Origin of the sequence: Streptomyces sp. JHA26 (assembly GCF_002005565.1) — a bacterium.
Taxonomy (GTDB): Bacteria; Actinomycetota; Actinomycetes; order Streptomycetales; family Streptomycetaceae; genus Streptomyces.
In genome coordinates this window covers 111,251-158,533 of record NZ_BDJC01000009.1, presented here as the reverse complement: position 1 = coordinate 158,533, position 47,283 = coordinate 111,251, and the positions used below count along the sequence as shown (strand labels likewise).

Genomic DNA, 47,283 nt, shown 5'->3' with positions numbered 1-47,283 from the left:
TGGCCACCGGCAGCGTGTCGTCGCGCAGCACCGCCGCGGCCGCCAGCACCACGTCCCGGCCGGAGTCCTTGGGGACCCCGGCCGCGGCCCGCCGGTACAGTTCGGCCCCCTCCTCCAGGACGAGACCGGTGTCGATGCCCGCCGGGACCTTGATCCGCGCGTGGTGCTTCCAGGTGGCGACCGGATCGCTCCAGGCCTCCACCCGGTAGGTCCACCGGCCCGGCGCGCCCGGGGTGACCTCGGCCCCCCAGCGGTCGGTGCCCGGGGCCAGCTCCCGCATCGGCGTCCACGGGCCCGGACGGCCCTCGGGGTCCTTCAGCACGACGTTGGCCGCCACCGCGTCGTGTCCCTCGCGGAACACGGACGCGGTGACCTCGAACGTCTCTCCCGCCACCGCCTTGGCCGGGCGCCTGCCGCACTCCACCACCGGGTGGACGTCCCGCACCGGGATACGCCCGATCGTCACGGTCGCGCTCATCCGTTCTCACCTCCGCCGTGCTCGAGGCCGGGCCCGGGGCCCGGCCGGATGGGTCAAGCCGCGCCGGAGGGGGTCTTCCGCCCCGACGGGGAGAGCCGGTCCGCCGCCGGCGGGCCGCGCCGGGCCGCTCGGGCGGTACGGGGCCGCTCGTTCTGTTCCTGCAGATAAGTGATCAGGTTCGTCCGCAGGTACCGCTCGGCGGCGTCGGCCGCCTCGCGCGCGCACCGCTTCCCCATGAGCACGCAGAGGGTGTAGCCGGAGTCCTCGAAGGTGGCCCGGACGCGCACGTCCGCGGGGGACGCGAGCATCATCCGTTCCCAGGCGCGGTAACGCCGCAGCTGCCGGGCGACTTCTGTCTTCGCAGGAAGCAGCATGGCCGGTCACCTTCCGTGACGGTCCGTACGGACGATCCAGTTCTTCACACATGGTGCACGGACGGTGACCCCCCGTCTTGTTGGATCTTCAACTGGTTTCCGGCCGGTCCCGCACGCTCGCCGCTCGTGTTGCACGAATGGACTACTGCTCCCACTCTGGAGTGACTCAGAAGCGACCAGTGCTCACGCTTCGTGCACGGGGAGCCCGTCCCCCAAGGGACGCGGAAGAAGCGAGAGCTCTCGCGGTGAGGAGCCACGACGATGAAGACCGCAGTGCCCTGCTACTACCACCTCGACGTGGAAGTCAGCCCGGAACGGGTCGGACAGGTCAGGCGCATCCTGGCCGCTCACCTCAGGTTCTGGGACCTGGAGAACCTCGTCGAACCCGTCTGCTCGGGCGCCGAGATGCTGCTGCGGGCGATCGACGAGCACGCGAGCGACAAGAACACGTCGATCGAGATGTGGTGGAACCGCCACCACCTCATCACGGCGGTAGGGGGCAACGACCACGCGCTCCGTCCCGACCAGGACCTGCGCACCTGTCTGCAGCACCTCGCCGCCAACAGCGACGGCTGGGGGTGCTGCGCCACCGACACCGGAGCGAAAGTCATCTGGTTCTCGCAGCGCGCCCGGGCCGGCGAACGCGTACCGCTGGTGCCGACCGCGCCGGAGCCGATCACCCAGGAGGGGCTGGAAGTGCCGCGAGAGATCATGCCGGTGGGCCGGGTGGCCAGTCCGGTCAGCACCACCCACGGTGTTCTGGAGGAGGCCCGGTGACCCGGGCCAGGCCGAACTGGAAGGGGTCGCCCGTGTGGAGCGGGCACCCCTGTCCGCTGGGGGCCTCGTACGACGGACAGGGCACCAACTTCGCACTGTTCAGCGAGGTCGCCGAACGCGTCGACCTCGTCCTCGTCGACGACGACGGCACCCACAGCGGCATCCGGATGCCGGAGGTCGACGGCTTCGTCTGGCACTGCTACCTGCCCGGCGTCGGCCCGGGGCAGCGCTACGGCTACCGGGTCCACGGCCCGTGGGCCCCGTCCGTCGGCCACCGCTGCAACCCGGCGAAGCTGCTCCTCGACCCGTACACGAGGGCCGTGGACGGGATGGTGGACAACCACCCCTCCCTCTTCGAACGCGCCCAGGGCAGGCCGGACCCCGGTGACAGCGCGGGGCACACCATGCTCGGCGTGGTCACCGACCCGTTCTTCGACTGGGGCGACGACCGCCCGCCGCGGCGCCCCTACTCGGAGACCGTGATCTACGAGGCCCACGTCCGCGGCATCAGCCGCACCCACCCCGACGTGCCCGAGGAACTGCGCGGCACCTACGCCGGGCTGGCGCACCCGGCGATCGTGGACCACCTGACCTCCCTGGGCGTGACCGCCGTCGAGCTCATGCCGGTGCACCAGTTCGTGCACGACGGCGTCCTGACGGACCGGGGCCTGTCCAACTACTGGGGCTACAACACCATCGGCTTCTTCGCGCCCCACAACGGCTACGCCGCCCTCGGCACCCGCGGGCAGCAGGTCACCGAGTTCAAGTCGATGGTCAAGACCCTGCACGAGGCCGGCCTCGAGGTGATCCTCGACGTGGTCTACAACCACACCGCCGAGGGCAACGAGAAGGGCCCCACCCTCTCCTTCCGCGGCATCGACAACGCCTCGTACTACCGGCTGGTGGACGGCGACTGGCAGCACTACTACGACACCACCGGCACCGGCAACAGCCTGCTGATGCGCCACCCCTACGTACTCCAGCTGATCATGGACTCGCTGCGGTACTGGGTCACCGAGATGCACGTCGACGGCTTCCGCTTCGACCTCGCGGCCACGCTCGCCCGGCAGTTCCACGAGGTGGACCGGCTGTCGGCGTTCTTCGACCTCATCCAGCAGGACCCGGTGATCAGCCGCGTCAAGCTGATCGCCGAGCCCTGGGACCTCGGCGAGGGCGGCTACCAGGTGGGCAACTTCCCGCAGCTGTGGTCCGAGTGGAACGGCATGTACCGGGACGCCGTACGCGACTTCTGGCGCGGCGAGGAGCACACCCTCGGCGAGTTCGCCTCCCGGCTGACGGGCTCCTCCGACCTGTACCAGCACAGCCGGCGCCGCCCCCGCGCCAGCGTCAACTTCGTCACCGCGCACGACGGTTTCACGCTGCGCGACCTCGTCTCCTACAACGACAAGCACAACGAGGCCAACGGCGAGGACAACCAGGACGGCGAGAGCCACAACCGGTCCTGGAACTGCGGCGCCGAGGGCAGGACGAAGGACCCGGCCGTACGGGAGCTGCGCGGCCGCCAGCAGCGCAACTTCCTGGCCACGCTCCTGCTCTCGCAGGGCATTCCCATGCTCTGCCACGGCGACGAGCTGGGCCGCACCCAGCGGGGCAACAACAACGCCTACTGCCAGGACAACGAGATCTCCTGGATCGACTGGCGGCTGGGGGAGGAGCAGCGCGCTCTGCTGGACTTCACCCGGCGCGTCATCGCCCTGCGCGCCGCCCACCCGGTCCTGCGCCGGCGCCGCTACTTCCGCGGCGAGACGGTGACGAACGCGGACCAGCCGCTGCCCGACCTGGTGTGGCTGCTGCCGGACGCGCGGGAGATGACCGACGACGACTGGCAGCGCTCCGACGCCCACGCCGTCGCCGTCTTCCTCAACGGCGACGCCATCGCCGAACCCGACCCGTGCGGCCGGCCCGTCGTCGACGACTCCTTCCTGCTGCTGCTCAACAGCCACTGGGAGCCCGCCCGCTTCCGGCTGCCCGACGCCACCTACGGCGAGCGCTGGACGACCCTGATCGACACCGCCGACCCGGAGGGCGTCCCCGACGAGGCGGAGTGCAAGGCGGGCACGACGCTGACCGTCGAGCCGCGCAGCCTGGTGCTGCTCTCGCGGCCCTCCCGCACCGGCCGGTGAGCCGCGCCCTGTCGCCCGGGCTCCCGCCCTCCGGACGGAGGCCGGGAGCCCGGCGACAGGGCGCGGTGGGATCAGCGTCCGAAGCGGCGCGCGGTCACCGTGAACTGCGCGCCGTCGGCGTCGCGGAGCACGGCCTCGTCGTCGCCCGGCGCCAGCACGCTGCCGCCGTGCCGTTCGGCGGCGCGGGCACAGGCCGGGACGTCGTCGACCGCGAAGTGCACCTGCCAGTGCGGCCGGATGGCGGGGTCGGGGGCCGCCCCGAGCGCACCCGACTCGATGCGTGCCACGACGTCGCCCTGGCTGCGCAGCACCACCTCGTCGCCCTCGTACACGACCTCGCAGCAACCGTTCGATCCCGACGCCCAGTCGAAGATCTCGCCGTAGAAGATGGCGGCGTCGAACGCGTCGCGCGTGTGCAGCCGGATGAACGCCGGACGGGAGGTGCGCCAGGTGTCCCAGTCCGAGAACAGTTCGCCCTCCCAGATCCCGAAGGTGGCGCCGTCCCGGTCGGCGAGCAGCGCCGCCCGGCCGGGCGGCAGGGAGATCGGCCCGACCGCGGCCGTGCCACCCCGCTCGGCCGCCCGCGACACGGCCTCGTCCGCGCTGCGCACGGCGAAGTACGGCGTCCACGCCACCGCCATCTGCCACATCCCGGCGACCGCGGCGATCCCGGCGACCGGCACCCCGTCGGCCAGGGCGATCCGGAAGGGCTCGCCCAGCTTCGCGGGCCGCCACTGCCAGCCCAGCACGGCGGAGTAGAACTCCTCGGTGGCCTTGAGGTCGCGGCTGGTCAGACTCACCCAGCACGGGGCCCCGTACACGGAGCGGGTGGTGAGGCGGCTGTCCGTACCGGTGGGGGAGGGCATGTCGTGGTCCATGGCGGTCGCGTCCTGGTCTCGTCCACCGGCAGTCACCGGTTCCACACCAGTGTCCGGCCGGAACGGCGGGGGGCGCCTGCCGAGTACCCCGGCGGCGCCGCCGAAACGGTGGCGGGTGCGCCCCGCACGGCCCAGTGGCGCGGGGTGGCGCATGTGATGACGATGGAGGCGTCGGAGCGGGGCCGCGTGGCGCACCGCGCGGCACAAGCGGCGGTGACACGCCGGATCCGGAGGTGACCATGCCCACGGACGGGGGCCCGGACCAGATATTCCGGCTGCAGGAGCAGGTCCGGCAGCTGAAGGAGGCGGTCGTCTCGCACGCCGTCGTCGACCAGGCCATCGGGATGATCGTCGTGCTCGGCCGGGTGGGACCGGACGAGGGATGGGCCGTTCTCAAGGAGGTTTCCCAGCACACGAACATCAAACTGCGCAACGTGGCGGAACTGATACTCGTCTGGGGGCGCACGGGGATGATGCCGGCGGAGATCCGGATCGCCCTGGAGGACGCCCTGGACCGTCACGGCCCGACGCAGATCCCCGGCGCTCCGTCGCAGTGGTGAGAGTGCGATGGGCGGGAGCGCAAGGGGTGAGAGCGCGGTGGTGGGATCGCGGCGGTGAGGGCCGCCGGCGGGAGCGCGCGGCGGCGCGTGCCGGTCAACGGGCCTCCGCGAGGATCTCCTCGCGGATCCGGTCGAAGCAGCCGCTGAGCAGACGCGAGACGTGCATCTGGGAGATGCCGAGCTGCTGCGCGATGCGGCTCTGCGTCATCCCGCCGAAGAAGCGCAGGTAGAGGATGGTGCGCTCACGCTCGGGCAGCGCCTCCAGGCAGGGGCGGACGGCCACCCGGTCGACGACCGTGTCGAAGGCCGGGTCCGGGCCGCCGAGCGCGTCCCCGAGGGCGTACCCGTCGGTGCCCGGCATCTCCGCCTCCAGCGAGAGGGCGGAGAAGCACTCCAGCGCCTCCATCCCGGTGCGGACCTCGGCCGTCGTCAGGTGCGCGTGCTCGGCGATCTCCTCGACCGTGGGGGCGCGTCCCGGCGTGGTCTGCGCCAGCTCCTTCGCGGCGCGGCGCACCCGGTTGCGCAGGTCCTGGATCCGCCGCGGCACGTGCAGCGTCCACATGTGGTCGCGGAAGTGCCGCTTGATCTCGCCGGTGACGGTCGGTACGGCGTACGCCTCGAAGGCGTGGCCGCGCCCGGGATCGTAGTGGTCGACGGCCTTGACCAGGCCGAGGGCCGCCACCTGGTAGAGGTCGTCCAGGCTCTCGCCGCGTCCGCGGAAGCGGACGGCGATGCGCTCGGCCATGGGAAGCCACACCTGGATCAGTTCGTCCCGCAGCGCCTTGCGTTCCGGACCGTCGGGCAGTCCGGCGAGCCGTTCGAACGCGGCGGCCGTGTCCGGCGCGTCGTCGTGCGGGTGGGGCCTGGTTCTGCTGGCGATACGCATGGGTGCGCACCTCCCTCAGCAGGGGTGCCGGGTGGACAGGACACCGGAGAGCCGGACGGGCCGGTTCCGCGGAGGTGCCTCCTGTCCGAAGCACCGGCAGGGGCTTTCCCTGTCTGTCCGACGTCAAAACAAGTCGTCGTATATAGGGACATTAAGCCTTGTGGGGGCGGAACGCTCGTCCGAACGGCCGCGCCGACGGCCCCGGGCGGGCGCCGGCGCGGAACGTGATGTGCGGCACGCCCACCGTGATCGGCCGGCGGGGTGCGCGGCGGATAGTTCCTGCGCAGCGCTTGATCACCGATCAAAGGGGGTGAACCCCCTGGCCACAGCGCATTCGGCTCATTTGACAGTGCACTGAGCACACGGATAGGAAGCAGCTTCGGGAAGTCGAGAGGTGCGCTGTGTACGAGCCGAACGTGGTCGGGGACTGGCAGGAGTACGACGAACACGCCGGTCTGCGGGTCCGCGTCCACCGTCTGGAGGCGGCCGAGCCGCCGCGTGGCCGCGACGACGCCGCCGAGGGCCTGACGTACTTCAGTGTCCGGGTGACCGTCGAGAACCGGGGCGCCCGGCCCTTCTGCATCCACCTGGAGGACGGGCAGATCGACGTGCGGACCGGTCCCGACGGCGAGGGCGCGTTCCTCGACTGGCGCAACTCGCAGTTCGTCGAGGGCTTCGACGTCCATCCGCTGCGCCGGGCCACCGCCGTCCTCTACGCGGCCGGCCCCGAGGCGAGCCTCGGCCAGGTGGACGTCCAGGTGCAGCTGCGGGTGGACGAGGAGTGGGCCGACCGCCGTCTGTGGACCGGCGGTCTCGGGCTGCACGAGCCGGCCACCGGGGCCCTGCCGGGCACGGTGCGGGACGACTGCCTGGCGCACCAGGTGAGCGCCTTCCTGCGGGACCAGGCGGAGGAGGGCACCGCCTGATCCGCCGGCGGACGGCGCCTCAGTGCGCGATGCCGTCGATGATCTCCCGGGCGCCCTGGCGCAGCAGCGCCACGGCGACCGACGTGCCGAGGGTGGCCGGGTCCAGCCGGCCCGCCCACTCGTGGGCGTTCAGCCGCACCTTGCCGTCGGGAGTGAACACGCAGCCCCGCAGGGCGAGTTCCCCGCTCCGGTCCACCCGGGCGTACCCGGCGATCGGACTGTTGCAGTGCCCCTGGAGCACGTGCAGGAACATGCGCTCCGCCGTGACCTCCCGGTGGGTGTCCGGATCGCCGAGGCCGCTGACCGCGTCGATCAGCTCGGCGTCGTCCTGGCGGCACTGGAGGGCGAGGACGCCCGCGCCGATCGGCGGCATCATCGTCTCGGTGGACAGGACCTCGCTGATCACGTCGGTGCGGCCGATGCGCTCCAGGCCGGAGACCGCGAGCAGCAGGGCGTCCGCCTCGCCGGCGGCCAGCTTCGCGAGCCGCCGGTTGGCGTTGCCGCGGAACGGGACGCACGTCAGGTGCGGGTGCGTGGCGGCCAGCTGGGCGACGCGGCGCACCGAGGAGGTGCCGACGCGGGTCCCCTCCGGGAGCTCGTCCAGAGTGAGCCCGCCCGGGTGGACGAGGGCGTCCCGGATGTCGTCCCGCTTCAGGAACGCGGCGAACACCGTGCCCGCCGGGAGCGGCCGGTCGGCGGGCACGTCCTTGACGCAGTGCACCGCCAGGTCGGCCTCGCCCGACAGCAGCGCGGCGTCGACCTCCTTGGTGAAGGCGCCCTTGCCCTCCACCTGCGACAGGTCGCCGAGCCACTTGTCGCCGGTGGTCCTCACCGGCACGACCTCGGTGCGCACGCCGGGGTGGAGGGCCGCCAACTCGGCCCGGACGCGCTCGACCTGAGCGAGGGCCATGGGGGAGTCGCGGGAGACGATACGGATCAGTTCGGGGGCGGACATGCGGACACGATAGTGCCCTCCGGGACACGGGGACCGCGGGATCCGCCCGACTGCCGTCGGCTCCCGCCGGGCGCGGGGCCCGAAGGGGACGCCGGACGGCCCGGCCGCCGTCGGGCGGACCGGCGGCGTCGCCGTCAGCGCGCGGGGGCGGCCTCGGCCTCGACGCCCCCGTCCGACGCCGCGCGCGCCACTCCGGCGGCGGGACGGTGCGTCGGGATGAAGGAGGCGATGACGAAGGCGAGCAGGGCGGCGCCGGCGCCGATGGCCATGACCACCTTGAAGGCGTTCTCGGACGGCAGGGCGAAACCGCCGAGGCTGACGGTCATCTGCGCCAGGATCACTCCGGCGATCGCACTGGCGACCGACGTGCCGATGGACCGCATCAGGGTGTTGAGGCTGTTCGCGGCGGCCGTCTCGCTCGCCGGCACCGCGCCCATGATCAGGGCCGGCATGGCGCCGTAGGTGAAGCCGATGCCCGCGCCGATGACGCAGGAGACCAGCACCAGGTGCCAGACCTCGGACATCAGCACGATGTTCAGCCCGTAACCGGCCGCCACGATCAGGGTGCCGGTCATCAGGGTCACCTTCGGACCCCTGGACCCGGACACCTTCGCGGAGACCGGGGCGAACGCCATCATCACCAGGCCGGAGGGCGCCATCACCAGACCGGCGGTCAGCAGGGAACGGCCGAGCCCGTAACCGGTCGCCTCGGGCAACTGCAGGAGCTGCGGAAGTACCAGGGACATCGCGAACATCGAGAAGCCGACGGCTATCGACGCCAGGTTGGTGAACAGCACCTGACGGCGCGCCGTGGTGCGCAGGTCCACCAGCGGCTGCGGGGTGCGCAGCTCCCACCCGCCCCACACCAGCAGGATCAGCACGGACGCCGCGAACAGACCGAGGGTGAGGCCGCTGCTCCAGCCCCAGTCGGCGCCCTTGGAGACCGCCAGCAGCAGGCACACCAGGCCGGTCGCCATGCCGATGCCGCCCGGCACGTCGAAGCGGCCGCCGGTGCGCACCGCCGACTCGGGCACGAGCGCCAGTACCAGCACCAGGGCGACGGCACCGAGCGCGCCGGAGGTCCAGAACAGCATGTGCCAGTCGAGGTTGTCCGCGATCAGCGCGGCGGCGGGCAGGCCGAGCGCACCGCCGACGCCCAGCGAGGCGCTCATCAGGGCGGTGGCGCCGGCGAGGCGCTCGGCGGGCAGTTCGTCGCGCATGATGCTGATGCCGAGCGGGATCACCGCGGCGGACAGGCCCTGCATGGCCCGGCCCACGACCATCGGGGCCAGTGAGTCGCTCAGTCCGCAGACCACCGAACCGGCGATCAGCAGTACCAGGCTGAACAGCAGCATGCGCCGCTTGCCGGCCATGTCGCCCAGGCGGCCGACGACCGGGGTGGCCACGGCGGCGGCGAGCAGGGTGGCCGTCACCGCCCATGCCGCGTCCGACGCCGGAGCGTCCAGGAGTCTCGGCAGGTCCGGGACGATCGGGATGACGAGCGTCTGCATCAGCGAGACGACGATCCCGGCCAGGGCCAGTACCGCCACCACGGCGTTCGGCCGCGGCGCGGCGGGAGAAGGGGACATGGAGGTGCCTTTCAGGGGAGGATCGCGGATCCGGGAAGAATTTAAGTCAGTCGCTTGAATTAGTGTAGGGGGCTGCGGCAGAGGCGCGCTCGACCGGGCCGCGCACCGCCCCGGCCCCGCTGTTGCGTAGGCTTCGGTGAGAACGCGCCGCATGACGGCGGACCTGCGACGACTCGAGGGACTGGCCGTCGCGGGCCGTGAGCGAAGTCCCGGCGCGGCGGTGATCATGGCGGGCAGGACGGGACGGGCGGAACAGGTCAGCACGACCCGGCAGCTGATCCTGACCACGGCCGAGCGGCTGTTCGCCGAACACGGGGTGTACGCGGTGTCCAACCGCCAGGTCAGCGAGGCCGCCGGACAGGGCAACAACGCCGCGGTCGGTTACCACTTCGGCACCAAGGCGGATCTGGTCCGCGCCATCGTCCAGCGGCACTCCGAGCGCGTCGAGGACCTGCGGGCCCGGCAACTGGCCGCGCTCGGCGACGCGCCGCAGCTGCGCGACTGGGTGGACTGCCTGGTGCGGCCGCAGTTCGACCACCTGGCGGCACTGGGCAGCCCGACCTGGTACGCCCGGTTCTGCGCCCAGGTCATGACCGACCCGGCGCTGCGTCAGATCATGCTCGACGAGTCCCGCGGCTCCGCGTCGCTGCGCGAGATCATCGCCGGACGGAACCGGTGCATGCCGGCGCTCCCCGAGGAGGTCCGGGCCGAGCGGGGCGACATGGCCCGCCACCTCATCGTGCACACGGCGGCCGAGCGGGAACGCGCCCTCGCCGAAGGGCGTCCGACCCCTCGCGCCAGCTGGCGGGGCGCCGCCGACGGGCTGGTCGACGCGATCGTGGGCATGTGGCTCGCGCCCGTCACGCCCCGGCGCGGGGTGTGACGGGCGCGACGACGGGCCGGCGGGCGAGGCGGATCCGGGGCACGGTGCCCTCGGCCGCCCCGGCCCCGGACACCACCGGCCCGGACACCACCGACGCGCGGGAACGCACTCACCGCACGTCGGTGTCGTGCGGGGCCGCCTTCCCCACGGGGGACGCCGGGACCGGCTCGCGCAGGCCGCGCAGCAGCAGTCCGCCCACCGCGGGCAGCACCACCAGCGGCAGCAGGGCGGTCCGCAGCGACGCGGCGTCGGCGAGTGCGCCGAGCGCGGGAGCGGCGAGGCCGCCGACGCTCACGGTCAGCCCCAGGGTGACCCCGCTCGCCGTGCCCACGCGGCGGGGCAGGAAGTCCTGGCCCAGGGTGATGTGCAGGGAGAACGGCACGTACAGCCCGGCCGAGGTCAGGGCGACGAACAGGTACACCACGGGCCCGGGCACCAGGACGAGCCCGGCGACGGCGAGCACCGTCAGGACGTACGACCGGCGCACCACCCTCAGCCGTCCGTACCGGTCGGCGAGCCGGCCCCCGGCCACCGTGCCCACCGCCCCGCCCAGGTAGAGCACGAACAACGCCGCCGTCCCCGCCGCGGCGCCCCCGCCGGTGCGCTCACGGACGTACAGCGACACGAACGTGCTCAGCCCGACGAAGACGACCGAACGGCAGACCACGGCACCGGTGAGCCGGAGGAACGACGCCCAGTCGTCGGACCCCGCCGTCGCCGTCGTCGTACGGCCGTCCGCCGCGCGGACCGCTCCGGCCGAGCGCACCGCCGCCACGCACAGGACCGCGCCGGCGAGTGCCGGGACGGCGAGCAGGGGAGAAGCGCTCAGGCCGCCGGTGGCGACGACGGCCCAGACCAGCGGCGGCGCCAGCGCGAAACCGGCGTTGCCGCCCAACGAGAACCATCCCATCGCGGTGTTGCTGCCGTGCGCGGCGTCACGTGCCGCACGGGCCGCCTCCGGGTGGTAGGCGGCGACACCGACGCCCCCCAGGGCGATCGCGGCGAGGGTGAGCACGTAGGAGTCCGTGACACCGCCGAGGGCCACCCCGGCCCCGCCGGTCAGCGTGCTCAGCGGCAGCAGCCACGGCAGCGCCCACCGGTCGGTGAGCGCTCCGAACAGCGGCTGCACCAGCGACGACAGCAGCGAGGCGGCGAGCACGACGCCGGAGGCGGCGGCGTAGGTGTAGGCGCGCTCGGCGACGAAGTACGGAACCAGGGCGGCCACCGCGCCCTGGTAGAGGTCGACGCAGGCGTGCCCGAGGGACAGCAGGACGATGGGCCGGTTGCGGTTGACGGTCACCCGTCGATCGTCACGTCCGCCGGTCCCGGCCCGCTTCCGATAATCTGCCCACTCGTGTCGAACACCCGCCACACCCGGGGCCCCGCCCGCGGCACCCCGCCCTCCGCCCGCGAGGTCCCGCCGACCCCGCGCCGCGACCCCGGCGCCGCCCGGCACACCCCGGCCGCGCCCACCAGGGCGCAGCACCTGGCCGCCGGGCAGCGCATCGACGCCCACCGGCACGACGACCACCAGATCGTCTACGCGGGCTCCGGCGTCGTGGCCGTCACCACCGACGCCGGTACCTGGTTCGCGCCGGGCACCCGGGCCATCTGGGTCCCGGCCGGCACCGTGCACGCCCACCGGGCCCACGGCCGGCTGGACCTGCACCTGGTCGGACTGCCCGCCGACGACAACCCGCTCGGCCTGGACGCCCCCTTCGTCCTCACCGTCGGTCCGCTGCTGCGCGAGCTGATCCTCGCCTACACCCGCGACCCCGCCGACACCGGACCCGAACGCCGCCGCCTCCTCGGCGTCCTGCGCGACCAGCTGCGCGCCTCGCCCCAGCAGCCGCTGCACCTGCCCACCCCGGCCGACCCCCGCCTGGCCGCGGTCTGCGCGCTGGTCCACGCCGACCCCGCCGACACCCGCACCCTGGCCGCACTCGGCGCCGCCACCGGGGCGGGCGAACGCACCCTCAGCCGGCTCTTCCGCAGCGAGTTCGGCATGACCTTCCCCCAGTGGCGCACCCAGTCCCGCCTCTACCACGCCCTGCGCATGCTCGCCGACGACGTACCCGTGACCACCGTCGCCCACCGCTGCGGTTACTCCTCGGCCAGCGCGTTCATCGACGTCTTCCGCCGCTCGTTCGGCTACACCCCGGGCACCCACAACCGCCGTGACCGGACCGGCGGCACCCCCGCCCGTACCGTCCAGTAATATCGCGCGGCAGGCCCCCCGGAGGAGGAACCGTGCCACGGTCCGAACGCTCACCCCTGCTGCTCGCCGGTCTGCTGGCCACCGCGGGCGTCGCCCACTTCGCCCGGCCCCGCCCCTTCGACGCGACGGTGCCGCGCAGCCTGCCGGGCACGCCCCGGGCGTGGACGTACGCCAGCGGCGTCGCCGAACTGGCGCTGGCCGCGGGCCTCGCCGTCCCCCGCACCCGCAAGGCCGCCGCGCTGGCCACCGCGGCCTTCTTCGTCGGCGTCTTCCCCGCCAACGTCAAGATGGCCGTCGACCGGCGGCACCGTCCCGCCCTCCAGAAGGCCGCCGCCTACGGCCGGCTGCCCGTCCAGCTGCCGCTCGTGCTCTGGGCCCGCAGCGTCGCCAAGGACTGCGAGGGCCGGTCGTGAGCCGTGGCCCGGCCGTCGGCGACACGGTCGACGACTTCACGCTGCCGGACGAGACCGGTACCCCGCGCCGCCTGTCGGAACTGCTCGCCGACGGGCCGGTCGTGCTCTTCTTCTACCCCGCCGCCCTGACCCCCGGCTGCACCGCCGAGGCCTGCCACTTCCGCGACCTCGCCGCCGAGTTCGCCGCGGCCGGCGCCCGGCCGGTGGGCATCAGCGGCGACCCCGTCGAACGCCAGCAGGAGTTCGCGGGGCGCCACACCCTCGGCATGCCGCTGCTCTCCGACGCCGACGGCACGGTCCGCGAACGGTTCGGGGCGAGACGGGGACTCGGCCTGGCCCCCACCAGACGGGTCACCTTCGTCATCGGGCCGGACCGCACCGTGCTCGAGGTCGTCCGCAGCGAGTTGCGCATGAACACCCACGCCGACCGCGCCCTCGCCGCGCTGCGCGCCCACCGGGACTGAGCCGGCCCCCGCGCCCCGTCCCGGTTGAGACCGGGCGGTGAAGGGCTGATCCTGGACGACATGGAGCATGCCTCCGCTGCGGCGATCGTCGACGTCCACGGCAAGGTGGCGGGGTGGAGCGAGGGCGCCCGGCGGCTGACCGGGTACCCGGCCGAGGAGGCCGTGGGCCGGCCCGCACGGGACCTGCTCGCCCACGACGCGCCGCCCGGGGCCGTGTCCGCGCTGTCGGGCACGGCCCTGATCCGCCACCGGGACGGTTCCACCGTGGCACTGCCCCTGCGCGGCTGCCCCCTGCTGGGCGCGGACGGCGCGCCGTGCGGGTACGCGGTGACCGCCCACCCGCAGGACGATCCGGCGCTGACCGGGGAGAGCTTCCGGCAGGCGTCCCTGGCCATGTCCGTCCACGACACCCGGCATCGCTACCTGCGGGTCAACGACACGGCGCGACGCATGCTGGGAATGCCGGAGGAGGACCTGATCGGACGGTCGCTGCCGGAGGTCATGGCGGAGATCGACGCCGACGCGTCCGGGTTCCTGCACCACCTGCGGCAGGTGACCGACACCGGCCGGCCCCACCGCTACGAGACCTTCATGCCCGCCACCTCCAGGATGGGCGAGTACGCCTGGACCATCGAGATGTGGCCGGTGCGCGACGCGTCCGGCGCCGTGACCGCCGTGTCCGTGGCGGGGTACGAGAGCACGGGCCAGTACCGGGCCCGGGAGCGGCTGGCCCTGCTGAACGAGGCCGCGACCGTGATCGGCACCAGCCTGGACGTGGTGCGCACCGCCGAGGAACTGGTCGGCATCCTCGTGCCGCGGTTCACCGACTTCGCCGGCGTCGACCTGCTCGACTGGGTCCTCGGCGCGGACGAACCGCTCGCGGTGCCGGCCGAGGACATCGTGCTGCGCCGGGTCGCCCACGAATCCGCCGCCGAAGGACTCCCGAAGCCGTCCGTGCGCCTGGGCGACACCGACGTGTACCCGTCCTGCTCCGCACCCGCACGGGCGCTGCGGGAGGGACGGCCGGTACTGACCGGTCCGGGCGACCCGGACTTCGACCGGTGGATGCGGGTGCGCAACGAGCAGGTCCCCGCCAACCGCCCGTTCCGGGACCGCATCAGCTCCACCCTGGCGGTTCCGCTGCGGGCCCGCGGCACCACCCTGGGCGTCGCGACGGCCATGCGCGTCGCCCCCAGGGACCCGTTCGTCCCCGACGACATCGCCCTGGCCGAGGAACTGGCCAGCCGGGCCGCCGTCTGCGTCGACAACGCCCGCCGCTTCGCCCGCGAGCGCTCCACCGCGCTCGCCCTCCAGCACAGCCTCCTGCCCAGGGGCCTGCCCGGCCAGTCGGCCGTGGAGGTGGCGCACCGCTACCTGCCCTCCGGCTCGGCGGCCGGCCTCGGCGGCGACTGGTTCGACGTGATCCCGCTCTCCGGCAGCCGGGTCGCCCTGGTCGTCGGCGACGTCGTCGGCCACGGCATCCCGTCCTCCGCGACCATGGGCCGTCTGTGCACGGCCGTGCGCACCCTCGCCGACGTCGATCTGCCGCCCGAAGAACTCCTCACCCACCTCGACGACCTCGTCGCCCACCTCGCGGCGGACGGCGGCGGCGAGGTGGGCGAACTGGGCGCCACCTGCCTCTACGCGGTCTACGACCCCGTCACCGGCCGTCTCACCCTCGCCTCCGCCGGCCACCCCGGACCCGCCCTCGTGCTCCCCGACGGCACCGCCCGCCTCGTCCCCGTCAGCGCCGGGCCGCCGCTCGGCGTCGGCGGGCTGCCGTTCGAGGCGACCGAGGAGGTCCTGCCCGAGGGCTCCGTCGTCGCGCTGTACACCGACGGCCTGGTCCGGGACCGCGACGGCGGCACGGACCACGCCACCGCCGAGCTGTGCCGCGCGCTGACCACGCCCGCGCACTCGCTCGACGCCCTGTGCGGCTGTGTGCTCAAGGCGGTGATGCCCGAGCAGCCCGGCGACGACGTGGCCCTGCTGCTGGCCCGTACGCGGGCACTGGGCGGCGACCAGGTCGCCACCTGGGACGTCCCGCCGGACCCCGCGCACGTGGCCGCCGTCCGGCAGTCCGCCATCGAACAGCTGACGGAATGGGGCCTGGACGAGGCGGCGTTCGTCACCGAACTCGTCGTCAGCGAACTCGTCACCAACGCGATCCGGTACGGCGCACCGCCCGTCCGGCTCCGTCTCATCCGCGACCGCACCCTGATCTGCGAGGTCTCCGACGGCAGCTCCACCTCGCCGCACCTGCGCCGGGCCCACGCGTACGACGAGGGCGGCCGGGGACTGCTGCTGGTCGCCCAGCTCACCCAGCGCTGGGGCAGCCGCCAGACCGCGGACGGCAAGACGATCTGGGCCGAACAGCCACTGCCCGAGGAACCCGGGAGGTGAGCCGTCCCGCCCCGTCCCCGCGCTCCCCGTCGCCGACGACCGCCTCACCGGTACGGCCGTGACGGTCCGTCAAGGGTGGCGGCGGGGCCTCGCGGGTGAGCCGGATGGCCTTCCTCCGCCCGGCCCCGCGCGCCGGCCGGGCGGTCGAGCAGGTCACCGGGCTCTCCCGCCCCGAGGGCGGCGGTCCTCCGGACGCTGCCGGAACGGGCCACCCGCCCCGAGCACACGGTCCGCTCCCGCCGGGCACCGGGGAGCGGTGACGACCGGCCGGGCGGAGGCGAGGGCCGGGGGAGCGGCGGCGACTCCCCACCGTCCCCGGGCCGTTGGCGGCGTACCGGGGGACCCTGGCCGGCGGCGGTCAGAGCGTCCGCTTCAGCAGGCCGAGCAGTTCGTCCCAGTGCCGCTCGGTCGCCTCCGGGTCGTACGCGGCGGTGTCGGCCTGCGTGTAGCCGTGGTGCGCCCCCGCGTAGACCTCGCAGCGGTGGCGGACGCCCGCCGCGGTCAGGGCAGCCTCCAGGCGCTCCTGCTGCTCGACGGGCATGCCCGGGTCCTGGTCGGCGTGTCCGAAGTACACCTCGGCCGTGACCTGCCCGGCCACCAGGTGCGGGCTCTGCGGCTCCTCGGTCGCCAGGTTCCCGCCGTGGAAGCCGGCCACGGCGGCGACCCGGTCCGGGTACGCGCCCGCGGTGCGCAGGGCGAGCGCGGCGCCCATGCAGTAGCCGGTCACCCCGACCGGGCCGTCCGCGACCGCGGCGCAGTCCGCGAGCCACCGCAGGTACGCCCCCGCGTCCCGCATCGCCCGCTCCGGCGTGAGCGACTGCATGATCGGACCGAGCTGCTGGAAGAGCGACGGGCGCGCCCCGGGGTCGATGAACTCGGGGAGCTCGACGACCGGAGCCCGCCCGTGCCGGTAGAACACGTTCGGCACCAGCACGGTGTATCCCGCGCCGGCCAGCCGGTCGGCCATCGTCCTCAGCTGCGGGCGCAGCCCGAAGGCGTCCATGTAGAACAGGACTGCGGGATGCGCGTTCCCGTCACCGGGGTGCGCGAGGTAGGCGTCGGCGGTTCCGTCGTCGGTGGGGATGCTGACAACGTTGCCCTCTGCGGCGGTCATGGCGGGGCTGCCCTCTCTCGGTCGGGTCTCGGCTGCCGGTCCGCCGGGCGACCGGCGGACCACGGCCATCGTGGCACGCCGGCCCACGGAGTGCGTCGCGCGCCCCCGCGGACCGGCTGTCGGCCCGCCCCTACTCGAACCGCGTGGTGTCGCCGGCGCCCCGCCGCACGATCTCCGCCTCCCCGCCGGAGAAGTCGACGACCGTGGTCGGTTCGGTGCCGCACTCCCCGGAGTCGATCACCGCGTCCACCACGTGGTCGAGCCGGTCCTTGATCTCCCAGCCCTGCGTCATCGGCTCCTCCTCGTCGGGCAGCAGGAGGGTGCTGGACAGCAGCGGTTCACCGAGTTCGGCCAGCAGCGCCTGCGTGACGACGTGGTCGGGGATGCGCACGCCGACGGTCTTCTTCTTCGGGTGCTGGAGCATGCGCGGCACCTCCCTCGTCGCCGGGAGGATGAAGGTGTAGCTGCCCGGGGTCGAGGCCTTGATGGCCCGGAACACGTCGTTGTCGATCTGCACGAACTGGCCGAGCTGCGCGAAGTCCTGGCACACCAGGGTGAAGTGGTGCCGGTTGTCCAGGTGCCGGATCGACCGGATGCGGTCGGTCCCGTCGCGGCTGCCCAGCCGGCAGCCCAGCGCGTAACAGGAGTCCGTCGGGTACGCGATCAGCGCGCCCGCGCGGACGCTGTCGGCGACCTGGGCGATGCTGCGCGGCTGCGGGTTCTCGGGGTGCACGTCGAAGTACTTCGCCATCCACCGAGCTTATGCCGCCCACGCGCCCGGACCGGCCGGACCCCGCCGGACCTCCCGCGTCGGCCCGAGGCCGCCGGCCGGGCCGCCCCCGGCCGCCGCCGGCGCGCTCCGTGCCGTGGCCGAGCATGCGGTAACGTCCCCGGCCTGGGCCGGGAGCGAAGCGAGAACGAGGAGAAGGCCGACGTGGCGGGCCGCGAGGACGGGACAGGGCAGCGGAACGCGAGGACCGGCGGGCACGCCGGGTGGGCGGAGGAACTGCTCGACCACCTGCGGCCGGCCGGACGCGACGCGCGCAGGGTCGTGACCTGGCTCGCCGGAACCGTGGACGCGGCCGTGACGCTGCGGGACGGCACCGGCCGCCTCCTGGCCGGGACCCCCGCCGCGCTGGACGAGGACCTGGTCGCGGACATCACCGCCGGCCGGATCGCCTCCGCCGCCCTCGAGGACCGGGGCCGCCACCTGCGCCTGGTCCGGGTGGAGCGGACCCACCCGGCACCGGCCGCCGTCCTCGCGGTGGCCCGCGCCACCCCGTTCGACCGGCGGGCCGCCGACATCGTCACCCGCACCGCCCAGGTGGTGGAACTCCTGCTGGCGGAACACGAGTCCGCCGCCGCGGGACAGCGGCTGCGGCGGGCGACCTCCGACCTGCGCCTGGCCATCCTGCAACTGCTGATGGTCGAGGACACCGTCTCCGCGCGCCGCGTGGCCGCCGGGCTCTGGCCCGGCCTCCTCGACACCGACACGGCGTGCGTCTACGTCATGGAGAGCGTCCCCGAGGAACGCGACCGCCTCGCCGAGGAGTGCCTGTCGGCGACCGGAGAACAGGCCCTGGTGGTGCGCTGCCCGGCCATGGACGGGCACGTCATCGTCCTGACGCCCCGCGACGCCACCGGCGAGGCCCTGCGGTCGCTCGCCGGCCGCACCCCCGGCGTCTTCCTCGGCGGCAGCGCCCGGCAGAACCTCGCCCGCACCGCCACCGCGTACGGTCAGGCCGTGAGCGCCCTGGCCGTGGCCCGGTTCCGTCCCGGGAAGGCGGCCGTGTACGCCGAGCGGACCCGGCCCGAGCGCCTGATGGACCCGGCCGCCCTGGGGGACTGGGCGGCCCGCGTGCTGCGCCCGCTCGACGGCCTGCCGCACCACACCCGCGCCGAACTGCTCGCCACCACCCGGCTCGGCCTGGAGTTCACCGCCGTCAACACGGCCAAGATCCTCGGTGTCAGCCGCAACACGGTCCGCGCCCGCATGGACCGCGTCGAGGGCCTGCTGCGCACCGACTTCGCCGATCTGGCCGTCCGCGCCACCGTCCACCTCGCCCTGAACGCCCAGGCCGCCCTCGGGGCGGGCCCCGGCGAGCACGCGGCCGGGCCCGGCGGCGTCCGCCTCGCCGACCTGCTGGCCGGACCCCCGCTGCGCACCTGGGCCGGTGACCTGCTCGGCCGGCTGGAACCGGACGCGCGGAACGTGCGCCGCACCCTGCGCACCTGGATCACCGTCGGCGGCAACGCCGAGCGGGCCGCCCGGACGCTCGGCGTCCACGCCCAGACCGTGCGGGAGCACGTCCGCGGCGCGGAACCCGTCCTGGAGCGCCAGCTGCTCGCCGCAGGCAGCGACCTGTACGAGGTGGTGCTGGCCCACCTGGCCCTGGGGGACCTCGACCAGCCGGGCCTGGACGGGACGAAACCGGGTCATCCGGACTCACCCGTGCACGGGTGAGTCCGCACGGCCCGGCAGTGGGCACCGGGACGATTCACAACGGGGCGGCCGTCCCCATAGATTCGACGGACCGCGGGGGCACGACCGGAACGGGGGACCGGTCGCGCCCCCGTCGCCGTTCGCCCGGGGCCCGCGCGCGGCCGCTCGCGGGCGAGCGGCCGAGGACGGTGCGTACGGCACGCTGACGGGCCCCGATGCCGTACTCGCCGGTCGGGGCGCCCCGGGCCGCCGACGCCGGCGTCGTTCACGACGAGGTCCGGGCCGCCGAAGGCGTCGACGGTGAGGCCGGACGCGCGGCGTGTGACGTCCGCCCCGGCGACGTCGTGTGCCCGGACGCGGCCCGGGTACCCGGCCCCGGACCCCGGAACGACCACCTCGAGGAGGCCCGCATGACCAGCGGTACCGAGACCGGCGGAGTCACCGGCACGCAGGACAAGGACTACAACCTCATCTGGTACGTCGAGTCGTGCCTGAACAACGCGCTGCGCCTGGAGACGTACATCCAGGACGCCGAGCGCACCAAGGACACCGAGGTCGCGGAGCTGTTCCGCAAGGCGCAGGCCGACAGTCGCAAGGGAGCCGAACTCGGCAAGGAGCTGCTGCGCGCCCGCCTGAACGGCGGCTGACGACGAATCCGCCTCCCGGGGCCCGGTCACCGCCACGGCGCGGTGACCGGGCCTTCGGCACGCCGCGGCCGCAGCGCCTCGCCCTGTCGCCCCGGCCCGCACGACACCGTCACCGAAGCTGCGCAAACTGGGGTGTGACGGACAGCGCGCGCCCGGGTACCCGGGCCGCCCATGTGCGCGGCCGACGGCCGCCTCGCAGCTCAGCCGCGTCCGACGGCGGCCACGAGTCGAAGGAGCCCACGATCATGACGGACGTATCGAGCCAGGGACCCGGCCCGGGCGACGACCGGAAAGTGCTCACCAACCGACAGGGACACCCCGTCTACGACAACCAGAACCAGCGCACGGTCGGCGCCCGCGGCCCCGCCACGCTGGAGAACTACCAGTTCCTGGAGAAGATCAGCCACTTCGACCGGGAGCGCATCCCCGAGCGCGTCGTGCACGCCCGCGGCGTGACCGCGTACGGGTACTTCGAGGCGTACGGCGCCTGGGGCGACGAGCCCATCGACCGCTTCACCCGGGCCAAGCTGTTCCAGGAGCGCGGCAAGCGCACCGACGTGGCCGTCCGGTTCTCCACCGTCATCGGCGGACGCGACTCCTCGGAGACGGCCCGCGACCCGCGCGGCTTCGCCGTGAAGTTCTACACCGAGGACGGCAACTGGGACCTCGTCGGCAACAACCTGGGCGTCTTCTTCATCCGGGACGCGATCAAGTTCCCGGACGTCATCCACGCCCTCAAGCCGGACCCGGTGACGTTCGAGCAGCAGCCGCGGCGCATCTTCGACTTCATGTCGCAGACGCCCGAGTCGATGCACATGCTGGTCAACGTGTTCAGCCCGCGCGGCATCCCCTCGGACTACCGCCACATGCAGGGCTTCGGCGTCAACACCTACAAGTGGGTCAACGCCGAGGGCCGCACCGTCCTGGTCAAGTACCACTGGATCCCCAAGGCGGGCGTCCGCAGCATGACCGAGGAGGACGCGGCCAACGTCCAGGCCCAGTCCCTCGGCCACGCCACCAAGGACCTCTACGACGCGGTCGCGCGCGGCGACTACCCCGAGTGGGAGCTGCAGGTCCAGATGATGGAGGACAACGACCACCCGGAGCTCGACTTCGACCCGCTGGACGACACCAAGGTCTGGCCCGAGCAGGAGTTCCCGCCGAAGCCCGTCGGCCGGATGGTGCTCGACCGGATGCCGGAGAACTACTTCGCCGAGAACGAGCAGATCTCCTTCGGCACCGGCGTCCTCGTCGACGGCCTGGACTTCTCCGACGACAAGATGCTCGTCGGCCGCACCTTCTCGTACAGCGACACCCAGCGCTACCGGGTCGGCCCCAACTACCTCCAGCTGCCCGTGAACCAGGCCAGGAACGCGCAGGTGCGCACCAACCAGCGCGACGGCCAGATGACGTACCACGTGGACGGCGGCGGTGAGAACCCGATCGTCAACTACGAACCGTCGATCACCGGCGGCCTGCGCGAGGCCCAGTACCCCACGCACGACGAGCAGGGGCCGGAGATCCGCGGCCGGCTCACCCGCAAGCGCATCCCGCGCGCCAACGACTACATGCAGGCCGGGCAGCGCTACCTGCTCATGGAACAGTGGGAGCGCGACGACCTCGTGGCGAACTTCGTCAACCTGCTCTCCCAGTGCGACCGGCCGGTGCAGGAGCGCATGGTGTGGCACTTCCTGCTGGTCGAGAACGACCTCGGCCTGCGGGTCGGCGAGGGCATCGGCATCAGCCCGCAGGACGTCAGGCACCTGGAGCCGCTGGCTAGCCAGGACCTCACCGACGAGGACCGCGAGCGCCTGGCCAACCTCGGCAAGAACCCGCCGCGGGACGTGGAGGGCCTGACGATGACCCACTGCGTCCCCGACGAACGGCACGTCGTGACCCGCTGACGACGCGCGTCACCGCACGGGCCGCCCCGCCCCTCACCCGGCCAGGGCGGCCCGTGCCGCGGCCACGGCCTGCTCGGCGTAGCCGCGCCCGAACAGCACGGCGTGCACCAGCAGCGGGAAGAGCTGGTGCACGCCGACGCGGGCGGTCCAGCCGTCGGCGAGCGGCGCCACCTCCTGGTAACCGTCCATGATCCGTTCCAGGTGCGGGCAGCCGAACAGGCGCAGCATCGCCAGGTCGGTCTCGCGGTGCCCGCCGTGCGCGGCCGGATCGATCAGCCGGACGTGCCCGTCGGCGCCCCACAGCACATTGCCGTTCCACAGGTCGCCGTGCAGGCGCGCGGGCGGCTCGGCGGGGCCGGCCAGCTCGGGCAGCCGCTCGCAGACCCGCTCGACGTCGGCCGCCTCGGCCGCCCGCACGGTGCCCGCGTCGACCGCGCGGCGCAGATACGGCAGCACCCGGTGCTCGGCGTACCACTGCGGCCAGGCGCTCCCCGTGACGTTGCGCATCGGGGCGAGCCCGATGTACGCGTCCACGGGCCCGCCGGGCGGCGGGGACCCGAACGCGGGCGCCCCGGCGGCGTGCAGGGCCGCCAGTTCCCGGCCGAATCCGGCCGCCGCCTCCTCGCCCGGCGCTCCCTGCGCGACCCGGTCGGTGACGAGCCAGCACGCGTCGTCGCCGTGCACCGCCGGGATCCGGACGCCGCCCGCGCCGGCCAGCCAGCGCAGCCCGGCGGCCTCGGCCCGTGCCGCCCCGACGCCCTCCGCGCGCTTGACCATCACCGTGCGTCCGTCGTCGAGGACGACTTCGGTGAGCGTCCCGGACAGCCGGCGCTCACGGGTGACCGTCCGGCCGGTGAACCGTGCCGCGGCGGTCGAGGGCGAGGGTGCGGAGGGCGCGGAGGACATGGCGGTCAGACTACGGCCGGGGCGCCGCCGACCCGGTGAAAAACGCCCACGACACCGATGGGACACCCCGGGAGCGGGGGAGCAGTGGGACCATGACCAGTTCAGCGTTCCACCGCACCATCGTCCTGCCGGCTCCCGTGTGCGAACAGGCCGCACGGCACCTCGAGCACGCGGTCCAGAAGGCCATCGACGGCGCCGCGACCCCTTGGCGCGCGTTCCGCAGCGCCGACGGCGACGACTTCGCGTTCTCCGTCCCGGTGGTCGAGCAGGCCGCCGGCTGCCTGCTGGTGCTGGCCGCCGAGAGCGCCCAGAGCCTGCGCCCCTCCGCCCTGCGCGCCCTGATCTCCGTGGCCCTGCACCTGCGGGACGCCGCCGAGGCCGTACGGCGTCCCACCCTCACCGGCGGAGCCTGGTGAGCCCGGTGGGGCGGGCGCGCACGGTGAAGCGCGCGGGGTCCCGGGTCGGCGTCACGCTCCGACGAGGCGCAGCATCCCCCACAGCGCCAGGGTCGAGACGACCAGGGTGGCCGGGACGGTGAGCAGGCCGAGCCGGGTGAACCGGCCGAGGTCCGCCTCGATGCCGTGCCGGTGCAGGACGCGCCGCCACAGCAGGGTGGCGAGCGACCCGACGTAGGTCAGGTTGGGGCCCAGGTTCACGCCGATCAGCACGGCGAGGACGGGCCCGGGTCCGGCGGGCGCGGTCAGGGGGAGCAGCACCAGGACGGCCGGCAGGTTGTTGACGAGGTTGGCCAGCACCGCGGCCACCGCCGCCACGCCCAGCAGCGCCGTCGGCGAGTTCCCCTCGGGCAGCAGGTGTCCCAGCCCCGCGGCCGGGCCGCCTGCCACCACACCCCGCACCACGATGCCGAGGGCCAGCACGAACAGGCAGAACAACGGGGCGGCGGCGCCCACCATCTCCCGGGGCGTGACGTGCCGCCGGGACAGCGCCCGCACACCGAGCACCAGGACCCCGGCCAGCGCCGCCCACGCGGGCTCCAGCCCCGCCGGCGAGGCCACGGCGAACCCGGCCAGGGTCAGGGCCAGGACGACGAGGGTGAACCGGGGAACGGCGGGCTCCGGGGCCGGAGTGCGCGGCCCGTCGCCGGGACCGGACCCGGATCCCGGCCCGGCGACGGGCGCGGGCAGCGGGGTGGGGAGGGTCGCGGGCACGGCCAGGTCGGCGCGGAAGAAGCGGCGGAACACGACGTACTCGACGGCGATCGCGGCCAGCCAGGGCAGCGACATCAGCACGGCGAACCGGGTGAAGCTCAGCCCACTGGCCGCGAACGCCAGCAGATTGGTCAGGTTCGAGACCGGCAGCAGCAGGGACGCCGAGTTCGCCAGGTGCGCCGTGGCGTACACGTGCGGGCGTGCCCGGGCACCCGACCGGGCCGCGGTGGCGAGGACCACCGGGGTGAGCAGGACGACGGTGGCGTCCAGGCTGAGCACGGCCGTGACCACGGCGGCCACCGCGAACACGCCCGTCAGCAGCCGGTGCGGGCTGTCGCCGCACCGGCGCGCCACCACCGCGCCGACGGCCTCGAACAGGCCCTCCTTCGCGCACAGGTACGCCAGCATCAGCACCAGGGCGAGGAAGCAGACGACCGGCAGCAGCGTACGGGTCTGCTCCCAGGCCTCGTGCGGGGTCACCGTGCCCAGTGCCACGGCCAGCACGGCGGCGGGCACGGCGGCCGCGGCCTCCGGCAGCCCCCGGGGACGCAGCACGGCGAAGGCCAGGACGGCGAGCAGCAGGACGACCGAGAGGACCTCGGGGACGAGGGCGGTACTCAGGGGGTTCTCCTCCACACCAGCAGCCGGGCGGACACCCGGTGATCGGCAGCATCCAAGGATGACACCCCGGGCGAGGGGTCGGTCGCGCCCGGCGGACGCTCCGGGGCGGATGTGTCCGAGGCCACGCCGTGGACGAGACCCGGGCCACGTTCCGCACGGTGCGCCGCGGGCTACCGTTTCCGCGGGCTCCCCGTCCCCGGACCCCCGTGTCCTCGCGACGGCCCGGCTCCCTGTCCCCACCACGAGCAGTTCGGACGGTCCGGCAGTGCAAGCAGACCTCTCCCCCGTGATCGCGGCGACCACCCAGTGGCTCACGTGCGCCTATCCGGCGTCCGGCGGCGCGCTGGCCTCCGCCCTGTGCGAGGTGCAGGCGCGGCAGGCCGTGACGGTCGCGGCCCGGCTGCGCTACCCCACCCCGATGGACGCCGCGCTGATGACCATGTCGGGTCCGGGCGGCTCCGACCGCCTCGACTGGATCACCGGTGCGGACGGCGCGCCGGCCGCCGACCCGGACGACCACGCCTGGCGGACCTGGGTGGACGAGGTCGTGGCGAGCTGGGCGGCCTGTCTGCTGACCGACCCGGAGCTGGCCGCCCTGGCCGTGGCGGCACTCGCCGAGGACGGCCCCGTCACCGGGACGCCGGTCGAGTTCCGCCGCCTGCTCGTGCCCGACGAACGCGACCGCCGGGCGGCGGCACTGCTGCGCCACCCCGACCTGCTCGCGTCCGTGGCGGAACTGCACCTGGACCAACTCGTCGACCGGCTCGGCCCGGGGCGGGCACTGGTCGCCTGACCGGCGGTCTGTGCGGGGGCCTGCGGCGCTTGGGCGGGGTGCCTGCGGCGGCCTGTGCGGGTTCGGTGGGGGTGCGGGGTGCCTGCGGCGCCTGTGCGGGTTCGGTGGGGGTGCGCGTGGCGCCTTGGGTGGTCTGGGGGCCGGGGCCGCGCCGGGGGGTGTCCGTCCTCGGAACGGCGTGGAATCGGTTCCTCGAGAGCAGGCGGGGCATGGACGCGCCGACCGCTGCGGGCGGACACCCCCCGACACGTCCCCTTCCCGCCGTACGCGACTGACCGCCGTCGTCACTTCGCCGGCCTGTCTCAGCTACGGGCCGTCCTCTCCCGGCGCCCCAGCTGTGGGCAGAGGCGCCCGGCCGCGCGGAACGGCGTCGGCCCGCTCCCCGCAGGGTCAGGCGGCTGTCTCCAGTGCCGCCCGTGTCGGGGAGGCGCCAGCCCCTACCGGTACCGCTCCTGCGGGCCTGTGGGCCCGCAGCACGTGCCCCGCGCCGATGGTGCCGGCGATGATCAGGCCGCCCGCCATCAGCGCGCCCCGCGCCCCGGCCAGCTCCATCAGCAGGCCCAGCACCGGCGGTCCGCCGAGGCTCCACACCGTGCCGACGCTGCCCCACACACCGAGCACCCGGCCCCGCAGGTGCGCGGGCGGGTCGGTCTGCAGGACCGCCGTGCCCGCGGTGTCGGAGACGGACTCCACCACCGCCATCGGCAGCACCATCACCAGCAGTACGGCGAGTGACGGCGACAGTCCCGCCACCACCTGCAGCAGACCGCCCGCCGCCGCCAGCGCGCCCACGACCCGCACCGAGGGCCGGCGCAGCCGGGCGCCCAGGACCGCGCCGATGATGCCGCCGACCGCCAGGACGGTGGAGACCGTGCCGAACGAGCCGGCGCCGCCCGCGAGCGGCCCGGTGACCAGCACGGCGAGCGTGAGCTGGTAGTTGCGTCCGAAGACGGCGCTGACAGCGGTCACGCCGGCCAGCGCCAGCAGCCGGGGACGGCGCACGAAGAAGACCAGGCCCTCCCGCACGCTCATGCCGTCGTCCGCGTCACGCCGGCCGCGTGCGGCGCGCACTGCGGCCGTCCGGGCGGGACGGAGGAAGGGAATGACCGCCGTCACGAACAGGAACGACAGTCCGTTCGCGGCGTAGGCGGCGGCCGTGCCGAGGAAGCCGACCGTCACGCCGGCCAGTGCCGCCCCCGTGAGGCGGCCCGCCTGGTGCACCAGCGCACCCACTCCGATGGCGGACGGAACGTCCTCGGACGGGACCAGGTCGTTGCCCAGCAGGGAGCAGGCCGGGCCGTCGACGGTGGCGATGACGCCGGTGACGGCGGCCAGCACCATCAGGGAGGTGACGTCGAGGCGGTCCAGCGCCACCAGGAGGGCCGTCACGAAGGCCACCGTGCCGAGCAGCGCCTGACTGACCGCGGCGGTCGCCTTCCGCGGCCAGCGGTCGACGGCCGCGCCGCCGAACACGCTGATCAACAGCGCGGGCGCGGCCTGCACGGACATGGACAGGCCCGTCGCGGCGGCGGACCCGGTGATCTGCAGGACCAGGAGGTTCTGCACCGTGAGCTGCATCCACGTACCGGCGTTCGACACGAAGTTCGCGACGGACCACCAGCGCATGCTGCGGTGCCGGAGGGAACGCCACGGTGAGCGGGACGGGACCGGCGCGGGGGCCGGCGGAGCTGGAGCGGAGGAGGAAGACACAGTGCGCCACTCGAAGGCGGGTCGTGAGACCCGGAAAGGACAGGAACACGGGAGTGAGGACGCCGGCTGCGCTGCGCGGCCACTCCGACGAGCCGTGAGACGGCGCCGACCATCGTGACAGAAGGGACGGCCGAGTCGATTCCGGACGGCCGCGCGGTACTGCCCCGCCGGACGCCAAAGGCCAGCCGACGGCGGTTACTTGGCGCCGGGAGTGTGGTTGATCACAGGGGTCCGGGCCACGCCGGCACGCGTGACGGCCGACACGTCCACCGCTCCGGGGTCCGGTGCAGGGCTCCCGTGACCCGCACCGAAGGGGCACGGCAGGTGTCGGAGCATGAAAGCGACTCGGCGGGGCACCCGGGGCGCGCTCGTCACGCGTTCCGCCGGCGCAGCGCGGAGGAAGGACGGTCTCCTCATGATGCCGATGGCGGCGTTCACCCCGTACGACAGGGCCCGCGCGCCGTGGGACCGGGCCCTGGTGACCGGCGGTGCGGGCTTCCTGGGCTCCCACCTCTGCACCCGCCTGCTCGATTCGGGTGTCGAAGTCGACTGCCTGGACGACCTCTCCACGGGGCGGGCCGAGAAGGTGGCCCATCTGGCCGGCCGCCCCGGGTTCCGCTTCCTGGAGCGGGACGTCTCCGAGCCCGGCTGTGCGGACGCCCTCACCGGCCCGTACGACCTGGTGCTGCATCTGGCCGGACCCGCGGCGCCCGCCGCCTGGCCGGACCGGCCCGTCGCGCTGCTCGACGCCGGCAGCCTCGGCACCCGTGCCGCGCTGGGGGTCGCGGCACGGGACGGCGCACGGTTCCTGCTCGCCTCCTCGCCGCCGTACCTCTCCTACGGCCCGAGTCCCGCGGTCCCCGGCCACGACACCGACCCGGTCGGCCCGCACAGCGCCTGGGCCGGGGCCGTCCGGTTCGCCGAGGCCCTGGTCGCCGCCCACGCGGCTGCCCACGGCTCGAACGCCGGGATCGTGCGCCTGTTCGCCGGCTACGGGCCCGGTATGCGGACCGACGACGGCGCGGCACCGGCCGCCTTCATCGAGCAGGCGCTGGCCGGGGAGCCGGTCGCCGTCGCCGGGAACGGCGGCCACACGTACCCCCTGTGCTACGTCGACGACATGGTCGACTGCGTGCTGCTGGTCGCGGCCGGTCGCTCGGTACGGCCCGTGGACATCGGCGGCGACGAGGCGCCGACAGCCCTGGAGATCGCCCGGCGGGTGATCGACCTGACCGGCTCCGACGCGCCCGTCGTCTTCGTCGACCCACCGGGCGGCCCGCCCGTGCCGCCCCGCCCGGTCACCGGCTTCGCCCGCGAGATCTTCGGCTGGCTGCCGGGCGTGTCCTGGCGGGAGGGCCTGGAGCGCACCGTCGCCGCGTTCCGGGACCGGCCGGAACCGGTGCCGACGGTGACGACGGAGCACGCGGGGGAGTGGTGAGCGGAAAAAAAGGGGGCCCGTCGGTGACGGGCCCCTCCCTCGTGTCGTCGTGCTTCCCCGCGTGCGTCAGCCGGGCTTGCCCCGCCCCGTCAGCGCGTCCCGCACCCGGTCGACCATGCCCGCACCCGGTGCCAGGAGCTTGTTCATCGGCGGCTTGTCCGGGCTGGCCGGGTGCGGTCGCGTCGGCGCCGTCTTCTTCGCCTGCCGGATCTTGTCGCCCAACCGGTCCAGGGCCTCGGGCGGACACGCCTCACGGAGTCTGGGGAAGAGGTTGCCCTCCTCGTCGGCGACGTGCGCGCGGATCTCGCTCATCAGCCTGCCGATCAACCGGTCGAACTCGGCGTCGTCCGCCTGGCAGCCCTCCAGGTCCTTCATGATCTGCTCGGCCTCGGCGTGGTCCTCGAGCTCCTTGTCGGCGAGAGCGTCCCCGTTCGGCACGTGCTCGCGCACGGCCGGGTAGAGGTACGCCTCCTCCGCCACCGAGTGCCGGACCAGCTCGATCGTGGCCTGATCGGCGTACAGCTTGCGGTCCTTGTGGCCGGCCGGCAGCGCCTCGATCTTCCCGAAGAGCTCCTCGACCTCGCGGTGATCGGTCGTCAGCTCGTCGATGACGTTTCCGCCGTGTCCCATGTTCCACCTCCAGTCGGATCGTGACGGTCGGGGGACCGATCGTCACGGGCGTCGGGTCCCCCCGCGGGCGCCGGGCTAACGCCCGTTCAACAGCCCAGCCGGGACCGGACGCGGCCGGCCGCCGCCGCGGGGCGCGCCGCGGCCCGGACCGAGCGCTGCACCGTGTGGGCCTCGCGCCGCAGCCCCTTGGCGGCGTGCCGTCCCCGCCACATCAGCGAGGGCGCGCCTCCGGTGTCGTCCGCGGCGATCAGCAGGCCACCCATCATGGACAGGTTCTTCAGGAAGTGGATGCGCTGCTGGGCCCGCTCGGCCGGGTCCTCCGTCTCCCAGAAGCGGTGCCCGGCCAGGGTGGTGGGCACCAGGGTCACGGCGATGGCCAGGGCGGCCAGCCGGGGGAACCGGCCGAGTCCGAGCATGACGCCGCCCACCACCTGCACGGCGCCGTTGAGCCGTACGAGTTGTTCGGTGTTGTCCGGCAGCACGGACACGCGGTCGGTCACGGGCCGGACGACGGGCTCGGCCACCGGCGCCACGTCCTGGGGACGGCGCACGGAGTGCAGGCCGCCTGCGACGAACATCGAGGCGAGCATCGGCCGGCCGGCCATACGCAGAAGACTCATGACGCTCTCTCCCGGGTTGCCAAGGGGGTTGTGTCTACCGGGATCATCAGGTGCCCCGGCGATGCGGCGCCATTCGGCGCCGGGCGTGGACCCGGTGGCCGCGGGCACCGGGCCGTGGGCGTTTTCCGCAGGTCACAGACTGGTGAGGAGCTGCGGCGACAGGTTCTTGATCATGGTGTTGGTCCAGCGCATTTGGCGCAGTGTCTGCGGGTGGCAGGCGGAGACCAGGTCCAGGAGTCCGCCGTCCTTCGACGCCTGGGCGACCTGGGCGAGCATCTCCCAGTGCAGCGAGTTCTCCGCGGCGCCGAGGTGCAGTTCCCGCAGGTCGCGCAGGAGCAGCAGGCCGGGTTCGGGCCGGTGCGCCACGGCCTGCGCCGCCTTCTCGCGCAGGGTCGCGAACACGCCGTCCGGCGAGGCGTCCGGCGGGCCGCCGAGGTCGAGGCCGTGGTGCCCGGCGGTCTCGGCCAGTCGTCGGACGTGCTCGCGCGACCAGCGGGCGAGGTCGGTCGCGACGTGGTGGACCTCGTGCTCGGCGCGGTGCCGCTCGGCGACGGTGATCAGGTCGTGCGCCAGGCGCCGTTCGCCACGGTGCAGGGTGCGCAGGGTCAGGGTGATGCCGTTCACCGGGCGCCTTCCTCACGTTCGTGCGGGAACCGGGCCGGTACCTGCGTGGTGTGCGCCGCCGGTCCGCCCGCCGTGGCCGGCACGGTGCCGGCCACGGCCGGTGCCGACGCGGTGGTGGTCGGGGCCGGGGCCGGACGGCCGTCACCGCGTTCGACGAGGGTGAGCGCGGCGGTGGACGTCTTGAACAGCGGCTGCTTGGAGACCGGGTCCCAGTCGGTGACGGTCGTCTCGTTGGCGGCCCGGCCGGGGGTGTCCGGACCCGGCCCCGACCCGCCCCCGGTGTCCCAGTAGCCGTAGTGGAACGGCACGAACAGCAGCCCCGGCCGGATGCCGGTCACCCGCAGCCGTCCCCGCAGCGAGCCGCGCCTGCTGGTGACCTCGACCAGGTCCCCCTCGCCGAGGCCGAGCCGGTCCGCGTCCGGGGCGGAGACCTCCACCCACACGTCCGGGGCGGCGCCGGCGAGCTGAGGGGCCCGGCCGGTCTTCGTCCGGGTGTGGAAGTGGTAGATCGTCCGGCCCGTGGTGAGCTGGAACGGGTACTCCTCGTCCGGCTCCTCGTGGGGAGGCAGGTAGGCGGCGGCCTTCAGGACGGCCTTGCCGTCGGGGTTGAGGGAGCGGTACTCCACCACCTCGACGGACGCCCCGGTCTCCAGGTCCTTGCCGTAGCTCTCGCACACGTCCGGGTGGGCCCACCGGATGCCGTCGGTGTAGAGCCGGGCGGTGCCCTCCGGTGCGCTGTCGTCGCAGGGCCACTGGATGCCGCTGGTGCCGCGCAGCTTGGCGTAGGTCAGGCCGGTGTAGTCGCAGGGGCGGCCCGCGCTGCACCGCTTCCACGCCTCGAACGCGGACTCCGGGTCGTGCCAGGTGATCAGCGGTCCGCCGTCCTTGTCCCGGAAGTCCATGCGCCGCGCGTAGTCCAGGAAGATGTCCAGGTCGGGCCGGGCCTCACCGGGCGGCTCGACGGCCTTCTCCGACAGGTGCACGGTGCGGTCGGCGTTGGTGAGCGCGCCGGTCTTCTCGCCCCAGGTGGCGGCCGGCAGGACCACGTCGGCCAGTCGGGCGGTCTCCGTCAGGAACAGGTCCTGCACCACCGTGAACAGCCGGTCCTGCGACAGGATCGTGCGGATCCGCGCCAGTTCGGGCAGGGAGACGGCGGGGTTGGTGCCGCTGATCCACAGCATGCGGATCGAGCCCTGCTCGGCGTACCGGAACATCTGCATCGCGTGGGTGGGCGGCGCGTAGTGCGGGATGGTCTCCGGCTCCACGTTCCACACCCTCGCCAGGTCGGCGACGTGGTCGTCGTTCTGCCAGTTGCGGAAGCCCGGCAGGTCGCCGTCGGCGCCGCACTCGCGGGTGTTCTGGGCCGTGGGCTGGCCGTTCATCTGGAGCAGGCCGGCGCCCGGGCGGCCCAGCATGCCGCGGATCAGGTGCAGGTTGTTGATCTGCACCGCCGCGGCCGTGGCCTGGTGGGACTGGTAGACGCCCTGCAGGACGGTGGACACCAACGCGTCGGTGGTGCCCACGAGTTCGGCGGCCTCCTCGATCCGGGCGGCGGGGACGTCGCAGATGCCCGCGGCCCACTCGGGGGTGCAGTGGGCGACCCGGTCGGCCAGTTCCTCGAAGCCGACGGTGTGCGCGGCGATGAAGTCGCGGTCGATCCGGTCGTGCCGGATCGTCTCGTGCAGCAGTGCGTTGAGCAGGGCGACGTTGGTCCCGACGCGGGGCGCGAGGTGCACGGTGGCGTGCCCGGCGACCCGGGTCGGCCGCGGGTCCACGCACAGCAGACGCGGTGGATCGGATCCTTCCAGCCGGTCCAGCAGCCGCATCCACTGCACGGGCTGGGTCTCGGCGATGTTGTGGCCGAACAGGGCGATCACGTCGGCGTGGTCGAAGTCGTCGTAGCTGCCGGGCTGCCCGTCGCAGCCGAACGTCTCCTTCAGCGCCTCCGCGGCCGTCGACGTGCACAGCCGGGTGTTGCCGTCCAGGTGGTGGGTGCCGATGCCGGCCCGGGCGAGGACGGCGAGCGTGTAGTACTCCTCCAGGAACAGCTGCCCGCTGGTGTAGAAGCCGATCGATCCGGGGCCGCGCCGCTCCAGCAGTTCGCGCGAGCGGGCGGCCACCAGGTCCAGCGCGGTGTCCCAGTCCGTCTCCACCAGGCGCCCGCCCCGCCGCACCAGCGGCCGGGTCAGCCGGTCCGGGGAGGCGTTCGCCTGCCATCCGAACAGGTCCTTCGGTCCCAGCCGGCCCCGGTTGACCCGGTCCGTGGCTCGGCCCCGCACGCCCACCATCCGGCCGTCGGCCACCGCGATGTCCATCGCGTCGCCGTCGGAGTGCAGGATCGACGCGGACTGCACCCACCGCTGCACCGCCTCCGGGTCCACGCCCTCCGCGAGGAACGTGTCCACTCTGGCCTGCCAGGTCTCGTGCCGCCCATAGGGCGTCCTCCCGCCCCAGGGATGCGCGATCCGGTCCGCCGACTCCTCCATACAGGCCTCCACCCCATGCTCCGCCCCATTGGCGGGCGGCCGGGTACCCGCTCGCCGCCGACCGACGCATACGCCTTGTGGGAGCGCTCCCAAGCGGGCAGGATGCTGCGATGACCTCGACCGCCGCCGTACGCCCCTACCGTCCCGCCGACGCACCGGCCCTCGACGACATCTGCATCCGCACCGCCCACAACGGCCGCGACAGCCGCCCGGTCTACGCCGACCCCCGCATCCTGCCCGCGATCTTCGCCGCCCCCTACGTCCACCTCGACCCGGACCTGGCCTTCGTGCTGGACGACGGGCGGGGCCGGGCCGTGGGCTACGTCCTCGGCACGGCGGACACCCCGCGCTTCGCCGGGGAGTTCCGCGCGGAGTGGCTGCCCCGGGTCGCCGACCGCTATCCGGCGCCGGACGGGCCGCCCGGCACCCCGGACGAGTTCATGGCCACCCTGCTGCACGACCCCGAGCGCATGATCGTGCCCGAACTGGCCGCCTACCCCGCCCACCTGCACATCGACCTGCTGCCCGAGTGGCAGGGCCGCGGACACGGACGGGAGCTGATGCGCACCTTCTGGCGGGCGCTGCGCGAGCGCGGGGTGCCGTCCGTCCACCTGGTCATGGCGACGGCCAACGTCCCCGCCCGGGCCTTCTACGACCGTCTGGGCTTCCACGAGATCGAGGCGGCCGGCCTGGACCCCGCGGACGTCACCTGTCTCGGGCGCACGACCGAGGACGTCACCGGCCGGCCCTGACCCGCCGGGGAGCGCTCAGGCCGCACCCAGTCGGTAGACGTTGAAGGCCCGGCGGATCACCGGCTGGGCCACGTTGCGCACCCGCACCCCGCCCGCCGTCATGCCGTGCTCCGAACCCAGGTGCGCGTGACCGTGGACGGCGAGGTCCGCGCCGGCCGTGTCGATCGCCTCGGCCAGCAGGTAGCTGCCGAGGAACGGATGGATCTCCGGCGGCTCACCGGCGAGCGTGTCGGCCACGGGGGAGAAGTGCGTCAGGGCGACGCGCACCGCGCAGTCCTGGTCGTCCAGCTCCTTGAGCGCGGCGTACAGGCTGTCCGCGGAGCGGCGGGTGGTGCGCACGAACTCCTTCATGACCGGCTCCCCGAACTCCCCGGCGCTGCGGCCCACGAAACCGCCGCCGAACCCCTTGGCCCCGGCGATCCCGACGCGGGTCCCGGCGCACTCCACGACCGTCGCCTCGCCCTCCAGGACCGTCACACCGGCGTCCTGGAGGAGGGCGGCGACCTTCTCGGGCTGCTCGTCGTGGTGGTCGTGATTGCCGAGGACGGCCACCACCGGCACCGGCAGACCGCGCACCTCCTGGGCCACCACCCGGGCCTCCTCCGGTGTGCCGTGCCGGGTCAGGTCCCCGGCGAGCAGCAGCACGTCCGCGCACTCGGGCAGGGTCTCGAAGGCGGGCCGCAGCAGTCCCTGGCTGTCGGGGCCCATGTGGATGTCTCCGACGGCGGCGACGCGGATCATCACAACTCCTCCGCATGGTCGGGGCGGGTGGTGTCGGCCACCACGATGTCGCTGTGCACGGTGAGCCCCGCCAGCTCCTCGCGCACGACCCGCAGGAGGGTCTCGCGGCACTGGACGGAGGGCACCGTGCCGGTGACCGCGACGGCCCCGGCCCGGACCTCGGCCCGGACCCCGAGCTCGGCGAGCTCCTCGGCGGCGAGCCGGTCGTGCAGGTGGGCGACGCGGTACTCGACGTTCTCGGCGGCGGACGCGGGGTCGCTCGCGGCGGGCCCCTGGTGGGCGACGGGGTCGCTCATCGGTGCTCCTCCTTCGCGGGGGAGGCCGGGGAGATGATCTCCAGCCGTTCGAGGATGAAGAAGAACGCGGCGGGCATCGGGGCGTCGCCGCAGTCGCGGCGCAGCTCGTCCCAGTCGATCTTCTCCCGCAGCGTGCGGGCGATGGGCAGCACCGCCCCGAAGTCGCAGTGGTGCTCCGAGAAGGCGGCCAGCAGACCGCGCAGCAGGTCGGTCGGCGACAGGACCGGCATCAGCACCGAGTCGACGGAGAGCTCCCGGGCCCGGTCCAGCAGGCCCGCCGTGACCGGCTGGTGCGCCAGTTCGAAGATGAGGTCGACCTGCTGCCCCAGGCAGTTCGCCTTCAGCAGCCAGTCCTCGGGCGGCGTGTAGACCTCCAGGCCCGCCTCGCGCAGTGTGCGGGCCACGGCTTCCGCGTCCTCGGGCCGGATGCAGAAGTCGACGTCGTGCTGGAGGTTCTGGGTGCCGCCGTGCGCGTACACGGCGACACTGCCCGCGAGGGCGAACGGGTGGCCTTCCCTCTTCAGGATCGCGCCCACCTGCTTGGCGGCCTGGAGGATGGCCTGGTTGCGGTCGACCGGGAGTTCCTCACGGAGCACGTCGTCACGGCCGGCCGGCCGGGCGTCCCCGGCCGGCGGACGAAGCTCGGACACGCCGGCGTGCCGGTCGAGAGCGCGGTCGTCGGCGGGCTGCGTCATCGTGGTCCCCTCTCCGGGCTGTGGTCCTCCGCGGACCGGGCCGGTCGTCGCCCCGGTGCGGGTACCCGGCGGGGCACCGCCGACACAGGGCCCACGACGCCCGGTCACCCGGTGCGTCCCCGGCCGGTTCCGGGCACTCGGACGGCATGAACGACACACACGAGCGGCCACAGGACGACGCGGACCGCCGGACCGTCGAACGGCTGGTGGCGGCGTGGCTGGAGGAGACCGGGCGGCACGACCCCGCCGCGGCCCGACGGGCCCGCGCCGGCTGGGAACGGGGAACCCTGCCGGAGCAGGCCGCGCAGGACCTGGCCACCTGGGTCACCGCGCGGATCACGGACACCGGCTTCACCGAGGACGAGGGACCGTACGTCGAAGGACCCGTGCGCATCAGCCCGTCCGACAAGGAGACCGTGCACGGCTGGCTGCGGGCCCACGGCCACGTCGTGTGACGCGCCCGGCGGGAGCCGCCCCGGGCGTCACCCGGCCCGGGGCCGCCACCCGACCGTCAGGAGTGCCGCGCGTCGGGAGTGCCGCGTCGTCCTGCGACGGGGACCGCCTGGGTCACGTCGGTCCGCGGGACGAGGAACCGCTGCCGGAGACCGACGGGGCGGACCACGGCGTGCCGCAGCCCGGGCGCCCCGGAACAGCGGACCACGGCGGTGGCCGGGACCGGCGCCGGGTGGGCCGGGCCGGCGAGGAGGTCCGGCGGCGCGCCGCCCGCCCCCGACGCCGGCACCTCGCCCCGCGTCGCGTGCCGGCCGGGTCGGGCGTACCGCGCGGCGGCCCGGCACCGCGCCCCCGGGCGCGCGTGTCGGGCGGACCGTCCTCGGGACGCTTCGGCCGCCGCAGACCGGGCACGCGGTCCGTCGGACGACCCCGAGCGCCGAGGAGTGGTGCCCCATGACCGAGTACGAGCGTTCCCGCACCATGCCCGCACAGGCCGAGCAGGTCTTCGACCAGGCCGCGAACGTCGACCGGCTGGACACGTGGCTCCCGCGGGAGCTGCACGTGGAGATCGAGGAACCGCCCGCCGTCACCGTCCACGAGGACCACAGCGACCAGGACACCTCCGCGCTGCTGCGCGCCCGGCCCGAGCAGATGCGGCTCGAATGGGGCACGCGGGACCAGGGCAGCTACGCCGGCTGGCTCCAGGTCGCCGGCCTCGACACCGGGACCAGCGAGGTCACCGTCCACCTGTCGTTCTTCGACGACAGTCACGACCCGGGCGGGCAGGCGGTCGCCGACGCCCTCGACACCAGCCTGCGACGCCTGGAGGAACAGGTGCGACTGCGCACCGGCTGAACCGGCGCCGCGGCCGTCGCGGCCACGCCCGGCTCCGGTGCGCCCGCCTTCCCGGAACCGTCCGGACCGCCGCCGCCCCCCCCACCGCGTCCGACCGGTACGCCGGACCCGTCACGTCACGACGGGCGGCCCCCCGCCCGGACGGAAGGTCGCCCGCTGGCCGTGCCGGCAGTGCACGATCCGGTCCGCGAGCCCCCTGCGGTCGGCCTCGGCGAGGAAGGCGTCGAGGGGTGAGCGGAAGACCGTGTAGTCGTCGTAGTGCACCGGCAGGATCCGCCGGGGGTCCAGGCGCCGTGCGAGTTCCGCGCCCTGGCGTCCGTCCATGGTGACCACGAAGCCGCCCGGCAGCGTGGTGCCGCCCAGGTGCAGCACCGCCAGGTCCAGGTCGGGGAAGCGGCGGGCGATCTCGTCCAGGCCGTCGAAGAGCAGCGTGTCCCCGGACACGTACAGCCGGTGCCGCGGCGGCCCGTCGACGGGCCCGAACTCCAGCAGGCTGCCCATCACCGGCGGCAGCAGACGCCGCAGCGCCGGGTGGCCGGCGTGGCGGCCGGGCAGCGCCGTGACGCATGCCTGGGCGTCCCCGTGCCGCACGGTCTCCTGCTGCCAGGTGCGCAGTCCCACGGCCCGGTGGAACCCGTGCAGGCCCTGCAGCCGGCGGGAGGCGTGCGGGGTGGTGACGATCGGCAGCGATCGGGGCAGCCGCCGCCGGGTCACCCGGTCCCAGTGGTCGCCGTGCAGGTGGGACAGCACTACGGCGTCCAGTTCCGGCAGGTCGCGGGGGTCGAGGGCGGGTTCGGTCAGGCGGCGGCTCGTGAGGCCGTGACCGAGGTAGGCACGCTGTCCGCGGTGGAGGAAGTTCGGATCGGTCAGCAGGCTCAGCCCGCGGTACCGGAGCAGTACGGTGGCGTTGCCGATGAAGTGGATCCGCAGACAGTCGTCGGGGGACGGGGACATCAGCGTGCTCCTGTCCGAAAGTGCGTGCGGGGCCCGGTCGGCCCGGCTCCTCGTGGAAGCAGGGAGTACCCCTCGCGGGGGCCTTCACCCGGGCTCCGGCGGAACAGCGCCGGAGGTGCCCGCGGGACGGCGTCGTCGGCACCGGTGCGCACGGCCCCGCCGGTCCGTCACCCGCCGGGCTCCACGGCGTCGCGCCGCCCGGCCGTCTCCTCCCGGTTCCCTCGCGTCGGGTCGGGGTGGTGCGGCCCGCCGGCTCCGGCCACCGCAAGCCGGATCCGCCCGCCGTGCCGGGCGCCGCACGCAGGCGCACCGACGTGCCGGCCCGCCTCCGGCACCAGCGGGCGCACCGCCGGCACCGGGAGGGCGGGGGTGTCCTGCTCGTGCAGAGCAACCGCGGTGCGGGTCGGTGAAGTTGGGTCCGGACGGACGGACAGCGCCGGCGCGTCGCCGGCCGGGGGACGAGCACACGCGCCCGCGGCGGCGCGGTGCCGACGGGGGCCGGAGCGATCGGTCCGGTACGGGTCGCCGTCGGACCGGTGCGCCGCCGGTCCGTCCGGCTGTGCCGATGCCGTGTCAGGAACCCACCGGTACAGGGCCGATTGGCTGATCGTTTCTATCCGTCCGGGTGCCTGGCGGCCCCGGAGGGGCGTATGGTCCGTCACCCGAATGGCCCCCGCGCGCTACTGGCGGTGGCCGATCCGGTGTCTCCTGGAGGGTGTCAGCGGCGTCCAGGCTGGGAGGCCGGTCATGTACGAGATGTGCGTGGGCCCGGAAAAGGCGGGCGGAGCTTTGGTGTGGCACGTGATGGCCAAACAGGCCGCGGCCACCCTGTGCGGACAGGAGCTCCGCGAGCGTATCGAGGCATCCGACGGTGAAAGGGCGCGACACTGCCCTGACTGCATGGCTTCGTTCGAGAGGCTGATGACAGCGACACCGTGCTGACGGACCGTCCGCGACACCGACCGCCCCGCCGCAGCCTGCGGCGGGGCGGTCGGTGTGCCGTCGCCCCCGCACGCCGACGTCCCTACGGCGCGGTCGCCGGGCGCCGCCGCAACGGGGCGCCCGGCCGGGACCGTGAGGCTCGGTGCGCGGCGGACCGTGCGCCCGGACCCGTCCCGAGGACCGCCCGTCCGGTGCGGGCCGAAGTCGCCCCCGGCCCGCGTCCCGTGCCGTGCCCCGGTGGGACAATCTGCTCGCAGGGGCGGCACCGTGGTCGTGGCCGTCCCGGGAGCGGAAGGAGCCGTGCGCATGATCGAGTGGGTGCCCCTGGGAAGCGGTGCCAGACCCGTCCCCCGGCCCGTCGCGGCCCCGCTGGTGTGGGCCGGGGCGTTCGCCGGCGCGCTCGTCCTGGTGGCACTGCTCAACGGCACCGTGGGCTCCGGGCGTCCCGGACTCGCGCTGGCGGTGCTCTCCCTCCTGGCGGCCCTGCTCGGGCTGTGCGCCCGCTTCACCGCCGCCCCCGGCACGGCCGTCCTGTGCTGGCTGTCCCTCAACGGCTTCGCGATACCGCCCGCCGGCGTGCTCACCTGGGGCGGGCGCCGGGACGCGCTCTGGCTCGCCTGCCTCTTCGGCGCGACCCTCGTCGGGACCGCCCTGGCCCGGCTGGTCCACGCCCGCGCCGCCTACCGTCGGCTCACGACGGAACGCGGCGACATGTGACCCGCCGACCGGACGACGCGCACCCGTCCGGTACGGGAAGGGTCCCGCCGGGTGACCGGCGGGACCTCGTGACGCCGCGTCCGGCTCAGGCCGTGTGCAGGGTCAGCCCGTAGCGGTTCAGGATCTCGTTGACCGGCTGGAACCACGTCTCCCCGCCGCCGGAGCAGTTGCCCCAGCCGCCCGAGGTGACGCCCTGCGCCTGGTCGCCGCTGATGAAGGAACCGCCCGAGTCACCGGGCTCGGCGCAGACGCTGGTCTTCGTCATCTGGTGCACCGCGCCCTGGCTGTAGTTGACCGTCTCGTTCCTGGCCAGCACGGTGCCGCAGTGCCAGTGGCTGGTGGAGCCGGAGCGGCAGATCGACGCGCCGACCGGGGCCTCGGCGGAGCCGCGCACCAGCTGGTCGGAGACCGTGCCCCAGCCGAGCACGACCGGCACCGTCCACCAGCCGCTGCCCACGCTGACCCACGCGTAGTCGTTGTCCGGGAACGACGAGCCCTGGAACGTGCCGATGTACGACCCGTCCCAGCCGCTGACGCCGGCCCCGGCCCGGCCGCAGTGCCCGGCGGTGACGAACCCGCCGTGCACCGAGAAGCCGATGGAGCAGCGGACGTTGCCCGTGTAGTACGGATCGCCGCCGACCGTGCCCGCCGCGAAGGTCCGCGGGGCGGACGCCACCGTCCGCACGGTCACCGGGCCGGACGCGCGGGCCCGGTCCAGAAAGCGTCGGACATCGTTGTCGGCGTGTTCGCCGCGGACGACGTCGACGACCACCGTGTTGGCGGCCGGGTCGACGTGCCAGCCGCTGACGCCCGCGGGCGCGTCGAGCCCGTCGACGCGCTGCTTGGCGGCTTCGAGCTGCCGGGCGCTGTGCGTGACGGTGCGGACGTCGGCGCCGGTGGAGCGGACGGCGCGGACCGTGGCGGGGGAGGCGTCCGCGGTGACGGCCACGGTCAGCCGCCCGCGGCCGGCGTCGAACCACGAGCCGCCGAAGGCGTCCCCGGCCGCCCGCTGCGCGGCGGGGGCGAGGTCGGTGGCGTGCCGTTCGGCCGCGAGCCGGTCCTCCGCCTGGGCCGGGGTGAGGCCGAGGTCCCGCTGCATGGCCTCGAGGAGACCGGCGGAAGCGGTGGGGGAGGCGGGGGCGGCGGAGCCGGCGGGTGCGTCGGTCGCCGCGGCGGGCAGGGTGCCGGCCGCGGCCCAGCCGCCGAGGACGAGGAGGGTGGCCAGGCCACAGTTCCTGAGTCTGCTGCGTCTCACAGGGGTGCCCTTCGTCGTTCCAGCGAGGTGGGGGTGGAACAACCGCGGTCTGAGAGCGCTCTCATCGGGTCGTGTCGAGCTTAGCCACGCCCCTTTATCAGGTCCATGCCAATGCGGCAATTTTTCCGGAGCGACGCCACCGCCCCGGTTGGCCCTTCGCGAGCGGGGCACCCGGTTCCGGGTCCTGGCCGAGTTCGCGCCGGGTCCTGGCCAAGTTCGGACGTGGAGGCGTGCGTGGCAGTTCGGCATCGGTTGATCAAGACGACGCCGCAGGCGGTGTGGGAGGTCCTGGCGGACGGCACCCGGTACGCGGACTGGGTCGTGGGGACGTCGTCCTCCACCCCCAGGCGGGGCCGGTGGCCGGAGGTCGGCGCCTCGATCGGCTACGAGGTGTCCATCGGGCCCGTCAGCCTGCACAACGAGACGGTCGTCAGGCGCTGCGAGGAGGGCACCGTCCTGGAACTCGAGGCGATCGCCGGCCCCCTCGGCACGGCACGGGTCGCCATCGAGCTGCGTCCCTGGGGCGAGCAGTGCCTGGTGATCGTGGACGAGCACCCCCTGCGCGGCGCCGGTGGATTCCTGCACAACATGGGCGTCGAAGCGGTGATCCAGCTGAGGCACCGGGCCATGCTGGCCCGGCTGGCCCGGCTGTGCGAGGGCGGAGCCGGTGAGCAGAGCCGGCCGGACCCGGCCCCCGCGTCCGAACCGGGGGCCGGCCGTGCCTGACGCCGTCGTGATCGGCGCCGGCCCCAACGGACTGGTCGCGGCGAACCTCCTCGCGGACGCCGGCTGGAGCGTGGAGGTCCTGGAGGAGCAGCCCGAGCCGGGCGGGGCCGTGCGCCACGACGGCGAGGTCGCCCCCGGCTTCGTCAACGACCTGTTCAGCTCCTTCTACCCGCTCGCCGCGGCCTCCCCGGTGCTGGCCGGCCTGCGACTGGAGGAGCACGGGCTGCGCTGGGCCCACGCGCCCCACGTGCTCGCCCACCCCCTGACCGACGGCACGTGCGCGGTCCTCGACCGCGACGTCGGCACCACCGCCGCCTCCCTCGACGTCTTCGCGCCCGGGGACGGCGCCGCCTGGCACCGCCTGCACGACGTCTGGGACCGCTACCGGGCCGACATCCTGGACGCCCTGTTCACCCCCTTCCCGCCGGTGAGGGCCGCCGCCCGGCTGGCCCTGCGCCTGCGCGCCGCGGGCGGGCTGCGGCTGGCCCGCACCCTGGTGCTGCCGGTGCGCCGTCTGGGCGAGGAGGAGTTCCGCGGCGAGGGCGGCAGACTGCTCCTGGCGGGCAACGCCCTGCACGCGGACCTCGCGCCCGAGGCCGCGGGCAGCGGCGGCTTCGGCTGGCTGATGACGATGCTCGGCCAGACCTACGGCTTTCCCGTGCCGGTCGGCGGCTCCGGCGTCCTCACCGAGGCCCTCGTCCGCCGGCTGCGCTCCCTCGGCGGCACCCTGCGCTGCGGGCGGCGCGTCGACCGGGTCGTCGTCCGCGACCGGCGGGCGGTGGGCGTGCGCACGGCCGACGGGGAGACGGTCACGGCCCGGCGGGCCGTCCTCGCGGACGTGTCCGTGCCCGCCCTGTACGGGACGCTCGTCGACCCGAGGGACCTGCCCGGCCAGGTCCTCGCCGACCTCGAGCGCTTCCAGTGGGACTTCGCCACCTTCAAGGTGGACTGGGCGCTGGACGGCCCCGTGCCCTGGCGGTGCGCCCAGGCGGCCGGCGCCGGCACCGTGCACCTGGCCGACGGCCTCGACGAACTGACCCGGTTCGCCGCCCAGATCGCCATGCGGCAGGTCCCCGACCGCCCCTTCACCCTGTTCGGCCAGATGACGACCACCGACCCGTCCCGCTCACCGGAGGGCACCGAGTCCGCCTGGGCGTACACCCACGTCCCGCAGGACATCCGGGGCGACGCCGGCGACGAGGGCATCGGCGGCAGCTGGGACGCCAAGGAGCAGGAGCTCATGGCCGACCGGGTCGAGCGCCAGGTGGAGCGCTTCGCCCCCGGCTTCCGCTCCCTGATCCGGGCCCGCCGCATCCTCGCCCCGCAGACCCTCCAGTCCATGAACGCCAATCTCCACGGCGGCGCCATCAACGGAGGTACCACGGCCATGCACCAGCAGCTCTTCTTCCGGCCCGTGCCCGGCACCGGACGGCCGGAGACACCGGTGGCCGGCCTCTACCTCGCCTCCGCGGGAGCCCACCCGGGAGGCGGTGTGCACGGGGCGCCCGGCGCCAACGCCGCACGGGCCGCACTGCGCCGGCACCGGCTGGCCGGCCCCACCCGGATCCAGCGCGTCCTGACCCGCCGCGACCGCGTCGGTGACAAACGATGACCGGCCTCGGACCACGCGGGGGTCCGCCGGTGACGGGCAGTCCGCTGCGCGACCGCACCGTCGTGGTGACCGGTGCCGCGCGAGGACTGGGCGCCGCACTGGCCGCGGAGTGCGCCCGCCGGGGAGCCCGGCTCGCCCTGCTCGGCCACGAGAGGACCCGGCTGGACGCCGTGGCGGCGGCCCTGCCGGCCCCGGCGCTCGTCCTGGAGGCCGACGTCACCGACGCCGCCGCGCTGGACGCCGCGGCGCACGAGGTGCGCGAGCGCCTCGGACCGCCGTCGGTCGTGGTGGCGAACGCCGGCATCGCGGAGGGCGGACCCTTCGCCGGGTCCGACCCGGCCGGCTGGCGCCGCGTCGTCGACGTGAACCTGACGGGCAGCGCGCAGACCGTGCGCGCCTTCCTGCCGGACCTGTTCCGGACCTCCGGCTACTGCCTCCAGATCGCCTCGACCGCGTCGCTCGGCGCCGCCCCCATGATGAGCGCCTACTGCGCCTCCAAGGCGGGCGTGGAGGCCTTCACCCACGCCCTGCGCGCCGAGGTGGCGCACCACGGGGTCGCCGTGGGCATCGCCTACCTCAACTGGATCGACACCGACATGATCCGCGACGCCGACCGGTACGCCGTCCTGCGCGAGCTGCGCGCCCACATGCCGGCCCCGGCCCGTCGCACCTACCCGGCCGACTACGTCGCCGCCCGCCTGGTGCGCGCCGTGGAACGCCGCCGCACGTCCGTGTACGTGCCCCGGTGGCTGCGCCTGGCGCAGTTGGCGCGCCCCGCACTGCCCGCCGTGGTCATGCGGGTGTCCCGCCGCGACCTGCCCGGGCTGGAGGCCGCGGGCGACATGGACGCCACCGGCCCGCTCGGCGGGGGCGGGCGGGCCGACCGCACGGCGCGGCACCCCGGGGGGTGACGCCGTACGCGGCACGCGCGCCGGGCGGTCAGCCCGGCGCGTACCGCCGTGCCAGAGCGCGCAGCGGGGCGGACCGCCCCCGGTCGGGGACCGTCCACAGCGGCTCGCCGCGCACCCCCCACCGCTCCAGCAGGGCGTTGGCCGCGAGGAACCCGGAGGTGGCGGCGCGCTCCATCAGGGCCACGGGCAGATCCGTACGGACCAGGTCCCCGGCGACGACGAGCGCCGGGTCGGGCGTGCGCACCGTCGGACGGTCCGCGTGACCCCCGACCGTGAACAGGGGGCAGTCCGCCCGCCACTCGTGCCGCGCGGCGACGACGCGGGCCTCCCGCGTCTCCGGGCAGACCCGGTGCAACTGGTCGACGAGGCGCTTCTCCTCGACGTCCCGGACGGCCGTCGACGGCAGGGCGTAGGCGTGGAGTTCCACCACCGACCCGCCCGTGCGGGCCGCCCAGCGCGCCGCCTCGCCCTCCCACCGGGACAGCACGCTGACGTTGTCCAGCGAGCCGAAGCCGCTGGTGCCGAGGAAGCCGGGACGGTCGGCCGCGACGGGGCGGTCCAGCCACAGCCGGGACACCAGGAACGGCGGCGCCGTCCGCAGCCGGGCCACCCGCTCCCGCCAGGGGGCGTCCCCCAGCCCGGGCGACCGCCCCACCACCGCCCGCAGACCGTCGGTGTCCACGGCCAGTACGACGGCGTCGTACGCCCGGGTCCCGGCGCCGTCGGTGACCAGGTGCCCGCCGGACGGCCGCGGGTGGACGGCGTCGACGGGCGCGGCGGTGCGCACCTCGACGCCGTGCCGGGACAGGTGCCGTGCGAGGGGGTCCCACAGCGCCTGCGGGAAGGGCTCGCGGGGCACGTCGAACAGCAGCCCCTCGCTGGACCCGAGGAAGTAGATGTGGAACATCAGGGCCATCTCGGCGGCCGACAGCTGCCGCGGGTCCGCGAAGAAGCTGCGGGAGAACACCTCGAAGGCCAGGTGCCGCGCGGCCGCGGGGAACCGCAGGGTGTCGAGGAAGTCGTGGGCACTGACGTGGTCCAGTCGTCCGTACACGTGGCGGGCGCGCACGTCGAGCAGGGGCAGGGCGGCGGCGGGCCGCAGGGCGAACAGGTCGCGCGGCCGGAAGCTCGGACTGAGGAGGGCGAAACCGAGGGCGCTCCACGGGGGAGTGCGCGGCACGCGGCGGAAGCCGTCGCGCAGACCGCTGCTGTGCAGCAGGGGATAGTCGGGCAGCCCGGTCAGCATGCCCAGCGCGGGGTCGGCCCGGCGCAGCAGCGCCCGCAGGTTGTAGTACTGGCGGAAGAAGGCGTGGAAGCCCCGGCTCATCGTCGCGGGCGTGCCGTCGGGCAGGGCGACGGGCCATCCGGCGACCCGTCCGCCGAGCACCGGTTCGCGCTCGTGGAGCACCACGCGCACGCCCCGTTCGGCGAGCACGGTCGCCGCCGCCAGCCCCGCGATGCCGCCGCCGACGACCGCCACGCACGGCGGCTCGCCGGCGATCCGGTCGCGTCCCGGCCGGGGCGGGAGGAGCCGGGCGTGCCGGTCCCGGCCCGGAAGCCGCGCCCCGTCGCGCCGGCTCACCGGGCGGCGCCCGTCTCCTCGGCGGCACGCCGGCCGAGGAAGGTGTGGGTGATGCCCGTCTGCCAGCCCGGCAGCGGCAGCACGCGGACCCGCTCGAAGCCGGCCCGGGCCAGCCGGGCGACGAAGTCCGGCGCGGTGTCGAACTCGGCGACGCTGCGCCGCAGATGCCGGTACAGGGCACGGTCGCCGGTGAGCGTGCCCAGCGGCACGATGACGCCCCGGCACACCGCGGACCACACCAGGCGGTCGGCGCGGCGCCCGCTGAGCGCGTACTCGTGCACCGCCAGCCCGCCGCCCGGCACGAGCAGCCGGTGCACCGACCGCAGGACGGCGTCGGGGTCGGCCAGGTTGCGGAACAGGTAGGCGGCGAAGACCGCGTCGAACGGGCCGCCCACCCCGGCGCGGTGCAGCTCCTCGGCCGGGGCGTGGACGAAACGCACCCGCGACGGCCACGGCTTGGCCCGGGCCGCGCGCAGCATGCCCGCCGAGGCGTCGACCCCGGTGATCTCGGCGTCGGGGAACGCCGCGGCCAGCGCCGCCGTCGAGGCGCCCGTGCCGCAGCCGAGGTCGAGCACCCGGCGCGGGGCGCCGCCGTCCGCGAGGGCCAGCCGGAGGGCGGAGCGGCGCAGTTGGGCGTGGTAGCCGGGATTGAGCGCGACCAGCCGGTCGTAGCGCTCGGCGCCCCGGTCGAAGGCGGCGGCCAGCGCGGTGTCGCGCAGCAGGGACATGGGGGACTCCCGAGGGGTCAGCGGGCGGGGACGGGACGGCGGGGCAGCCACGGCAGTTCGGCCGCCGTGCGCAGCATCGGCAGGACGGGGGTGCGCACGCCGACCGCGAGGTCCTCGTGGAGCCGGGTCCGCCCGTCGAGGAAACGCAGCAGCCGCCGGACGGGGACGCGGTCGAACAGCCGGAAGAAGAGGTCGGGGCCGTCGACCCGGCCGGTGTCCAGCGCGCGCAGCAGCACCGCGTCCATCAGCCGTGCCCGGGCCGGGTACGGGACGGGCGGCAGCGGGCTGCGGCCCGCGCGGACGGCGTGGGCGACGGCCTCCGCCTGGCGCTGCACGGCGGCGAACGTGTAGCCGGTGGAGGCGCGCGTCGCCCCGCCCGCCGTCCCGATCCGGAAGACGGTGCCCGACCCCCCGGCCTGCCGCTCGAACAGCGCGTCGGTCATCGGGATCACCCCCTGCTCCGTCGAGAGGACCTCCGCGGCGCCGATGCGCAGCACGCGGCCCGTGTAGTCCTCCAGGGCCCTGTCGTACTGTGCCGGCGTCAGCGGCTCGGGGCCGAACTCCGTGTACTCGACCAGCGCGGTGTGCCGGCCGGTCGGCAGGACGTAGCCGAAGGACAGGCCGCGCGCCGGCTGCCGGGTGCGGAAGTCCATCAGGTCGACCACCGACGGGTCGAAGACCGGCCGTTCGGTGCGGACGAACCAGCCGCGGAAGTGCTGGAGCAGACGGGTGCGGGCGGCAACCGGGCGGCCGGGCGGGCGGGAGTCGAAGACGCAGCGGGAGCGCAGCGAGACGCGTCGGCCGGCGGCGTCCGTGGCCGACAGGCGCGCGGTGCCGTCCGGCAGCGCGGTCACCGCGTCGACGGTGGCCTCCAGGCGCCGCAGTCCCGGCCGGTCCTTCAGATCGCGCTCCACCAGCGCCTCGAAGTCGTCCGAGCGGATCATCTTGTAGCGCGCGGGCGCGATGTGCCGCCGGACGACCGCCCCGTCCCGGCCGCACACCCGCAGCCAC

The 47,283-nt window shown here is 74.6% G+C and carries 46 protein-coding genes (1 of these 46 running past the window's edge); 22 read left to right on the top strand and 24 right to left on the bottom strand.

What is annotated here, in order from left to right:
- Both JHAT_RS08480 and JHAT_RS08475 read right to left on the bottom strand, forming a co-directional pair.
- The coding region (locus JHAT_RS08480) for a maltotransferase domain-containing protein (RefSeq protein ID WP_143660380.1) at positions 1-478 on the bottom strand (478 nt) is incomplete at its 3' end.
- A 53-nt stretch (positions 479-531) separates the two neighbouring features.
- The gene (locus tag JHAT_RS08475) at positions 532-852 is read right to left on the bottom strand and encodes a DUF5133 domain-containing protein (RefSeq protein ID WP_077797436.1); all 321 of its coding nucleotides are present in this window, start codon (positions 850-852) and stop codon (positions 532-534) included.
- A 261-nt stretch (positions 853-1,113) separates the two neighbouring features.
- Between JHAT_RS08475 and JHAT_RS08470 the strand changes: the two genes are divergently transcribed.
- Both JHAT_RS08470 and glgX read left to right on the top strand, forming a co-directional pair.
- Positions 1,114-1,629: a pep a2 gene (locus JHAT_RS08470; RefSeq protein WP_077797435.1), complete on the top strand. Its 516-nt coding sequence runs from the start codon at positions 1,114-1,116 to the stop codon at positions 1,627-1,629.
- On the top strand, positions 1,626-3,773 hold the full coding sequence (gene glgX / locus JHAT_RS08465) for a glycogen debranching protein GlgX (RefSeq protein ID WP_077797434.1): 2,148 nt from the start codon (positions 1,626-1,628) through the stop codon (positions 3,771-3,773). Before JHAT_RS08470 ends, glgX begins: the two co-directional genes overlap by 4 nt.
- A 71-nt stretch (positions 3,774-3,844) precedes the next feature.
- On the opposite strand, the gene JHAT_RS08460 is transcribed toward glgX, so the two are convergent.
- Entirely contained in the window at positions 3,845-4,651 is an 807-nt protein-coding gene (locus JHAT_RS08460; protein ID WP_171990800.1) for a VOC family protein, read from the bottom strand.
- A gap of 239 nt (positions 4,652-4,890) precedes the next feature.
- On the opposite strand from JHAT_RS08460, the gene JHAT_RS08455 reads away from it, so the two are divergent.
- On the top strand, positions 4,891-5,211 hold the full coding sequence (locus JHAT_RS08455; protein ID WP_171990799.1) for an ANTAR domain-containing protein: 321 nt from the start codon (positions 4,891-4,893) through the stop codon (positions 5,209-5,211).
- Between the two features lie 94 nt (positions 5,212-5,305).
- On the opposite strand, the gene JHAT_RS08450 is transcribed toward JHAT_RS08455, so the two are convergent.
- Positions 5,306-6,097, bottom strand: a complete 792-nt coding sequence (locus JHAT_RS08450; RefSeq protein WP_077797432.1) for an RNA polymerase sigma factor SigF — start codon at positions 6,095-6,097, stop codon at positions 5,306-5,308.
- 401 nt (positions 6,098-6,498) lie between these two features.
- Here JHAT_RS08450 and JHAT_RS08445 point away from each other — a divergent pair, with 401 nt between their 5' ends.
- On the top strand, positions 6,499-7,023 hold the full coding sequence (locus tag JHAT_RS08445; RefSeq protein WP_077797431.1) for a hypothetical protein: 525 nt from the start codon (positions 6,499-6,501) through the stop codon (positions 7,021-7,023).
- 19 nt (positions 7,024-7,042) lie between these two features.
- Here the strand turns inward: JHAT_RS08445 and hemC are convergent, their stop codons facing one another.
- Both hemC and JHAT_RS08435 read right to left on the bottom strand, forming a co-directional pair.
- Complete coding sequence (hemC, locus tag JHAT_RS08440) at positions 7,043-7,978, bottom strand: hydroxymethylbilane synthase (RefSeq protein WP_077797430.1); 936 nt, start codon at positions 7,976-7,978, stop codon at positions 7,043-7,045.
- Positions 7,979-8,112: 134 nt separating this feature from the next.
- Positions 8,113-9,567: an MFS transporter gene (locus JHAT_RS08435; protein ID WP_077797429.1), complete on the bottom strand. Its 1,455-nt coding sequence runs from the start codon at positions 9,565-9,567 to the stop codon at positions 8,113-8,115.
- A 226-nt stretch (positions 9,568-9,793) separates the two neighbouring features.
- Between JHAT_RS08435 and JHAT_RS08430 the strand changes: the two genes are divergently transcribed.
- A complete protein-coding gene (locus tag JHAT_RS08430; protein ID WP_077797448.1) occupies positions 9,794-10,450 on the top strand; it encodes a TetR/AcrR family transcriptional regulator in 657 nt (218 codons plus the stop codon).
- A 109-nt stretch (positions 10,451-10,559) separates the two neighbouring features.
- On the opposite strand, the gene JHAT_RS08425 is transcribed toward JHAT_RS08430, so the two are convergent.
- Positions 10,560-11,750 carry an MFS transporter gene (locus JHAT_RS08425; RefSeq protein ID WP_077797428.1) on the bottom strand — a complete coding sequence of 397 codons (1,191 nt, stop codon included), beginning with the start codon at positions 11,748-11,750 and terminating at the stop codon, positions 10,560-10,562.
- Between the two features lie 186 nt (positions 11,751-11,936).
- Between JHAT_RS08425 and JHAT_RS08420 the strand changes: the two genes are divergently transcribed.
- From JHAT_RS08420 to JHAT_RS08405, 4 genes are read left to right on the top strand one after another with little or no spacing between them, the layout of a single operon-like run.
- Positions 11,937-12,668 (top strand): helix-turn-helix transcriptional regulator, encoded by a 732-nt coding sequence (locus JHAT_RS08420; protein WP_107481872.1) that lies wholly within the window; start codon positions 11,937-11,939, stop codon positions 12,666-12,668.
- 32 nt (positions 12,669-12,700) lie between these two features.
- The gene (locus JHAT_RS08415) at positions 12,701-13,081 is read left to right on the top strand and encodes a DoxX family protein (RefSeq protein WP_077797426.1); all 381 of its coding nucleotides are present in this window, start codon (positions 12,701-12,703) and stop codon (positions 13,079-13,081) included.
- Positions 13,078-13,545: a peroxiredoxin gene (locus JHAT_RS08410; RefSeq protein WP_077797425.1), complete on the top strand. Its 468-nt coding sequence runs from the start codon at positions 13,078-13,080 to the stop codon at positions 13,543-13,545. The genes JHAT_RS08415 and JHAT_RS08410 overlap by 4 nt, the downstream gene beginning before the upstream one ends.
- Before the next feature lie 60 nt (positions 13,546-13,605).
- Complete coding sequence (locus tag JHAT_RS08405; RefSeq protein ID WP_077797424.1) at positions 13,606-15,948, top strand: SpoIIE family protein phosphatase; 2,343 nt, start codon at positions 13,606-13,608, stop codon at positions 15,946-15,948.
- A 358-nt stretch (positions 15,949-16,306) separates the two neighbouring features.
- Here the strand turns inward: JHAT_RS08405 and JHAT_RS08400 are convergent, their stop codons facing one another.
- Positions 16,307-17,062, bottom strand: coding sequence for a dienelactone hydrolase family protein (locus JHAT_RS08400; RefSeq protein ID WP_077797423.1), 756 nt, complete (start codon positions 17,060-17,062; stop codon positions 16,307-16,309).
- A gap of 130 nt (positions 17,063-17,192) precedes the next feature.
- Positions 17,193-17,813, bottom strand: a complete 621-nt coding sequence (locus JHAT_RS08395) for an L-threonylcarbamoyladenylate synthase (protein ID WP_171990798.1) — start codon at positions 17,811-17,813, stop codon at positions 17,193-17,195.
- Positions 17,814-17,996: 183 nt separating this feature from the next.
- Here JHAT_RS08395 and JHAT_RS08390 point away from each other — a divergent pair, with 183 nt between their 5' ends.
- From JHAT_RS08390 to JHAT_RS08380, 3 genes are all read left to right on the top strand, one after another.
- Complete coding sequence (locus tag JHAT_RS08390) at positions 17,997-19,526, top strand: helix-turn-helix domain-containing protein (RefSeq protein WP_077797422.1); 1,530 nt, start codon at positions 17,997-17,999, stop codon at positions 19,524-19,526.
- Positions 19,527-19,915: 389 nt separating this feature from the next.
- Positions 19,916-20,152 (top strand): hypothetical protein, encoded by a 237-nt coding sequence (locus JHAT_RS08385; RefSeq protein ID WP_077797446.1) that lies wholly within the window; start codon positions 19,916-19,918, stop codon positions 20,150-20,152.
- Between the two features lie 245 nt (positions 20,153-20,397).
- Complete coding sequence (locus JHAT_RS08380) at positions 20,398-22,056, top strand: catalase (protein WP_077797421.1); 1,659 nt, start codon at positions 20,398-20,400, stop codon at positions 22,054-22,056.
- Between the two features lie 33 nt (positions 22,057-22,089).
- Here the strand turns inward: JHAT_RS08380 and JHAT_RS08375 are convergent, their stop codons facing one another.
- Positions 22,090-22,962: a fructosamine kinase family protein gene (locus JHAT_RS08375; protein ID WP_077797420.1), complete on the bottom strand. Its 873-nt coding sequence runs from the start codon at positions 22,960-22,962 to the stop codon at positions 22,090-22,092.
- Between the two features lie 92 nt (positions 22,963-23,054).
- On the opposite strand from JHAT_RS08375, the gene JHAT_RS08370 reads away from it, so the two are divergent.
- On the top strand, positions 23,055-23,378 hold the full coding sequence (locus tag JHAT_RS08370; protein ID WP_077797419.1) for a hypothetical protein: 324 nt from the start codon (positions 23,055-23,057) through the stop codon (positions 23,376-23,378).
- A gap of 51 nt (positions 23,379-23,429) precedes the next feature.
- Here JHAT_RS08370 and JHAT_RS08365 read toward each other — a convergent pair whose 3' ends face one another.
- Positions 23,430-24,767 (bottom strand): SLC13 family permease, encoded by a 1,338-nt coding sequence (locus JHAT_RS08365; RefSeq protein ID WP_253195441.1) that lies wholly within the window; start codon positions 24,765-24,767, stop codon positions 23,430-23,432.
- A 250-nt stretch (positions 24,768-25,017) separates the two neighbouring features.
- On the opposite strand from JHAT_RS08365, the gene JHAT_RS08360 reads away from it, so the two are divergent.
- Entirely contained in the window at positions 25,018-25,545 is a 528-nt protein-coding gene (locus JHAT_RS08360; protein ID WP_077797418.1) for a hypothetical protein, read from the top strand.
- A 390-nt stretch (positions 25,546-25,935) separates the two neighbouring features.
- On the opposite strand, the gene JHAT_RS08355 is transcribed toward JHAT_RS08360, so the two are convergent.
- On the bottom strand, positions 25,936-27,171 hold the full coding sequence (locus JHAT_RS08355) for an MFS transporter (protein ID WP_107481868.1): 1,236 nt from the start codon (positions 27,169-27,171) through the stop codon (positions 25,936-25,938).
- Positions 27,172-27,670: 499 nt separating this feature from the next.
- Here JHAT_RS08355 and JHAT_RS08350 point away from each other — a divergent pair, with 499 nt between their 5' ends.
- A complete protein-coding gene (locus JHAT_RS08350) occupies positions 27,671-28,693 on the top strand; it encodes an NAD-dependent epimerase/dehydratase family protein (RefSeq protein ID WP_077797416.1) in 1,023 nt (340 codons plus the stop codon).
- Positions 28,694-28,759: 66 nt separating this feature from the next.
- Here JHAT_RS08350 and JHAT_RS08345 read toward each other — a convergent pair whose 3' ends face one another.
- From JHAT_RS08345 to JHAT_RS08330, 4 genes are all read right to left on the bottom strand, one after another.
- Positions 28,760-29,323, bottom strand: a complete 564-nt coding sequence (locus JHAT_RS08345) for a hemerythrin domain-containing protein (protein ID WP_077797415.1) — start codon at positions 29,321-29,323, stop codon at positions 28,760-28,762.
- Between the two features lie 86 nt (positions 29,324-29,409).
- A complete protein-coding gene (locus JHAT_RS08340; RefSeq protein WP_077797414.1) occupies positions 29,410-29,943 on the bottom strand; it encodes a DoxX family protein in 534 nt (177 codons plus the stop codon).
- 132 nt (positions 29,944-30,075) lie between these two features.
- Positions 30,076-30,567, bottom strand: a complete 492-nt coding sequence (locus tag JHAT_RS08335; RefSeq protein ID WP_077797413.1) for a hypothetical protein — start codon at positions 30,565-30,567, stop codon at positions 30,076-30,078.
- Positions 30,564-33,053, bottom strand: a complete 2,490-nt coding sequence (locus tag JHAT_RS08330) for a molybdopterin oxidoreductase family protein (protein WP_077797412.1) — start codon at positions 33,051-33,053, stop codon at positions 30,564-30,566. The genes JHAT_RS08335 and JHAT_RS08330 overlap by 4 nt, the downstream gene beginning before the upstream one ends.
- Before the next feature lie 110 nt (positions 33,054-33,163).
- Between JHAT_RS08330 and JHAT_RS08325 the strand changes: the two genes are divergently transcribed.
- Positions 33,164-33,805 carry an N-acetyltransferase gene (locus JHAT_RS08325; RefSeq protein ID WP_107481867.1) on the top strand — a complete coding sequence of 214 codons (642 nt, stop codon included), beginning with the start codon at positions 33,164-33,166 and terminating at the stop codon, positions 33,803-33,805.
- Between the two features lie 15 nt (positions 33,806-33,820).
- Here JHAT_RS08325 and JHAT_RS08320 read toward each other — a convergent pair whose 3' ends face one another.
- The 3 genes from JHAT_RS08320 to JHAT_RS08310 are packed head-to-tail and all read right to left on the bottom strand — an operon-like array spanning position 33,821 to position 35,537.
- Positions 33,821-34,546: a metallophosphoesterase gene (locus JHAT_RS08320; protein ID WP_171990797.1), complete on the bottom strand. Its 726-nt coding sequence runs from the start codon at positions 34,544-34,546 to the stop codon at positions 33,821-33,823.
- Positions 34,546-34,842 carry a BON domain-containing protein gene (locus tag JHAT_RS08315; protein ID WP_077797409.1) on the bottom strand — a complete coding sequence of 99 codons (297 nt, stop codon included), beginning with the start codon at positions 34,840-34,842 and terminating at the stop codon, positions 34,546-34,548. The genes JHAT_RS08320 and JHAT_RS08315 overlap by 1 nt, the downstream gene beginning before the upstream one ends.
- Positions 34,839-35,537, bottom strand: a complete 699-nt coding sequence (locus JHAT_RS08310) for a nucleotidyltransferase family protein (RefSeq protein ID WP_077797408.1) — start codon at positions 35,535-35,537, stop codon at positions 34,839-34,841. Before JHAT_RS08310 ends, JHAT_RS08315 begins: the two co-directional genes overlap by 4 nt.
- A 146-nt stretch (positions 35,538-35,683) precedes the next feature.
- On the opposite strand from JHAT_RS08310, the gene JHAT_RS08305 reads away from it, so the two are divergent.
- Both JHAT_RS08305 and JHAT_RS08295 read left to right on the top strand, forming a co-directional pair.
- A complete protein-coding gene (locus JHAT_RS08305) occupies positions 35,684-35,992 on the top strand; it encodes a hypothetical protein (protein WP_077797407.1) in 309 nt (102 codons plus the stop codon).
- 451 nt (positions 35,993-36,443) lie between these two features.
- The gene (locus JHAT_RS08295) at positions 36,444-36,845 is read left to right on the top strand and encodes an SRPBCC family protein (RefSeq protein WP_077797405.1); all 402 of its coding nucleotides are present in this window, start codon (positions 36,444-36,446) and stop codon (positions 36,843-36,845) included.
- 111 nt (positions 36,846-36,956) lie between these two features.
- Here JHAT_RS08295 and JHAT_RS08290 read toward each other — a convergent pair whose 3' ends face one another.
- Positions 36,957-37,799 carry an MBL fold metallo-hydrolase gene (locus tag JHAT_RS08290; RefSeq protein ID WP_077797404.1) on the bottom strand — a complete coding sequence of 281 codons (843 nt, stop codon included), beginning with the start codon at positions 37,797-37,799 and terminating at the stop codon, positions 36,957-36,959.
- 1,248 nt (positions 37,800-39,047) lie between these two features.
- Here JHAT_RS08290 and JHAT_RS08280 point away from each other — a divergent pair.
- Positions 39,048-39,458 (top strand): hypothetical protein, encoded by a 411-nt coding sequence (locus tag JHAT_RS08280; RefSeq protein ID WP_077797403.1) that lies wholly within the window; start codon positions 39,048-39,050, stop codon positions 39,456-39,458.
- An 85-nt stretch (positions 39,459-39,543) separates the two neighbouring features.
- Here JHAT_RS08280 and JHAT_RS08275 read toward each other — a convergent pair whose 3' ends face one another.
- Complete coding sequence (locus JHAT_RS08275) at positions 39,544-40,713, bottom strand: S1 family peptidase (protein WP_077797402.1); 1,170 nt, start codon at positions 40,711-40,713, stop codon at positions 39,544-39,546.
- Positions 40,714-40,947: 234 nt separating this feature from the next.
- On the opposite strand from JHAT_RS08275, the gene JHAT_RS08270 reads away from it, so the two are divergent.
- From JHAT_RS08270 to JHAT_RS08260, 3 genes are read left to right on the top strand one after another with little or no spacing between them, the layout of a single operon-like run.
- The gene (locus tag JHAT_RS08270) at positions 40,948-41,439 is read left to right on the top strand and encodes an SRPBCC family protein (RefSeq protein WP_077797401.1); all 492 of its coding nucleotides are present in this window, start codon (positions 40,948-40,950) and stop codon (positions 41,437-41,439) included.
- Positions 41,432-43,051 carry an NAD(P)/FAD-dependent oxidoreductase gene (locus JHAT_RS08265; RefSeq protein ID WP_077797443.1) on the top strand — a complete coding sequence of 540 codons (1,620 nt, stop codon included), beginning with the start codon at positions 41,432-41,434 and terminating at the stop codon, positions 43,049-43,051. The genes JHAT_RS08270 and JHAT_RS08265 overlap by 8 nt, the downstream gene beginning before the upstream one ends.
- 29 nt (positions 43,052-43,080) lie before the next feature.
- Complete coding sequence (locus JHAT_RS08260) at positions 43,081-43,962, top strand: SDR family oxidoreductase (protein ID WP_077797400.1); 882 nt, start codon at positions 43,081-43,083, stop codon at positions 43,960-43,962.
- 28 nt (positions 43,963-43,990) lie between these two features.
- Here JHAT_RS08260 and JHAT_RS08255 read toward each other — a convergent pair whose 3' ends face one another.
- The 3 genes in view from JHAT_RS08255 to JHAT_RS08245 are tightly spaced (at most 17 nt apart) and all read right to left on the bottom strand, a layout consistent with a single transcriptional unit that may run on beyond the window.
- Complete coding sequence (locus tag JHAT_RS08255) at positions 43,991-45,544, bottom strand: NAD(P)/FAD-dependent oxidoreductase (RefSeq protein WP_077797399.1); 1,554 nt, start codon at positions 45,542-45,544, stop codon at positions 43,991-43,993.
- Entirely contained in the window at positions 45,541-46,272 is a 732-nt protein-coding gene (locus JHAT_RS08250; RefSeq protein WP_077797398.1) for a methyltransferase domain-containing protein, read from the bottom strand. The genes JHAT_RS08255 and JHAT_RS08250 overlap by 4 nt, the downstream gene beginning before the upstream one ends.
- A gap of 17 nt (positions 46,273-46,289) precedes the next feature.
- Positions 46,290-47,283 carry the 3' portion of a lycopene cyclase family protein gene (locus JHAT_RS08245; protein ID WP_077797397.1) on the bottom strand. Its footprint extends 209 nt past the window's final position, so only the last 994 of its 1,203 coding nucleotides appear in the window; the start codon falls outside the window, past its right edge; the stop codon is at positions 46,290-46,292.

Excerpts from the sequence above, each read along its gene's own strand:
- JHAT_RS08475 (WP_077797436.1), bottom strand. The coding sequence starts at position 852 with ATGCTGCTTCCTGCGAAGACAGAAGTCGCCCGGCAGCTGCGGCGTTAC.
- JHAT_RS08290 (WP_077797404.1), bottom strand. The coding sequence starts at position 37,799 with ATGTCCCCGTCCCCCGACGACTGTCTGCGGATCCACTTCATCGGCAAC.
- JHAT_RS08305 (WP_077797407.1), top strand. The coding sequence starts at position 35,684 with ATGAACGACACACACGAGCGGCCACAGGACGACGCGGACCGCCGGACC.
- JHAT_RS08340 (WP_077797414.1), bottom strand. The coding sequence starts at position 29,943 with ATGAGTCTTCTGCGTATGGCCGGCCGGCCGATGCTCGCCTCGATGTTC.
- JHAT_RS08430 (WP_077797448.1), top strand. The coding sequence starts at position 9,794 with ATGGCGGGCAGGACGGGACGGGCGGAACAGGTCAGCACGACCCGGCAG.
- JHAT_RS08405 (WP_077797424.1), top strand. The coding sequence starts at position 13,606 with ATGGAGCATGCCTCCGCTGCGGCGATCGTCGACGTCCACGGCAAGGTG.
- JHAT_RS08370 (WP_077797419.1), top strand. The coding sequence starts at position 23,055 with ATGACCAGTTCAGCGTTCCACCGCACCATCGTCCTGCCGGCTCCCGTG.
- JHAT_RS08450 (WP_077797432.1), bottom strand. The coding sequence starts at position 6,097 with ATGCGTATCGCCAGCAGAACCAGGCCCCACCCGCACGACGACGCGCCG.
- JHAT_RS08435 (WP_077797429.1), bottom strand. The coding sequence starts at position 9,567 with ATGTCCCCTTCTCCCGCCGCGCCGCGGCCGAACGCCGTGGTGGCGGTA.
- JHAT_RS08355 (WP_107481868.1), bottom strand. The coding sequence starts at position 27,171 with ATGCGCTGGTGGTCCGTCGCGAACTTCGTGTCGAACGCCGGTACGTGG.
- JHAT_RS08330 (WP_077797412.1), bottom strand. The coding sequence starts at position 33,053 with ATGGAGGAGTCGGCGGACCGGATCGCGCATCCCTGGGGCGGGAGGACG.
- JHAT_RS08460 (WP_171990800.1), bottom strand. The coding sequence starts at position 4,651 with ATGGACCACGACATGCCCTCCCCCACCGGTACGGACAGCCGCCTCACC.
- JHAT_RS08350 (WP_077797416.1), top strand. The coding sequence starts at position 27,671 with ATGATGCCGATGGCGGCGTTCACCCCGTACGACAGGGCCCGCGCGCCG.
- JHAT_RS08250 (WP_077797398.1), bottom strand. The coding sequence starts at position 46,272 with ATGTCCCTGCTGCGCGACACCGCGCTGGCCGCCGCCTTCGACCGGGGC.
- JHAT_RS08385 (WP_077797446.1), top strand. The coding sequence starts at position 19,916 with ATGACCAGCGGTACCGAGACCGGCGGAGTCACCGGCACGCAGGACAAG.
- JHAT_RS08310 (WP_077797408.1), bottom strand. The coding sequence starts at position 35,537 with ATGACGCAGCCCGCCGACGACCGCGCTCTCGACCGGCACGCCGGCGTG.
- JHAT_RS08280 (WP_077797403.1), top strand. The coding sequence starts at position 39,048 with ATGATCGAGTGGGTGCCCCTGGGAAGCGGTGCCAGACCCGTCCCCCGG.
- JHAT_RS08395 (WP_171990798.1), bottom strand. The coding sequence starts at position 17,813 with ATGGCGAAGTACTTCGACGTGCACCCCGAGAACCCGCAGCCGCGCAGC.
- JHAT_RS08345 (WP_077797415.1), bottom strand. The coding sequence starts at position 29,323 with ATGGGACACGGCGGAAACGTCATCGACGAGCTGACGACCGATCACCGC.
- JHAT_RS08400 (WP_077797423.1), bottom strand. The coding sequence starts at position 17,062 with ATGACCGCCGCAGAGGGCAACGTTGTCAGCATCCCCACCGACGACGGA.
- JHAT_RS08320 (WP_171990797.1), bottom strand. The coding sequence starts at position 34,546 with ATGATCCGCGTCGCCGCCGTCGGAGACATCCACATGGGCCCCGACAGC.
- JHAT_RS08375 (WP_077797420.1), bottom strand. The coding sequence starts at position 22,962 with ATGTCCTCCGCGCCCTCCGCACCCTCGCCCTCGACCGCCGCGGCACGG.
- JHAT_RS08470 (WP_077797435.1), top strand. The coding sequence starts at position 1,114 with ATGAAGACCGCAGTGCCCTGCTACTACCACCTCGACGTGGAAGTCAGC.
- JHAT_RS08380 (WP_077797421.1), top strand. The coding sequence starts at position 20,398 with ATGACGGACGTATCGAGCCAGGGACCCGGCCCGGGCGACGACCGGAAA.
- JHAT_RS08325 (WP_107481867.1), top strand. The coding sequence starts at position 33,164 with ATGACCTCGACCGCCGCCGTACGCCCCTACCGTCCCGCCGACGCACCG.
- JHAT_RS08295 (WP_077797405.1), top strand. The coding sequence starts at position 36,444 with ATGACCGAGTACGAGCGTTCCCGCACCATGCCCGCACAGGCCGAGCAG.
- JHAT_RS08315 (WP_077797409.1), bottom strand. The coding sequence starts at position 34,842 with ATGAGCGACCCCGTCGCCCACCAGGGGCCCGCCGCGAGCGACCCCGCG.
- hemC (WP_077797430.1), bottom strand. The coding sequence starts at position 7,978 with ATGTCCGCCCCCGAACTGATCCGTATCGTCTCCCGCGACTCCCCCATG.
- JHAT_RS08455 (WP_171990799.1), top strand. The coding sequence starts at position 4,891 with ATGCCCACGGACGGGGGCCCGGACCAGATATTCCGGCTGCAGGAGCAG.